The organism is Niallia sp. CD-39 (assembly GCF_059874745.1).
Window position 1 is genome coordinate 98,059 of the sequence record NZ_JCBCPS010000007.1, and the last position, 50,054, is coordinate 148,112.

A 50,054-nucleotide genomic window follows, 5' to 3' on the forward strand; every position below is an offset into this window, starting at 1 on the left:
ACGATTGGATCGAGAAACAGTCGATAAAATTACATTTGGATAAAAAATCCCCTCTAAAATTCCTGTTTAGGATTTTTAGAGGGGGTTTTTATTTTAAAGGATAAGAAAGAATGTTTAGAAATTTCTCGATGAATTGAGATAAGTGTATTTTTTTGGAAATATAAAATCTTAAACACTGCCTAGCTCTATGCGCCCTGGGTTTTTATTATTGAGCAGAACAAATATCAATCCTTCGATTAGAGCGAAGGCGATGACTCCGTCTCAGAAAAGTGTGTCTAGGGAACGTAGAGGATAGGCGGCTCTCGGACCGCCCGCTGAAAGTGTCCGCTTAACTGGATAGCCGAAGACTATTTCAGACTGTGGACAAACGCTCGCATACGTTGTTGATTGGCATCGAAGTCTCCTCATGAATCTTATGTTCTATTCGAGTCTTTACTAAGGTTGCGCTCTTAGTCTGACAAACATTTTCAAGAAATTCTAACGGTTATTCTAATATTAAAGATTCCAATAAAAAAATGTAGACAACGTCATAAATCGACTTTGTCTACATTTTCAGATCCTCGAATACTATCTGTTTTTATTAAGTCAGTGGTAAATTAGTAATTTTTGATTTTTTAAAGCTGTAGTAAATAGTAGATTACTTTCGCTGCTTGCTCACGTTTAGCATAATCTTTTGGTCCAAAGACATTATTGCCATAGCCTGAAAGTAATTCTAATTCTGTCGCAGCTTTTACATCGTTGTAATGAGCTTGGCTAATACTGTTTTTATCTCTGAATGTTAATTCTTTCGATCCTTTAAACTCTTCGTCATTCACAAAATTATATGCTCTCATCAGTATACTCGCCATCTGTTCTCTAGTAATGGGGTTGTTTGGCTCAAACTTAGTTCCCGTTACTCCAAGGATGATACCAGCCTCGTATGCTGCATGAATATCGTTCTCAAAACCTCCCTTAATATCTGTAAAAGGAGACTTCTTTGTACTTTCGATGCCAAAGGCACGAACGATTAATGCCGTAAATTGGCCGCGAGTAACATTTTTATTAGGTTCAAACGTTGTTTCAGTTGTGCCATTAATAATACCTTTCCCAGCTAGCTCTGAAATGTATTTATGAGCCCAGTGGCTAGTTGGCACGTCTTTAAATTCTTTCGCAACTTTTCCACCTAATAGAGTCGTTTCGTATAGAGCAAAGCCACTATCTAACGTACTAACATACTCAATTGGTGAATTCTCTTCAATATAATCTTGTGCTTTAGGTGAAGATTCAAAGGAAACTTTTGTATCCTTTGTTAATGGTGCAAACGTCCAGTTATTATCTGCAGATGGATTAATCGTTTCTGTTTCTAAAATGTAATTAATAATAATTTGACGGTTTTCATCAGGAGATGCAAGGATTGTATTTTTTCCGTCTTTATTCATAATTTTATTTGTACCAGCACGATAGTTGTTTGTGCCAACAATAAATTCCATATTGTCTGTTACTCGTTTACCATCATACGATAAGTTTTTAATACGATTTGCACCTTGATTGATGATATTTTGGCTACCATCATATTTTGGTGGTTCAGTTACATCAATTTCATATGTAACTCCATCAATAACATCGAAGTTATACGAGCGGAAGTTATCATTGATAAGAGGTTGAACTCCCGATTTATCTGGATCAATTTGATTGAATTGACCAGCAGACCATTCTAACCATTCTTTTAGTTCTTTTCCATTTATCTTGACTGCGTAGAAAGTGTTCGGGTACAAGTATAAATCTGCAACATTTTTAATAGCGATTTTTCCTGCAGGAAGATCTGTAAAGTAGTCTGCTCCATTACGTCCTCCAGCTTTAAAAGGTGCTGCTGAAGACAGTACAGGAATATCTTTGTATTCAGGTTTATCACTTACCCAGTTTTCTAAGTACCATTGCTGAGCATTTGATACAATTTGCACAGAAGGGTCATCTTGAATTAATGAAAAATAACTATTGATTGGTGCTGTTGTTGTACCAACAGCTTGATTGATGTATTCAACCGTTTCTTCATGTTCTCTTGCAATCAAAGCATTGATTTCGTTATCATTATCAACGCCTTCAATTGAGCGAATTTCAGATTGCGCTTGATTGACAACCCAATTGTTATTTACTCTTGATAATTCTAGATCAATGACGCCCAGGTGGTCACCAAATGATCCAGGCATTGTAACAGGTACACCATTAATAAGTCCTGTAGAATTATCGATGCCATGCCCATCAGGGTAGTCTGCGCTTGCAGGATCATTAGAAGGGAATGTTCCATGTGCATGTCCAGTTAAAACAGCGTTAACACCTTCGATTTGAGTTAAGTAGTACGATACGTTCTCTGTGTCATTATAAGAGACTAAGCTACCGTCAGCATTGTAGTCTGCAATTCCAGAGTGAGAAATAATAACGACAACGTCTGCTCCGTCAGCTTTTAAAGCAGGAACTAACATTTTGGCATCTTCTATAATATTATTCGCAATAACTTTTCCTTCTAAATGTCCTTTGTCCCATTCAAGAATTTTCGGGGGAACGAATCCTAAAACTCCCACATTTAATGTGTGAGTTTGTCCACCTTCATCCTTTACTTCTCTTTCTAAGATCGCTTGATAATCAAAGTAGTGTTCATCTTGCTTGTCATATTTATAGACGTTAGAACTAATAACTGGAAAATCAGCATCTTTAATTACATTATTCAAGAAATCTAGTCCGTAATTAAACTCATGATTCCCGAGTGTCATTGCATCATATTTTAAGTGGTTTAAAACTTTAATTGCTGGGTGAATGTCTCCCTCTTTTAGTCCACCACCAGTCGCATAATAATCACCAAAAGGATTTCCTTGTAAAAGGTCACCGTTGTCAAATAGGAGAGTGTTCTCTGCTTCCTCACGGGCCTGGTCGATTAATGTAGCTGTTTTTGAAAGCCCTAAACTTTCAGATGGATTATCTGTGAAATAATCATAGTTTAGTAGATTCATATGAATATCAGTCGTCTCCAAAATACGGAGTTTAACAATGTCGTTTTCACTTGCTGCCGTATGTCCAATTGGCATAAGTGATGGGAACACAACCCCAAGAACTAAGATTAGACTAAGGAACGATATTCCAACAATATTCTTCATTTCTTCCTCCTAAAATGTTTATTTTGTCGATTAAAGTGTAACAAAGAATTGTAAAAAAACCATTCCTTATTTGTAAAACTTATCAAAATAGTACCATTTACCTATAATATTCTAAATCCTCGGAATAAATCAACAAGAGCAACGCTAGTTAGAATCTTGAAAGGATTCGTAAACGTTGCTCAAGCTTTGGTTACTTTAGACCGCCCTCTAATGTTTGCAGCATTTCTTGCTTATCCTGTTCAGAAGAATTGTTCCAAATTACTTCAAATAAAACGCCTAAACCAGGAAGCATTTTTTCCTCTCCATTTTGAATTGCATCTACAATGGTGTCTTTTAGTTCATCTTGTGAATTTCCAGTTACATTATGTAGAATGGCATTACGTAAATTTAAATCCATATCCTATTCACTCCTTTATTTTTCTTACAATATTAGGATTTCACTAATTGAATATCTTATGTATCGCTTTTACGTTATAATATAAAAATCAAAAGAGCAGGATGTAAGGAGGGATGAATGGTGAAATTCATTCAATCCATTCAAAACCCAAAGGTTAAAAAGTGGAAGAAGTTATTAACAAAGAAGGAACGAGATCTATCGAATGCCTTTTTAGTGGAAGGATTTCATTTAGTAGAAGAGGCTGTAAAGGCCGATAGAGTGATTGAAGTCATTCTTTCTGAACATGTTGATTTTCCAACATTTTTAAATGGAGAAGAAGCACCAATTTATACAGTTACTAGTGAGATTATTCAGCTCTTAACAGATACTGAAATGCCTCAAGGAATCTTTGCTGTATGTGAAAAAAAGGAGTTAAGTATTGACGGAAGTCGATATTTACTACTCGATGCGATTCAGGATCCGGGCAATTTAGGAACAATGATTCGCACTGCAGATGCGGTAGGTATGGATGGAGTCGTCATTGGTAAGGGCTCAGTTGATGCATATAATGCGAAGGTTCTCCGTTCTGCACAAGGCAGTCATTTTCATTTACCAATTTTACATGGAGATTTACATGAATGGATTGTGAAAATGAAAGAGTCGAAGATCGCTGTTTACGGAACAGCACTGCATAACGCAAGGCAATATAATGAAGTGAAACCATCGAAAAGCTTTGCTTTACTTGTTGGGAATGAAGGAAATGGCGTGAATCCAACTTTTTTGGAAAAAACAGATGAAAATCTCTATATACCGATCTATGGACAAAGCGAATCATTGAATGTTGGAATTGCAGCAGGAATTCTTCTCTATTATTTACGTGGCTAGTATTGAAATAGGTTTGAAACTTCGCTTTTTTTATACTATAATATAGAACAATTCATATGAAACAAACGATGATGGAGAAAAGTAGGATACATGATACTAGTTCAGGGATAAAATGCCGTTGACTGAAAGCATTTTATAGAGGAATGTATTTGAAGTTTCATCTCTTGAGTTGGCATCGGGACCAGTGGGGAACCAATTGTAAAGATGCACCGGCACCATTGCCGTTATCCGAATGAAGTGAATACACATGTTTTTTGGTGTATTAAAAAGGGTGGTACCGCGATCTAGAAACCTCGTCCCTTTCCAGGGATGGAGGTTTTTTATTTTGACCAAATTGAGAGCTTTAAGGAGGAAGGGAAAATGCAGGAACGCTTAAAAGAATTGCAAGTAGAAGCTATTGAAAAGATTGAAGCTTCACCAGACCTAAGAGGTTTAAATGATATCCGTGTCTCCTACTTAGGAAAAAAAGGCCCAATTACTGAAGTATTAAAGGGTATGGGTAAGCTTTCACCAGAAGAAAGACCAAAAATGGGTGCGCTAGCAAATGAGGTTCGTGATTATATTACAAGCGCAATTGAAACGAAGCAGAAGGAACTAGAAGAAGCTGCTGTTCTTGCGAAGCTATCTCAAGAAACAATCGATGTAACATTGCCTTCTAGACCTGTTAAGACTGGGAATCATCATCCATTAACAAGAGTCGTTGAAGAAATAGAAGATCTTTTCATCGGAATGGGCTACAAAGTAGCAGAAGGTCCGGAAGTGGAAAAAGATTATTACAACTTTGAGGCATTAAATCTTCCAAAAGATCACCCAGCAAGAGATATGCAAGACTCTTTCTATATTACTGAGGATATTTTGCTTAGAACACAAACCTCTCCAGTTCAAGCACGCACAATGGAAATGCATGAAGGAAAAGGCCCAGTTCGAATCATTTGTCCTGGAAAAGTATTTCGTCGTGACAGCGATGATGCTACGCACTCTCATCAATTCATGCAAATCGAAGGATTGGTTGTCGATGAAAACATTCGCATGAGTGATCTAAAAGGCACACTTGAAGTATTTGCGAAGAAAATGTTTGGTGAAGACCGCGAGATTCGATTACGCCCAAGCTTCTTCCCATTTACAGAGCCGTCTGTTGAAGTGGATGTTTCCTGTTTTAAATGTGGTGGAAGTGGATGTAATATTTGTAAGAAAACTGGATGGATTGAGATTTTGGGTGCTGGAATGGTTCACCCTAACGTACTTGAAATGTCAGGGTTCGATTCTAGTAAATATTCTGGGTTTGCGTTTGGCATGGGTGTAGAGCGAATTGCAATGTTAAGATATGGAATTGATGATATTCGACATTTCTATACAAATGACATTCGATTCTTACAACAGTTTTCAATTCATGAATAAAAATGGGGAGGCTTATATAAATGTACGTTTCATATAAATGGTTACAGGACTATGTTGATTTAACTGGATATACACCTGAAGAATTAGCAGAGAAAATTACACGCAGTGGCATTGAAGTAGAATCGGTGGAAGCTTTAAATGAAGGGATTTCTGGTGTCGTAATCGGTCATGTATTAGAAAGAGAACAACATCCGAATGCGGATAAGTTGAATAAATGTTTAGTTGACGTTGGAGAAGATGAGCCAGTTCAAATTATTTGCGGTGCATCAAATGTTGATAAGGGGCAAAAAGTAGCTGTTGCGAAAGTAGGTGCAGTACTTCCAGGCAACTTTAAAATCAAAAAGGCGAAGCTACGTGGTGAAGCATCACATGGAATGATTTGTTCACTTCAAGAGCTTGGCTTTGAAAGTAAGCTAGTCGCTAAGGAATATGCAGAAGGCATTTATGTTTTCCCAAATGATGTTGAGGTCGGTAAAGATGCATTAGAAGAGTTGCTTCGCGATGACACAGTCTTGGAGCTAGGATTAACACCAAACCGTTCGGATTGCTTAAGCATGCTAGGAGTTGCTTACGAAGTAGCAGCTGTTCTAGATAGAGAGGTAAGTCTTCCTCTTGTTGAGCTTGAAATGAGCGAAGAGCATGTATCTGACTACGTCACTGTTCGCGTCGAATCAAAAAATGAGAATCCTTACTATATCGCAAAAGTCATTAAAGATGTAAAAGTTATGCCATCACCACAATGGATTCAAGCACGTCTTACAGCAGCAGGAATTCGCCCGCATAATAATGTAGTAGATATTACGAATTATGTACTATTAGAGTATGGTCAACCACTTCATGCATTTGATTATGATCGTTTAGATTCTAAGGAAATTGTCGTACGTAAAGCAACAGAAGGTGAAAAGATCGTCACTTTAGATGATGCGGAAAGAACGTTAACAAGTGATCATCTTGTTATTACAAACGGAAAAGAACCGGTTGCATTAGCAGGTGTAATGGGCGGAGCAAACTCTGAGGTTCAAGCAGATACAACAACTGTTCTACTTGAATCCGCTTTTTTCAAAGGAAGCACGGTACGTAAAGCATCTAAAGATCACGGTCTTAGAAGTGAAGCAAGTGCACGTTTTGAAAAAGGAGTGGATCCAAACCGTGTCCATTTAGCTGCTGAAAGAGCTGCACAATTATTCGCACTCTATGCAGAGGGGTCAGTTCTGACTGGTAATGCAGAAGTAAATGAGCTTCAAGTAGAGCCAGAGGTTATTGGCGTAGAACTTGAAAAAATCAATCGTGTTTTAGGTTTGCAATTAACTGTAGATGAAGTTGTAGAGATCATGGAACGTCTTCAGTTTGATGTGACTGTTGAAGAGCAAACTGTAACGGTTACTGTCCCTACTCGTCGTGGAGACATTACAATTGAAGAGGATTTAATTGAAGAAGTAGCAAGGCTATACGGGTATGACAATTTGAAGTCAACGCTTCCTCATGGTGATACAACGCAAGGTGAGCTAACGGATTATCAGAAAAAGCGCCGTATTGCTAGAAGAACACTAGAGGGTGCCGGCTTATACCAAGCCATCACGTATTCATTAACAAGTGCTGAAAAAGCCCCTCAATACGCTTTGGAAGGGACTGATCCATTGGCTTTAGCTATGCCGATGAGTGAAGAAAGAAGCGTGTTACGGTTAAGTTTAATTCCTTCATTATTAGATGCATTAAAGTATAATAAAGCACGTCAAAATGATGATTTAGCACTGTATGAGATCGGTTCAGTTTTTATTCCAAATGGAACGGCACAATTACCTACGGAAAAAGAGCATGTAGCAGGCGCGATAACTGGGAACTGGGTCAATCATTTATGGCAAGGTGAGAAAAAGCCAGTGGATTTTTACGTGGCAAAAGGAATCGTAGAAGCGATGATAGAAAAGTTGAGTGTGGAGAAATCTATAACTTTTAATCAAGCAAAAATGGATGGTATGCACCCTGGTAGATGTGCACAAATTCTTATAAACAATGAGGTGGCTGGCTTTGTTGGACAGCTACACCCAACAGTTGAAAAAGAATACGATTTAAAAGAAACATACGTTTTTGAAATCTCTCTAGCTTCTTTATTCTCAATTCAAGTAGAGCCACTTGTATACAATGCAATTCCACGATTCCCATCAATTACTCGTGACATTGCACTTGTGGTAGAACAAGCGACATCTGCTGGACAATTATCAACCATTATCCAAGATGCTGGTGGGAAATTGCTTAAGGATGTACATGTGTTTGATTTATATGAAGGTGAAAAAATGGAGGTTGGCAAGAAGTCTCTTGCATTCTCATTAAAATATTTCGATCCAGAGAAAACATTAACAGATGAAGAAGTTGTCAAAACTCATAGCAAAGTATTGGCGGCATTAGAAGAAAAAGCAGGAGCTGTTTTAAGAGGGTGAAAATTAAAAAAGCTGATGTTCACACTTACGGTGTGATATCAGCTTTTTTTGTATCTTAAAAAAGATCTACTATTTATTATATTTTTTATGATACAGATTTAACGCTTTATTTGTATTGGCAAAATGAAGTTTGACGAACTTTGGAAGCACTTCCTGTCCTTTGGAATGAATTAATCTCGCTGCAGCCTCATCCACTTTTGAACCTGCTCCCTTCGTTAATTTAAAACCAGCTTGCTCACTTAATTTATCAAAGTATTGTACGAATGCATATCTAGCCAGAATTGAGGCAGCGGCTACTGCAATATGGACGCTTTCAGCCTTCGTGCTAAAGTATACATTTTCACGGTGAATCTTTTTTTCTTTGACAATATGCTTGTAATAAATGTCCTCTTTGGCAAATTGATCAATCAATGTGATCTCAGGTTTGATCGGAGCAATTTTATTAAGCAAATGATTGATCGCTTGATTATGAAGAATTGCTTTCATTTTACCTTGAGTCATCTTTCCTTTCATTTGCAGTTCATTGTACTTCTCATTTCGAAGTGTTAAAAGGCTAAACGGGATGACGTCTTTTATTGTTTTTGCAATTTGAATGATTTGTTCGTCCTTTAAATGCTTTGAATCCTTTACACCGAGCTCTTTTAATAGTGGAATATGTTCTCTGCTCACATAGGCTGCTACTACAGTCATCGGCCCGAAATAATCCCCAGTTCCAACTTCATCCGAACCTATGCACGATAATTGAGCAATATTAGATGGTAAATGTGATTGGTTGTTTATCGTTTTTTTTGATTCAGCTTGAGGTTGTATAGTACCCTCCCACTTTTTTGCTTCAACCTGACAACCGCTTCCTTGAAATAGGACCTTTCCAGACTTATAGGCAGTAATTGCACATGTTGCAAGCTTTGCAGAAAAAATACTGCCTGGTGGGGCTTGCGCTTTTAAAGAAGACGAATAATAGTTTTGCATTTTTTCTATTTCTTGCTTTGATAATTGTAGAACAACTTGGCTCATAATGATTTCCTTTCAACGAAAAAATAGGATCAATAGATAATAATGTCGTATTTTGTATACTAGATGAAGATATATTGACACGATTTGACTTTTTCATTTGCTTTGACTTCCCACAAAAATCTCTTCATGTTATAGTTATGTTTAGGATTCTTACGAATGGGGGCTTTAAGGGTGTCAAATACACAAAAAAATCGCACGAGTGTTGAGATATATGGACAGCAATATGTCATAATTGGTGAAGAGGATTCAACTCAAATTCGCTTCATTGCTTCCATTGTTGATGATAAGATGCGTGAAATCAGCTCTAAGAATCCGTCACTCGATAGCAGCAAATTGGCCGTCTTAACAGCAGTTAATACAATAAATGATTACATAAAACTTAAGGCTCAAGTAGAGCGGCTTGAAAAAGAACTAAAAAAAGAAGAGGACTGAAAAAAGTCATGCTTGATCTAGCAATTATACTTATATTTATTTTTAGTTTTTTCATGGGATTAAAACGTGGTTTTATTCTACAATTAATTCACTTAACTGGCTTTATTATTGCATTTATTATAGCCGTTATGTACTATGAGGATTTGTCAAAGAAACTCGTTCTATGGATCCCATATCCTAACTTCGGCAGTGATTCAATGCAAATGTTTTTTGAGAACGTTAATCTCGAAGATGCTTATTACCGTGCAATTGCATTTGCCATCATCTTTTTTGCTGTAAAAATTATCTTGCAGATTATTGGAAGTATGTTAGACTTTGTCGCGAACTTACCGATTCTCAAACAGCTCAATGTTTGGGCTGGTGGAATTTTAGGTATTGTCGAAGTCTATCTTATCATGTTTATTCTATTATACATAGCAGCATTATTGCCAATTGAAGGAATACAACAATTCCTTAACAATTCTTTCTTGTCAACATTTATTGTGGAGCATACTCCTATCCTGTCAGATCAAATTAAGGGAATGTGGATTGAATACATGAATTAAGGGGTTGGAGCTAATTCCAATCTCTTTTTTATATGATCTTGAAGAAAATGCTATAATGGTGAAGTTATAACTGATTTGTGAGGTAGGTGTAGAAATTGACTAAAAAAGAAATCATAAAACTATTAGAAATGATCGCAACATATATGGAACTTAAAGGAGAGAACCCTTTTAAAATTGCAGCTTTTAGGAAAGCTGCCACTGCTATAGAGACGACGGAAAAAACATTAGGGGAAATTGAAGATTTTACAAAGCTTGCTGGAATTGGGAAAGGAACTGCAGCCGTTATAAAAGAATACATGGAAGAAGGAAAATCCACAGTATTAGACGAGCTAAAAGCTGAAGTCCCATCAGGGCTGCTTCCACTATTAGATTTACAAGGTTTAGGTGGAAAGAAAATCGCTAAGTTATATAAAGAATTACAAGTTGAAAGTGCCGAAGATTTATTACAAGCTTGTAAGGATAAAAAGGTACAAGTGTTAGCAGGATTTGGAGCTAAGTCGGAAGAAAAGATTCTACAGGCATTAAATAGTGCTGGCAATAGACCTGAAAGACTTCCACTAGCATTCATGCTTCCAATTGCTGAAGACATAGAGTATGCACTGAGTACGATGAAAGGTGTTTTAAACTATTCAAGAGCAGGGAGTATAAGACGATTAAAAGAAACGATCAAAGACTTGGATTTTATCATTTCTGCGAAAGATCGTTCAATCGTTAAAGAACAGCTTGGAAACCTAAAGGGAATAAAAGAGGTTATCTCATTTGGAGATACGAAAGTCTCAGTCATTTTAGCGTATCGATACGATGTGTCTGTTGACTTCCGAATTGTTAAACCGGAAGAGTACGCCACGACATTGCATCATTTTACAGGTTCAAAGGATCATAATGTGAAGATGCGTCAAATTGCTAAAGAGCGTGGAGAGAAAATTAGTGAATATGGTGTAGAAAATAACGAAACTGGTGAAATCAAAACGTTTGAATCAGAGGAAGAGTTTTATAAGTATTTTGATTTGCCTCTATTCCCGCCACAAGTACGTGAGGATGGAACTGAAGTTGAATGGTATAAACAAGATCATGATTATATTGCATTGAATGATCTCAAAGGCGATCTTCATATGCATACGACATGGAGTGACGGTGCACATTCGATCGAGGAAATGGTACAGGCATGTCGTGAAAAAGGGTATCAATACCTTGTTATAACAGATCATTCACATTATCTCCGTGTTGCAAATGGTCTTACTCCAGAGCGAGTTAGGAAGCAAATAAAGGAGATTAAAGAGATCAATGAAAAATATGAAGACATAACCGTTTTATGTGGAACGGAGATGGATATTCTTCCAGATGGTCGTTTAGACTTTGATGATGAGTTATTATCCGAACTCGATTTTGTCATTGCATCAATCCACTCCTCTTTTACACAACCTCAAGAGAAAATCATGGAGAGATTAAAAAATGCAATGCAAAATCCTCATGTTCATATGATTGCTCATCCAACAGGAAGGTTAATTGGACGACGTGAAGGATACGATGTTGACATCGCTAGTCTTATTCAACTGGCTAAGGAGACAAATACGATATTAGAGTTAAATGCGAATCCTCAAAGATTAGACTTAATGGCGGAACATTTAAAACTTGCACAAGAAGCCGAAGTGAGAATCGCGATTAATACGGATGCTCATAATATCGGCATGTTAGATGATATGGGTGTAGGTGTTGCAGCAGCAATGAAAGCAAAAGTAAGAAAATCAATGGTGGTAAATACAATGAACACTGAAGAATTCCTGTCATTTATTAAAATGAAGAAGGAATGATAAAAGCAACGTGAGAAAAGGAGGGAACCCCTCATGCAAGAAAGAGTATTGCAAACTTTGGAATACAATAAAATTAAAGAAAAGCTGATGGAGCATGCATCTTCAGATTTAGGTAGAAGAAAAATCAAGGAGCTAAAGCCATCACATGAATTTAATGAGGTAGTCACATGGCAAGCTGAAACAGATGAGGCTGTAACAGTTTATAGAATAAAAGGAAATGTTCCTTTAAGTGGAATATTCGATGTTAAACCACATGTAAAAAGAGCACATATTGGAGGAATATTAAGTCCACATGAATTTATCCAGATAGCATCTACTATTCATGCTAGCCGTCAAATGAAGCGCTTTATAGATGATTTTATGGAAAATAATAGTGAAATCCCACTGCTACAATCGTATACTGATCAAATTATTGTCCTTTCTGAGCTTGAGACATCAATTCGTAATGCTATCGATGAAAGTGGAGAAATTTTAGATAGTGCGAGTGAAACACTTAGGAGCCTAAGAACACAATTGCGGACAAAAGAGGCAAGAGTCAGAGAGCGCCTTGAGTCGATGATTCGCTCATCAAATGCACAAAAGATGCTCTCAGACGCAATTGTAACGATTCGTAATGATCGCTTTGTTTTACCAGTTAAGCAAGAGTATCGCGGTCATTATGGTGGGATTATTCATGATCAAAGTTCATCTGGGCAAACGTTGTTTATTGAGCCACAATCAATTGTTCAGCTTAATAATGATTTACAGGAAATTCGAGTAAAGGAGCAGCAGGAGATCGAAAAGATTCTTCTTGCTTTAACAGGATATACAAGTGAGTTCAAGCTGGAAATCGAAACGATTATTGATGTGCTTGCGATGCTTGATTTTATTTTTTCCAAAGCACGCTATTCAAAAGAGATAAAAGCTACAAAACCTAAGATGAATCAAGAGGGAAAAATACGACTGTTTAAAGCAAGGCATCCACTTATTGATCGAGATGAAGTCGTGGCGAACGATATTGTTCTAGGTGAATCTTATTCTTCAATTGTCATAACGGGGCCAAATACAGGTGGTAAAACGGTCACATTAAAAACAGTCGGTTTATGCACTTTAATGGCGCAATCAGGCTTGCAAATTCCAGCATTAGATGGGAGTGAAGCAGCTGTTTTTTCCGCGGTGTATGCAGATATCGGTGATGAGCAGTCAATCGAACAAAGTTTAAGTACATTTTCTTCCCATATGGTTAATATTGTTGAGATTCTCGCAAAGGCGGATGGAGAGAGCTTAGTATTATTTGATGAGCTTGGTGCCGGTACTGACCCTCAAGAAGGTGCAGCATTAGCGATCTCGATCCTAGATGAAGTAAATAGCCGTGGAGCAAGAGTGATTGCCACTACTCATTACCCAGAATTAAAGGCGTATGGCTACAACCGTGAAGGGGTCGTAAATGCAAGTGTTGAATTCGATATTGAAACACTTAGTCCTACTTATAAATTGTTAATTGGTGTTCCTGGACGAAGCAATGCATTCGAAATTTCTAAACGGTTAGGGTTAAATGAACAAACAATCAATACGGCACGTTCGTATATTGGAGCCGATAGCAACAAAGTAGAAAAAATGATTGCATCACTAGAAGAAAGTAGAAATAAAGCTGAACTTGATCGACAGGAAGCAAATGAATATTTAAAAACTGCTGAAAAGCTCCATAAAGATTTGCAAAAGCAAATGGTTGAGTATTATGAAAAAAAGGAGGAGCTTGTTGATAAAGCGCAAACAAAAGCAGCTGAGATTATTCAAAAGGCAGAGAGTGAAGCGGAAGAAATTATTCAAGAGTTAAGAATGCTACGCTTGCAAAAAAATGCTGAAGTAAAGGAACATGAACTAATCGAAGCGAAAAAGCGCTTGTCAGACGCTACTCCGCAACACAAGAAAAATGTACAGCAACAAAAATCAGTCGCTGCCAAGCAGGTGTTTCAATCAGGGGATGAAGTGAAAGTGCTCACGTTTGGTCAAAAAGGGCATTTGCTTGAGAAAGCAGGAGATAAGGAATGGGCTGTTCAAATTGGGATCTTGAAAATGAAGGTCGATGAAAAAGATCTAGAATATATCAGCAGGCCAAAACAAGTGGAGAAAAAAGCATTAGCAACAGTAAAAGGAAAAGACTTTCATGTTAACCTTGAGTTGGACCTCCGTGGTGAACGCTATGAAGATGCAATAATGAGAGTTGAAAAATACATTGATGATGCACTGTTAGCCTCCTATCCACGTGTTTCCATCATTCATGGAAAAGGGACAGGAGCACTTCGTCAAGGTGTTCAAGAGTATTTGCGTAATCACCGCTCAGTAAAAAGAATCAGGTTTGGAGAAGCTGGTGAAGGTGGCACGGGTGTCACAATCGTTGAGTTTAAATAAATTCAAGGAGAACTGAAAATGAACGATTTTTGGAGCAATGAGTTTGTAAAAACAGCTGCGAACTTCAGTGTTGTGATCTTATGTATCTTTTTGTTTTTGGCGCTATTTGAGCTAGTAACAAAGTATCGAAATTGGGATGAAATTAAAAACGGCAATGTAGCTGTCGCATTAGCAACCGGTGGGAAAATCTTTGGGATTGCGAATGTCTTTAGGCACTCAATTATGCATAATGATGCCTTTTTTACGATGATTCTCTGGGGAATTTTTGGATTCATTTTATTATCGATTGCTTATTTTATCTTCGAGTTTTTAACCTTTAAATTCAACGTAGATGAAGAAATAAGAAACAATAATAAGGCAGTCGGTCTCATTTCAATGGTTTTAACAGTAGGTTTGTCCTATGTCATTGGTGCTGGAATTTCATAGTAAGGAGATTACATAGTGGAAACTTTAGCAAAAATCTTAATGGCGCTATGCATTGTATTTGTGTTGATTGGGTTTGTTTATCTAATGTTTATAGCCTAATGAAGTTAAAAAAAGTGTTCAGAGGTTTTATCGCTTCTGAACACTTTTTATTATATAGTGGTACCCACCGTTCTAAAATGGCTGAAATTTCATTTTATTCTATTTGTCACATAATTGTGATTATATTATAATGAACAAGAACAGTTCGAATGTTCTAATTATTTTGTAAGGAGGGAGTCAATTGACAGATGCAAAGCCATGGTTAAAGATGTACCCGGAAGCAATCCCCCACACAATTAACTACCTAGAGCAACCGGTTCAAGATTTCTTAAAAGCTACAGCGAAAAAAAGCCCAGATAAGATTGCTGTTCATTTCATGGGAAAAGAATTTACGTACCGTTATATTTATGAATCGGCTCTTAAACTAGCTTCATATTTACAAAGTTTAGGAATCGAAAAAGGTGACCGCGTAGCAATTATGCTGCCAAATACTCCTCAATCTGTCATTAGTTATTATGGCATACTAATGGCTGGTGGGATTGTTGTTCAAACGAATCCACTTTATGTTGAACGAGAACTTGAATTTCAAATGAAGGACTCTGAGGCAAAAGTCATTATCTCAATGGATATTTTATATCCAAGGATTATGAAAATTAAGCAGAATACTAATTTACAGCATGTAATTGTAACCGCTATCAAAGATGCTCTTCCATTTCCTAAGAACTTAATTTACCCATTTATTCAAAAGAAACAATACGGAATTGTCGTGAATGTAAAACACGAAGGAACGAACCATTTGCTAACAGAAGTTCTCAAAGGCCCTCTCGGAGCTTTGAAGGAATATGAGTTCAATTTCGAAGAGGATTTAGCTCTATTGCAATATACAGGTGGAACAACAGGTACACCTAAGGGGGTTATGTTAACACATCATAATCTTGTTGCAAATACTGCGATGTGTAAAGCTTGGTTATACAAAACAAAACCTGGTGAAGAAGTTGTCTTAGGCTTACTTCCATTCTTCCATGTTTATGGAATGACTACTGTACTTATATTATCTGTAATGGATGGAAATAAAATGGTTCTACTGCCCAAGTTTGACGCAGAGCAAACGTTAAAAACAATTGATAAACAAAAGCCTACTTTATTCCCTGGTGCACCTACAGTTTATATTGGCTTACTTAATCATCCGGACTTACAAAAGTATGATTTATCATCAATTGATTCGTGTATTAGTGGTTCTGCTGCTTTACCTGTTGAAGTTCAACAAAAATTTGAGCAAATTACAGGCGGAAAGCTAGTAGAAGGTTATGGATTAACTGAAACGTCTCCAGTAACTCATGCCAACTTTGTATGGGATCAGCCAAGAGTAAAAGGAAGCATTGGTCTCCCTTGGCCAAATACGGATGCAAAGATTGTTCATCCGGAAACTGGTGAACCACTTCCAATAGGTGAAGTTGGAGAAATCTCAGTCCATGGTCCACAAGTTATGAAAGGTTATTGGAATTTAGAAGAAGAAACTGCAAAGGTATTGAAGGATGGCTGGTTTTTAACTGGAGATTTAGGTTATATGGATGATCGCGGCTATTTTTATGTAGTAGATCGTAAAAAGGATATGATTATAGCTGGTGGTTTTAATATTTACCCTCGAGAAATAGAGGAAGTGCTGTACGAACATGATGCCGTTCAAGAAGTTGTAGCTGCTGGTGTGCCAGATCCATATCGTGGCGAGACAGTAAAGGTCTATATTGTAACAAAAGAAGGAAAGCATGTGACAGAGAAAGAGCTAAATGAATTTGCAAGAAAGCATCTGGCCGCATACAAAGTTCCACGAATATACGAATTTAAAGAGGAATTACCGAAATCCGCAATTGGGAAAATATTAAGAAGAGAGCTTGTAGAAGCAGATAAAAGAAAATTTGCTGAACAAGAAGAGAAAAAGGCATAACATTTGAGTGCTTTCGAGCCTCTTATTTTTTGAGTTAAAAGGCTTGTCCTCAAGAGCTTTTTAAGCGACAATAAAATAGAAATATTTTTGAAGGATAATTTCTTGACATTATTCAATTGTGGGACTATTATGGAAATATGAATGATGATTCATTCAGTTCTAAGATTTACTTCAAAAAATAAACAATAGCTTTAAATGAAAGCACTTTCTTGAGGGGGAGAGATTCGTTGAAAAAAAACAAGCCTAAATACCGGCAGATTATCGATGCAGCAGTTATTGTGATTGCAGAGAATGGCTATCATCAAGCACAAGTCTCAAAAATTGCGAAGCAAGCTGGTGTGGCGGATGGAACAATTTATTTATATTTTAAAAACAAAGAAGATATACTCATCTCTCTCTTTCAAGAAAAAATGGGTTATTTTGTTGAAGTTATTCAAGAAAAAATAGCAGGAAAAGAGAAAGCTTCAGAGAAATTATCTATAATGGTGGAAAGCCATTTTCAAATGCTTTCTCAAGACTTGCATCTTGCCATTGTTACACAGCTTGAGCTTAGACAGTCTAATAAAGAACTTCGACAAAAGATCAATCAAGTCTTAAAGGGCTACTTAGACTTAGTCGACCAAATACTAAAAGAAGGCAAGGAAACTGGTGAGTTTTCCGAAAACCTTGACATTCGTTTGACAAGACAAATGATCTTTGGAACGATGGATGAAACAGTCACTACATGGGTAATGAATGATCAAAAATATGATTTACCCTCACTTGCTAAAAAGGTACACAAGCTGCTTATTCATGGCTGCAATGGAAGTTAACCAATTGCTGATCAAATAGAGGAGGGGATGGACACTTTGGAATTTATTAAATGGACTTCTGAGGATATGGTTGCAACAATCACAATGAATAGACCCCCAGCTAATGCACTTGCAACGGAATTGTTTAAAGAGTTAGCACAGGCATTTGATGAGATAGAAAAGGATTCGACTGTAAGAGCCGTAATTCTGAGAGGAGAAGGTAGGTTTTTTTCCGCCGGAGCAGATATTAAGGAATTTACGACGATTAAATCAGAGGATGGTTTTTCAGATTTAGCGTTTAATGGTCAAGACTTTTTTGAAAGAATTGAAAACTTTCCAAAGCCAGTGATAGCAGCCATTCATGGTGCTGCTTTAGGTGGTGGGCTAGAATTAGCAATGTCGTGCCATTTCAGACTTGTATCAGAAAACGCGAAACTTGGTTTGCCTGAATTACAATTAGGAATCATTCCAGGATTTGCTGGTACACAAAGATTGCCAAGATTAGTTGGTACTGGTCGTGCTGCTGAGATGATGTTTACAAGTGAACCAATCTCAGGGGTTGAAGCTGTAAAATATGGACTTGCAAATCATGCATATTCTGACGAAGAATTATTCATTAAAGCAGATGAACTTGCCAAGAAGATTGCGAAGAAAAGTCCAGGTGCCTTAAAGGCAACTGTTGAGCTATTAAACTATACAAAAACAGACCAGTTTCATGAAGGTGTTAAACGAGAAGCTGCACTATTCGGGGAGTTATTTGTTTCAGCTGATGCAAAAGAAGGAATTTCTGCATTTATTGAGAAGCGACAACCGAACTTCAAAGGGGAGTAACCTTCTCAAGACTATTAAATTGAGCGAACGCTCAATTCTTATGTCTTAAATTTTCCCAATCTTTCTAAGAAATGCGCAAGTTTATTTATTCGGATAAATATCTAGATCCACAGCTATAAATATAAAGATTCTTTATTACTTAGGAGGTTAATTATGAACATCTATGTACTAATGAAAAGAACTTTCGATACGGAAGAGAAAATTACAATTATCGGCGGCAAAATCAACGAAGATGGTGCTGAATTTATTATTAATCCTTATGATGAATATGCAATTGAAGAAGCAATTCAAGTTCGAGATGCTCATGGCGGCGAAGTAACAGTAATCTCTATTGGAACAGAGGAAGCTGAAAAACAATTGCGCACTGCTCTAGCAATGGGAGCGGACAAGGCTGTGTTAATAAACACAGAAGATGACGTTGAAAATGGTGACCAATACACAACGGCGAAAATTATTTCTGAATACTTAAAGGACAAAGATGTGGATTTAATTTTAGCAGGAAACGTAGCAATTGACGGAGGTTCAGGTCAAGTTGGCCCACGTGTAGCGGAGCTATTAGATATTCCTTACGTAACAACAATTACAAAATTAGAAATCGATGGAGCAACAGCGACGATTACACGTGATGTTGAAGGGGATTCAGAAGTGATTGAATCTTCATTGCCATTACTAGTAACCGCTCAACAAGGATTAAATGAGCCAAGATATCCTTCACTACCAGGGATTATGAAAGCGAAGAAAAAACCATTGGATGAGCTAGAACTTGATGATCTTGATTTAGAAGAAGATGATGTAGAGGCAAAAACAAAAACGATTGAAATTTATTTACCGTCTCAAAAAGAAGCAGGCAAAGTTTTAGAAGGAGACCTACAAGATCAAGTAAAAGAGCTTGTGAGCTTACTTCGTAACGAAGCAAAAGTTGTCTGATTAAATACGTCGATAAAAAATGTGCAGGAGGTATGGACAGAATGGGTAAAAAAATCTTAGTTTTAGGTGAAGCTAGAGACGGAGCGTTGCGTAACGTATCTTATGAAGCAATTGGAGCGGCAAAGATCGCTTCTGAAGGTGGAGAAGTAGTTGGAGTACTTCTGGGAGAGTCTGTAAGTTCACTAGGTCAAGAACTAATTCAATATGGTGCAGATCGTGTTGTCACTGTAGAGGACGAGAAATTAAAGCAATACACGTCAGATGCTTATTCTCAAGCAATTATGGCTGTCATTGATAGTGAAAAACCAGAAGGGTTAATCTTTGGACATACTGCATTAGGGAAAGATTTAGCACCAAAAGTAGCAGCTAAGTTACAATCTGGTTTAATATCTGATGTCACTGAATTAGAGGTCTCTGGTGGGAATTTAGTATTCACACGTCCAATCTATTCAGGGAAAGCATTTGAAAAGAAAATCATTACAGACGGACATGTATTAGCGACAATTCGTCCAAACAATATTGCGCCATTAGATAAAGATGAGTCAAGAAGCGGAGACGTTGTTTCAGTTTCGGTTGAAATAAAAGATTTACGTACGATTGTGAAGGAAGTTGTTCGTAAGGCTACTGAAGGTGTTGACTTATCTGAAGCGAAAGTTGTAGTTGCTGGTGGTCGTGGTGTAAAGAGTGCAGAAGGATTCGAGCCATTAAAAGAGTTAGCAGATTTGTTAAAAGGGGCTGTAGGGGCTTCACGCGGTGCATGTGACGCAGACTATTGTGACTACTCATTACAGATCGGTCAAACAGGTAAGGTTGTTACTCCGGACCTTTACATCGCATGTGGGATTTCTGGAGCAATTCAACATATGGCGGGGATGTCCAACTCTAAAGTCATTGTTGCGATCAACAAAGACCCAGAAGCGAACATTTTCAATGTAGCTGATTATGGAATTGTCGGAGACCTATTCGAAGTAGTACCTATGTTAACAGAAGAGCTTAAAAAGGTATTAGTAAACGCTTAACACATTCGCAATCTTCATATTAGCTGAATAAAGTAAAAGGGAAACGGATAGCATTGTCTATCCGTTTTCCTTGTAGAAGAAGAAATTATTGCTGTTTATTGTATTGGATGCTATGCTAATTTTGCATGTTTCCAGCTTGTATGAAATCAAGTACAACAGGGGAAATTACAGTCGAGCAAATAAATGGCTTAATAGTCTTTGAAATGCTATACTGTCGTTAAGAAAAGCACAAAGCTTAGGAGGGAATTTTTAAATGGCAATTACAAATGCAACTGATCAAAACTTTAGCGCTGAAACAGGTTCTGGTTTAGTATTAACAGATTTTTGGGCAACTTGGTGTGGGCCTTGTAAAATGATTGCACCAGTTCTTGAAGAACTAGATTCAGAAATTGGCGATAAAGTGAAAATCGTTAAAGTAGATGTAGATGAAAACCAAGAAACAGCAGGGAAATTTGGAGTAATGAGTATTCCAACTTTACTTGTAATGAAAGATGGAGAAGTAGTAGATAAAGTTGTCGGATACCAACCAAAAGAAGCATTAGCAGAATTATTAGAGAAACATATGTAAGATCACATTCCCTTAGAACGATTGTTCTAAGGGTTTTATTTTTATAAAATTAGATTCATGTTCATTGATTACTTCTATTTTTCTCCTACAGGTAAATCCGATATAATAAAGGAAATAGGAACGTGTTTTAAAGGAAGTGAGAACGAAAATGAATGTGACGATCAAAAATAAATTAGCGGTTCTCCCAGCGCAACCTGGTTGTTACTTAATGAAAGATCGCCAAGGCACGATTATTTATGTTGGAAAAGCTAAGCTATTGAGGAATCGAGTACGCTCGTATTTTACAGGTTCGCATGATGGGAAAACATTAAGGCTAGTACAGGAAATCGAGGACTTTGAATATATTGTGACATCGTCAAATATGGAAGCTCTCCTCCTTGAACTGAATCTAATAAAAGAGTACACACCTAAATACAATGTGATGTTAAAGGATGACAAAAGCTACCCATTTATTAAACTGACGGCTGAGAGGCATCCAAGGCTTATTACGACGAGAAAGGTTAAGAAAGATAAAGGGAAGTATTTCGGACCATACCCGAATGTTCATGCAGCAAATGAAACGAAACGGTTATTAGACAGAATCTACCCGTTAAGAAAGTGTACAACCTTACCTGATCGAGTATGTCTTTATTATCATTTAGGTCAATGTCTAGCACCATGTATTAAAGAAGTAGAAGAAGCCCGCTACCGTGAAATGTCAGAGGAGATTATTCGTTTTCTTAATGGAGGGTATAAAGACATTAAGAAAGATTTAGAGAAGAAAATGTTAGAAGCATCGGAGCAATTAGACTTTGAAAAGGCGAAAGAATTAAGAGATAAAATCGCTCATATTGATGCCACAATGGAAAAGCAAAAAATTACAATGACAGACTTTACCGACAGAGATGTATTTGGTTATGCCGTTGATAAAGGATGGATGTGTGTTCAAGTATTTTTTATCCGTCAAGGGAAGTTAATCGAACGAGATGTTTCAATGTTTCCATTGTATAATGAACCAGACGAGGAGATTCTCACGTTTTTAGGTCAATTTTATGAAAAAACCAATCACTTTAAGCCAAAGGAGATTCTTGTACCAAAAACGGTGGATATAAAAATGGCTGAAACTTTACTGAACGTTAAGGTGCAAGTTCCACAGCGGGGTCAAAAGAAAGATCTGGTGAAGCTAGCGGAGAAAAACGCAACAATTGCCCTTCAAGAGAAATTTTCATTAATTGAACGAGATGAAGACCGAACAATTCATGCGATTGAAAAGCTAGGAGAGCAAATGGGCATTTATACGCCTCATCGAATTGAGGCATTTGATAATTCGAATATTCAAGGAACTGATCCAGTATCGGCTATGATTGTTTTTATTGATGGAAAGCCTGAGAAGAGAGAGTACCGAAAGTATAAAATTAAAACAGTGAAGGGCCCAGATGATTACGAGTCAATGCGAGAGGCGACAAGAAGGCGTTATACAAGGGTCCTTAAAGAAGGATTGCCATTACCAGACCTAATCATAATAGACGGAGGGAAGGGCCATATTGAATCCGTACGTGAAGTACTCGAAAATGAGTTGAATTTAGACATTCCCATTGCTGGCTTGGCTAAAGATGAGAAGCATCGTACATCTCAATTATTGTATGGAAATCCGTTGGAAGTTGTACCACTAGCACGAAACAGTCAAGAATTCTATTTGCTTCAGAGAATTCAAGATGAGGTGCACAGATTCGCAATTACCTTTCACCGACAAGTTAGAAGTAAAAGTTCGTTTCAATCGATGTTAGATGATATTCAAGGAATTGGGGAGAAACGAAAAAAACAATTGTTAAAAGTGTTTGGATCGGTTAAGAAAATGAAAGAAGCAAGTGTACAAGATTTACAAAAGGCTGGCTTGCCTGAAAATGTGGCAAAAGACCTAGCAGAAAAACTCAAAGAATGACATTGTCACAATGTTTTTCCTGTGCTATACTTAGTGGCAACTTAATGAATATTCACTTTTTTACGTAAAAGTGAAGGTAGAGGTGCGAGCTTCATCAGTAAAATCTCCGAGAAGTATGAGCTTTGTTGAAGGGATTTGAAAGGGAAGGTTCGCCGAAGTATGAAAGCACTCATAGCTTTTATGCTGGTTCAGTGTTGAAGAAATACTGGATTGTCAAGACCATTAAAGTCTTGGAGAGCTATCTCACTGTGTGTACGTATGTTTATATACGTTGGACTGCACAGCAATGAGATAATTGTTCTCATTGCTGTTTTTATTTTGCAGACACATAGACAGAAGAGGCTTACGAACAGAAAGAAGGGACAAAAACGTGGGTTTAATTGTACAAAAGTTTGGTGGAACATCAGTCGGTAGTGTCGATCGAATTCAAAATGTAGCAAACAGAGTTATCGAAGAAAAAAATCAAGGAAATGATGTCATTGTTGTCGTTTCGGCTATGGGGAAAACGACAGATCAATTGGTAGGGATGGCTAGAGAGATTTCTCCCACTCCACCGAAGAGGGAAGTGGACATGTTGCTTGCAACGGGTGAGCAAGTGACAATCTCGTTATTAAGTATTGCTCTGCAAGCAAAGGGAGTTCAGGCAATTTCTTATACTGGTTGGCAGGCTGGCATCATGACTGAAGCGATTCATGGTGATGCAAGAATAACTGATATTAAGCAATTACCAATCGAGAAAAGCCTAAACGAAGGAAAAGTAGTGATCGTTGCTGGATTTCAGGGGGTAACAACAGATGGGCAAATAACGACTCTTGGTAGAGGTGGTTCTGACACATCCGCGGTTGCATTGGCAGCAGCTTTTAAAGCAGACAAATGTGATATTTATACCGATGTACCAGGGGTTTTTACGACAGATCCTAGATTTGTAGAGAAGGCGAGGAAACTTGAGGCGATCTCTTATGATGAAATGTTAGAGCTTGCACATTTAGGAGCGGGCGTCTTACATCCAAGAGCAGTTGAATTTGCAAAGAACTACGGGATTCCATTGGAGGTTCGTTCAAGCATAGAGAAGCAAAACGGAACAGTCATTAAGGAGGAAGTATTTATGGAACAGAATTTAGTCGTTAGAGGGGTAGCTTTTGAGGATGATATTACGCGCGTAACCATTTTAGGATTGCCGCATTCTTTAACAAGCCTATCGACAATTTTTTCTACATTAGCAAAAGCACATATTAATGTTGATATTATAATCCAAAGTGTAACTGAAGAGAACAAGTCTAGTATCTCATTCTCGATAAAAAATGAAGATTTAGTTGAAACAGTTAAAGTGTTAGAAAGGAACCGAGAGGCTTTAAGCTATGACAGAATTGAATGGGAATCAGAGTTAGCGAAAGTATCAATTGTTGGCTCAGGAATGATTTCAAATCCTGGAGTTGCAGCGGAGATGTTCGACGTGCTAGCTAAAAATGACATTGAAGTAAAAATGGTAAGTACTTCAGAAATTAAGGTTTCTGTAGTCATTGAAGAAGCAGGTATGATCAACGCAGTTGAAGTTTTACATGAAGCCTTTCAATTAGCAGAGATGGTAAAGGCATGAGAAAAAGCCTGATTGAAGTGAGGATGATCCTCTTTTCAATCGGCTTTTAATCTGTTTAACAGGAAATGAAGTACATCTTATTCTTCGTCAATTGAGTCTTTAGCGTCCCATTTAACTGTAATTAAAACAATGCCGTTCTTTTTCTTTGGGTGTTCAAAAGCTTCGCAGATGACCTTTTTATGTTGTTCCAATTGTTCGGCTAAAAAACCTGCTTCCAATTGGAATGTAGTTTGATTATTTCTTTTGCATCTTTCTTTAATTAAAGGGCTTGTCAGTAAAAAGTCAATTTCTTTCTTCGATTGGCTTTTAATTGAAAGCTGACCAAGGTCTGCTTGTAGAAAAAATGAGATCAATTCGTCCATAGAGGCTAATGGATACTTACGGGCAAGCCGTTTTCCAGCCCAATAAAGAATTTCTGGCGCTTCTTTTCCAAGTAAGTCTGTTAATAAGGTTTCTCGTATTAATTCATATCCAAATGCAGAAATTTGCTTTTCAACATTTTCGGTTGTTTGTGAAGATTCCATTTCAATCAAGATTCTCCCCTCTTTCTATGTGTCTATTATATACAATATTGCTGTGCATTTCTCGGGGTATAATGAATTATTATATGTGAAAAAATTGCTATTTTAATATATCGGGCACATAGAATGAGAGATTCGGAAAATACTTGAAACAAGTATAATCAAATGGAATGTAATTTATTTAAAAATTTTATTAATATTGAAGAATAAGTGTATTCGTTTTCTTGACGCTCCTTACTGATGGGAGTAAAATGAACATGTCACATAATTGTAAGAAATTCAACAACTTATGATGCAACCATGGATATAAATGGAAAACTGCATCTCGAATCAAATTGGGGGGTCTTTTTATGGCAGGTAATCGTGAGTTTTTTTATCGCAGATTGCATTCATTGCTAGGTGTCATACCGGTAGGTTTATTCTTAGTTCAGCACTTAGTTGTGAATCATTTTGCTACGAGAGGGGAAGAGGCGTTTAACAGTGCTGCTCATTTTATGGAAAGTTTACCTTTCCGTATATTCCTTGAAGTCTTTATTATCTTTATACCTTTATTGTTCCACGCAATCTATGGGATTTATATCGCATTTACTGCAAAGAACAACGCAACAAAGTATAGCTTTTTTAGAAACTGGATGTTCGTGTTACAACGTGTCACAGGAATCGTAACACTTATATTCCTTGTTTGGCATGTCTGGGAAACACGTGTCCAAGCTGCTCTTGGGGCAACAGTAGATTATAACATGATGGAGAGCATCTTATCGAATCCGTTCATGCTATGGTTCTACATAATCGGTGTAATCTCAACAATTTTCCATTTTGCGAATGGATTATGGTCATTCCTTGTAAGCTGGGGAATTACAGTGTCACCACGTTCTCAAGTGATTTCTGGCTATGTTACTTTAGGTGTATTTTTCGCATTATCTTATGTTGGTCTACGTGCGATTTTCGCATTCGTATAAACTGAATCGTTTTGATTTTTAGGTTGGACAAGTATTAAGGGAGTGAGTCAGATGGGTAAAGGAAAGGTAATAGTTGTCGGCGGTGGTTTAGCTGGCTTAATGGCAACAATTAAAGTTGCTGAAAAAGGTCATGAAGTTGATTTGTTTTCTTTAGTTCCGGTAAAACGTTCTCACTCTGTTTGTGCACAAGGCGGTATAAACGGAGCTGTAAATACAAAAGGAGAAGGAGATTCTCCATGGGAGCATTTTGATGATTCTGTTTATGGTGGAGACTTTTTAGCAAACCAACCACCTGTAAAGGCAATGGCAGATGCTGCTCCAGGAATCATTCATTTATTGGACCGTATGGGTGTTATGTTTAACCGAACACCAGAAGGATTGTTAGACTTCCGTCGCTTTGGTGGAACACAGCATCACCGTACTGCTTTTGCTGGAGCAACGACAGGTCAACAGCTTTTATATGCACTAGATGAGCAAGTACGTCGTCATGAAGTATCTGGACTCGTTACGAAATATGAAGGATGGGAATTCCTTGGTGCAGTAATTGATGACGATGGAGTTTGCCGCGGAGTTGTTGCGCAAAACTTAACAACAATGGAAATTAAATCATTCCGTGGTGACGCAGTAATTATGGCAACTGGTGGACCTGGAATTATCTTTGGTAAGTCAACGAACTCTGTTATTAACACTGGTTCTGCAGCTTCCATTGTATATCAACAAGGTGCATACTATGCAAATGGAGAGTTCATCCAAATTCACCCAACAGCAATTCCAGGAGACGATAAGCTGCGTCTAATGAGTGAATCTGCTCGTGGTGAAGGGGGACGTGTGTGGACGTATAAGGATGGTAAGCCTTGGTATTTCTTAGAGGAGAAATATCCGGCATACGGAAACCTTGTTCCACGTGATATCGCAACCCGTGAAATCTTTGACGTTTGTGTTAATCAAAAGCTTGGTATCAACGGAGAGAACATGGTTTACTTAGATCTTTCTCACAAAGATCCTAAAGAGCTTGATATTAAACTTGGTGGGATTATTGAAATCTATGAAAAATTCATGGGTGATGATCCACGTAAAGTACCAATGAAAATTTTCCCTGCTGTTCACTATTCAATGGGTGGATTATGGGTAGATTATGATCAAATGACGAATATCCCTGGTTTATTTGCAGCAGGAGAGTGTGATTACTCTCAACATGGTGCTAACCGCTTAGGAGCGAACTCATTGCTGTCTGCTATCTACGGTGGTATGGTTGCTGGTCCTAAGGCAATCGAATATATCAGTGGTTTAGAAAAGAGTGCAGAAGACTTGTCTCCTTCACTGTTTGAAGGATTTGAGAAAGCTGAAGAAGCGAAGTGGAATGACATCTTATCTCTTAATGGAACAGAAAATGCATATGTTCTTCATAAAGAGCTTGGTGAGTGGATGACAGATAACGTAACAGTTGTACGTCATAATGATCGCTTATTAAAAACAGATGAGAAGATTGTTGAATTATTAGAGCGTTATAAAAATATTAACATCAATGATACAGCTAAATGGAGCAACCAAGGTGCAATGTTTACACGACAATTGCAAAACATGCTACAGTTGGCTCGTGTTATTACAATTGGTGCATATAACCGTAACGAAAGCCGTGGTGCTCACTACAAGCCAGATTTCCCAGATCGTAACGATGAAGAGTTCTTAAAAACAACAATGGCGAAATTCGTAGATGAGAGTTCTGCTCCACAGTTCCATTACGAGGAAGTAGACGTAAGCTTAATTCCACCACGTAAGCGTGACTACACTAAGAAAAAAGGGGGTAAATAATAAATGCAAGAAACTAAGACAAATACAGTAAAATTTATTATTAGTAGACAAGACTCCCCTGAATCTGCCCCGTATCAGGAAGAGTTTGAATTAGAATATCGTCCGAATATGAACGTCATTTCTGCTCTTATGGAGATTAGACGTAATCCTGTCAATGTTAAAGGGGAAGCAACAACACCTATTTCTTGGGATATGAACTGTCTTGAAGAAGTTTGTGGTGCATGTTCAATGGTCATCAACGGAAAGCCACGTCAATCATGTACAGCGCTTGTTGATAAGCTTGAACAGCCGATTCGTTTAGAACCAATGCGCACGTTCCCTGTTGTCCGTGATTTACAGGTTGACCGTAGCCGTATGTTTGATTCTTTAAAGAAAGTAAAAGCTTGGGTTCCGATTGACGGTACGTATGATTTAGGACCAGGACCTCGTATGCCTGAGAAGAAACGTCAATGGGCGTATGAACTTTCTAAATGTATGACTTGTGGTGTGTGTTTAGAGGCATGTCCTAACGTGAACAGCCGTTCTAACTTTATTGGACCTGCTCCACTTTCTCAAGTGCGCTTGTTTAACGCTCATCCAACAGGTGAGATGAACAGATCAGAGCGTCTTGAAGAAATTATGGGTGATGGTGGTCTTGCAAACTGTGGAAATTCACAAAACTGTGTACAGTCTTGCCCTAAAGGAATCCCTTTAACAACATCAATTGCAGCGTTAAACCGTGATACAACATTCGAATCATTCCGTAGCTTCTTCGGTAGTGATTCGGTGTGATTCCATGAGAAAAACCTCTCCATTAGGAGAGGTTTTTTGTGTGAATTCCTTTTAAAATATTCTGAATTCTACTATAATGGAAAATATGAATGATCATTCACTCAACTGGGGGTATACGATGGCAAAGATAGCGTATGTTGAAGATTTTAAAACATGGGAAGAAGAGTTTGCTTTTTATTATCCCATTAAAGTCCGATTTTCAGAAACGGATATGTTCGGTCATTTAAACAATACAGTGACATTTGCATATTTTGAGCTGGCGAGAATCGAGTATTTTAAAAGCCTAGGCTTTATGCAGGATTGGGTATCACCTACAAGTGAAACGATTCCTGTTGTAGCTAATCTACAATGTGATTATTTAAAGCAAATTTATTTTGATGAAGAAATTAAGCTTTACGTAAAGGCAAATGCAATCGGAAATTCCTCAGTCGATATTCATTATATGGGGAAGAATGAACGAGATGAGGTAGTCCTTGCTGGAAGAGGGACTGTCGTACAAATGTCTAGAAAGACTGGAAAAGGTGAACCCTGGACGGAATTAATGAAAGCTCAGTTTACGACAACTCAAAATATAGCGGTAAAGTGAAACCTGTATTCTTTAAGAGGCTAAATGAATAATGTAAAATAGAAGGGCAAAGTGCTCTTCTTTTTTATTAGAAAAAATAGCCAAAAGGAGAATAAAATGAAAATCATTATTGCTCCAGATTCATTTAAAGGTAGTTTATCAGCTTATGAAGTCGCTCAAGCGATGGAAAGAGGGGTTTTAAAAGCAATCCCTCATGCAAAGGCTATTCTCGTTCCTCTGGCTGATGGTGGAGAAGGAACGGTTGACAGCCTTGTAAAGTCAACAAAAGGTCATATAGTAGAAGTAGAAGCAATGGATCCACTCTATCGCAGAAAACAATCTTTTTACGGGGTGTTAGGGGATCAGAAAACATGTGTAATTGAAATGGCAGCAACCTCTGGTTTGTACTTAATAACAGAGGAGGAGCGCAATCCGCTGAAAACGACGACATTCGGAACGGGTGAGCTAATTAAGCATGCTTTGGATCAAGGATATCGAAAGTTTATAATAGGCATGGGCGGAAGTGCAACAAATGATGGTGGCTCAGGCATGCTTCAAGCGCTAGGAATGAGGCTTATTGATCAAGAAGGCTACGAGGTAGGGCTTGGTGGTGAAGGGCTTGAAAAGATCTCGAGAATAGATGATTCAAGTTTTGATACAAGAATACAAGAGAGTGAATTCCTTATTGCCTCTGATGTGCAAAATCCATTTGTTGGCATCACTGGCGCCTCTTACATCTTCGGTCCACAAAAGGGTGCTACACCAGAGATCGTTGAGAGATTGGACCGATGTTTATCACATTGGGCGGATCAGATACAACAATTTAATGGCAAGAGCATTCATGAGCTACCTGGGGCTGGAGCAGCAGGGGGATTATGTGGAGCATTCCAAGCATTTTTTCCTTCGAAAACACAAAAAGGGATTGAAATCGTCCTAGAATATTCAAATATAAAAGCTCATCTGCATGACGCTAGCTGTGTTCTAACTGGAGAAGGTAAGATCGATGAACAGACGGCATATGGAAAAACACCAATGGGCATTGCAGAACTAGCAAAGCGACACGAACTGCCTGTTTTTGCAATAGCTGGTTCAGTAGGAGAAGGTATCGATCGTCTTTATCAATACGGAATTACAAGCATCCATAGTATCATCCAAGGGCCAATGACACTGCAAAATGCAATGAATGAAGGGTCGGCAATGATCGAACAATGCGCAGAGCAAGTCATGCGTACTTATAACGCTGTAAAACGGCTACATGATGCGTAATTGGACAAACTCCTCATTTTTAAAATAAATCCTATCTTGTTGATGAATTATAGTCACTCCCTCCCAGCAATGTACATAAGATATGATGACTAAATATATACCCACCCCGCGATTCATAGCTGGCGAAAGGCAAGGAGGGTTACAATACTTGAAGGAGAATGAATATACTCACAAGCCGTTACTCACTAAACGCGAAAGAGAAGTATTCGAACTGTTAGTCCAGGACAAAACCACACGTGAAATCGCTGGTGAATTGTTTATAAGCGAAAAGACGGTTCGGAATCATATTTCGAATGCCATGCAAAAGCTTGGTGTAAAGGGGCGATCACAAGCTGTTGTAGAGCTCCTTCGAATGGGAGAGCTAGAACTTTAATCTAGGCCGGCAGTCAATATTGGCTGCCGGTTAACAGATTTTATGGGGATTTCTAGAAGATTCGACAATTTCAACTTGAATTTTATTGTGAAAAAGGTGAAAATGAATCAAAAGGGAGTTTAGTAACCCGAAAAATTGGATTTATTTACATAGGAGTGTATGGAATGGAACTTGAGGAGTTAAAGAAATCAGAAGGATATGAATTAGTTGCTGATATCGAGAAGGATTTGCGATACATTTCAGGTATTATCAAACAAAAAGGACGAGAAATACTAAGCAATTATACAATTACTCCCCCTCAGTTCGTTGCCTTACAGTGGTTATTGGAAGATGGCGACATGACAATTGGTGAATTATCGAATAAAATGTATCTAGCATTTAGTACAACAACAGATCTTGTTGATCGTATGGAGAAAAGCCTTCTTGTTAAAAGAGTGAAAGACCCTAATGATCGACGTGTTGTCCGTATTCATCTTCTTGAAGAAGGTGAAAGAATCATTGAGGAAGTTATTTTGAAGCGTCAAGCCTATTTAACCGAATTATTAAAGCATTATAATGTAGAAGAAGTGACCCATTTACGAGAGACATTAAAACGATTGCATCATGATATGCGTACAGAATGAGGCGGTATGTTTGAATAACCCAATTGGAATTATTGATTCGGGAGTTGGAGGGTTGACGGTTGCAAAAGAGGTAATGCGTCAGCTCCCAAATGAAAATATTATTTATTTAGGAGATACGGCAAGATGTCCGTATGGTCCAAGAACAGGCGAAGAAGTAAAAGCGTTTACATGGGAGCTTTCTCGCTTTTTAATGACAAAACAAATCAAAATGCTGATTATCGCATGCAATACAGCAACTGCGGTAGCACTAGATGAAATAAATGCTGAACTACCAATCCCTGTATTAGGTGTAATCGAACCAGGTGCAAGAACAGCAATCAAAGTAACGAATAATCATGTGATCGGCATATTAGGAACGGAAGGTACAATCAATAGCGAAGCTTACGTACATGCCCTACAAGATATTCATCAAGATGTTGTAGCACACGGACTAGCTTGTCCTAAATTTGTTCCCCTTGTTGAGAGTGGAGAATACGATGGAGAAATTCCGATGAGGGTTGTTTATGAAACATTACGTCCCATGCATCAAACAGGAATTGATACATTAATTTTGGGTTGCACCCACTATCCGCTATTGCAACCTCTAATTCAGCGAGTGATGGGAAAAGAAGTGAAGGTAATTAGCTCTGGGGACGAAACGGCGAGAGAAGCGAGCACAATCTTGTCTCATAAGCGACAATTAAATCGGAGCAAAAAACAGCCGACGTATGAATTTTATACAACCGGCTCCCCTTCAATCTTTTCAAAAATTGCTTCAAATTGGTTAAATAAAGGCGAAATTAGAGTAGATAAAATTAAATTGTAAATTCTAGGCGCAGGCAATATTTGTCTGCGTTTCTTTGTTGTCTTTTAAGGGATGTCCAAATTTGTCTAAAATCTCTTTTTACTTTTCTATCATTAGACGGTCTAATTTTGAAACAAGCTCGTATACATGTAGTACAAACTGTCTTAGGAGGGAAAAGCGATGATGATGAATAAAAAAACAGCACTGATCACGGCGATGGTTGCACTCGCAACTGTTTTAAGTGGCTGTGGCTTATTTGGTGGGGATAAGAAGGAAGCAGTCGATCCACCAAAAACAGTCCAATATACAGATGATGAAGAGGTAGGAACAGAAGATACAGAAACTGAAGAAGGTGTTGAAGAAAAGGTAGCTAGAGAAATCTATTTAATTGATCATAATGGCTATGTTGTTTCACAAACACTAGAATTGCCAAGAACGACGTCAGTTGCTACACAAGTATTAGAGCATTTAGTTGTAAATGGACCAGTGACGGAGATGCTGCCTAATAATTTTCGTGCAGTCATTCCTGCAGGAACGGAATTATCTGTTTCGGTGGATGAAAATGGTGTTGCTACAGTTGATTTCTCTGAGGAGTTTGCCGAGTATAAAGCTGAAGATGAAGCGAAAATCCTTCAATCGATTACATGGACGTTAACTCAGTTTGATACAATCGATAAGGTTAAACTGAAAATGAATGGTTACGATCTAAAGGAAATGCCGGTTAATGGGACACCAGTTCGTGCTGAATTGAGTCGTGCCAATGGAATTAATATAGATACAACTGATGTAGCTGATATTACGAATACTAAACCAGTGGTTGTTTATTACTTAAGTGAAGTAGGGGATTCTTACTATTATGTACCTGTTACAAAACGAGTAAGCAACAAGATTCAGGATAATATAGTAGCGGCGATTCAGGAGCTTGTAAAAGGACCATCACATCAATCAAAACTATTAAATGATTTTGATGGTGACGTTGCATTGTTAGATGCGCCGCAAATTGATGAACAAGGAAAAGTGACATTAAACTTTAATGAATATATTTATGGCAGCTTTGAAGAGAATATGATTTCAGAGCATGTAATCAACTCGATCGCACTTTCTCTAACTGAACTAGAAGGAATTCAGAGTATTGCAATAACGGTTGATGGCCAAACTGATTTTGTAACAGAAGATGGAGAAAAAGTATCGGAATCTGTGACAAGACCAGAAAAAGTGAATACAGGTAGTTTCTAAAGAACAGTTTTTGATATACTATATAATAACAAAAGAGAGGTAGGCTTATGGCTACCTCTTTTTCATGCGCCATCTTCATCACAACTTTTACTAAAAAAGAAGAAATAAATGCGCGTATGTGATAGAAGGAGGAGTAAAGATTGCGTCACGACGGAAGAGATTCGTTGCAATTAAGACCAATACATATCGAAACAAATTACTTAAAACACCCAGAAGGTTCTGTCCTAATTACGGTTGGAGATACGAAAGTCATCTGCACAGCGAGCATTGATGATCGAGTTCCTCCGTTTATGCGAGGACAAGGAAAAGGCTGGATTACAGCAGAGTATGCGATGCTCCCACGGGCAACAGAAGATCGTAATATTCGCGAGTCTTCTAAAGGAAAGGTTCAAGGAAGAACAATGGAGATTCAGCGATTAATCGGACGTGCTCTTCGTGCAATTATTGATTTAGATGCATTAGGTGAAAGAACAATCTGGATTGATTGCGATGTTATTCAAGCGGATGGTGGAACAAGAACAGCATCGATTACAGGTGCATTTGTTGCACTTTCATTAGCTGTAAGTAAACTTGTTGAGGAAAAGAGGCTATCGACTTTTCCTATTAAAGATTTCTTAGCAGCAACGAGCGTTGGTATTTTAGAAGATGGTGAAGCAGTTGTTGACTTGAACTATATAGAGGATTCGTCAGCGAATGTTGATATGAACATCGTTATGACAGGCAATGGTGAATTTGTAGAACTTCAAGGCACTGGGGAAGAAGCGACATTCTCTATTAATCAACTTCAGCAAATGCTTTCAGCTGGGGAAAAAGGAATCAATGAATTGTTTAATATTCAAAAACAAGCTTTAGGTGAAGCAATTGTCGAAAAAATTAAGGGTGGCCAAGCGAAATGAGCAGACAAGTGATTATTGCGACAAAAAATGCAGGTAAGGCAAAAGAGTTTGTGAATATGTTCTCACCTTTAGGTTATTCAGTTAAAACATTATTAGATTTTCCAGAAATAGCAGATGTCGAAGAAACAGGTTCAACATTTGAAGAGAATGCAGTCATCAAAGCTGAAGCGATATCAAAGGAACTGAATACGATTGCAATAGCGGATGATTCGGGCTTAATGATCGATGCGTTAAATGGACAGCCGGGTATTTATTCTGCACGCTATGCAGGTGAAGAGAAAAGTGATCAAGCGAATATTCAGAAGGTATTAGCGGAGCTTAAAGAGGTCGATGAAAACGACCGAACTGCCCGCTTCTATTGTGCGTTGGCAGTTGCGATACCAGGAAAAGAAACAATGACTGTTTCTGGAACATGTGAAGGCCGTATTTTACGTGAAGAACGTGGTACGAACGGCTTTGGGTATGACCCGATCTTCTTTAGCAATGAGAAACAAAAAGCAATGGCAGAGCTCTTGCCAGAAGAAAAAAATAAGATTAGCCACAGAGCACATGCTCTAGCAAAATTAAAAAATGAGTTGCATCATCTGATTGGAGATGAAAATGCATGAAAATGGTCGTTGTCAGCGATAGCCATGGTTCAACGGAAGTCTTAGAACAACTCTATCAAAGACATAAAGACGAAGCCAGTGAGTTTATTCATTGTGGAGATTCAGAGTTAATGAGAGATGATTCAGTGTTATCTCCATTTAAAGTGGTGCGAGGCAATTGTGATCGTGAAGTGGATTTTCCAAATGAGCTTCTTAGTGAGGTTCATGGCACGCCTTTTTATGTAACGCATGGACATTTATACTCAGTCAAATCAACTTTGTTAAACCTTCAGTATCGAGCGAAGGAAGTAGGAGCAAAGCTTGTTTTCTTCGGACATTCTCACATGCTCGGTATGGAGAAGATCGATGAAGTTGTCTTCATGAATCCTGGCAGCATTCTTTTGCCAAGAGGAAGACGAGAGCAAACATATTTGCTGTTGGAATTCACTGAGAATGAAGTGACTGCAAAAGTATTTACCGTCGATGGTGAGGAACTTCAAAACCTTGAGCAAAACTTTATGATATAATCCTTTTATAAATATAGAGGAAAGTGAACACTTTCCTCTAAAAAGTTTTATAAAACCTGTTGACTTTATAAAGCTTGTCTAATATAATAAATCTTGTCCTGTTACAAGGCATACATATTACTAATCAAACATCATGTCCCAGTAGCTCAGCAGGATAGAGCAACGGCCTTCTAAGCCGTCGGTCGGGAGTTCGAATCTCTCCTGGGACGCCATTATTTACTACATACACTACCCATTACGGCGAAAGTCGACGTTATATAAGCCTTCTAGTTCGTTAGTTGAAACGGTCAATGATTCGGTCAACTAATACGCTAGGAGGCTTATTTTTTATGACGAAAAGGAAAGCGTCGCTCATGGTTAAGCACGATTTGACCGGAATATTTGACGCACCAACCCCAATTAAACCTCACGTAACAAATGGATTCCCGATTGAAAATGCGCTAAAGGTAGTAGTCCGCCAAATGGAGGCTACCGGTATGCGCGAAAGAACGATACTTGATTACGAAACTCACGTAAATCATTTCGCAACTGTAACTGGCGCACAAACAATGGACGAGCTATCGGCCGATTATATTTATCGTTGGCTATCGTCTATGGTCGTCAGCAACCAAACGAAACTTACGAGACTAAAGTGTTTAAAAGCGTTTTTATCAAAGTGTTTTACTAACGGTTGGTTGTCCGTCAATTTTTGGTCATCAATCAAAATTAAAGTAGATATGCCCGTCAAAGAAGGCGCAACGGAGAAGGAAATTAAAATTGTGCTGGCCATGCTCGATTTAACTAAATTTGTAGAGCTACGGGATGCTGCCGCAATATTAATGATGTATCAAACGGGCGTAAGAATTGGGACGATCGTTGAATTGCGCGAATCTCACGTTAATTTAGATGAAAAACTCTTGATGCTCGACGGAGGAATCATTAAAAACCACGAGTCTCTCTATTTGCCGTTTGACAATACGCTTGGAAGAGTTTTAAGCGCCTTAATAGAACAGAACGCGCTCGTAAGGAAAGAACAACGTGTTAATAATGACTACCTATTTATTACTAAGAATGGCGGAAAAGTGACGTCAGGACTAACGAATAATAACATAACAAAAAGATTGGCAAGGTATGCGAAAGATTATGGATTAAAAAATATTAACCCTCACGCACTCCGTCGGGGTTTTGCGAAGAATTTACTAAACAAAGGGGCAAATATAGCGCTTATATCTAAGGCACTTGGACATAGTGATTTAGCGGTTACAACACGCTATTTACACTTAGACAAAGAAGAAGTAGCCGAAGGTCTTAAAAAGTTTCTATAAACAAAAAAAATAGCGCGGGTTGCTACCAACAACCCAACGCCCCGAAATCACTATACATAGAGTATACCGAAAAAAATAGCGTCATGCAACGCTTATTTGAGTATGCCTTAAAAATGGAAGGGGTCTGCGCGGAACAGGAGTCGTGATGAAGCAAATCGACATAATCGCGTCGGAATCAACGTTTGAATCCCTCGCAACCTTCGAATCAGTCGAAGCCTTAAACGATGCCGTCCGCAATCACAAGGACGCGCACAAGCTAAACAAGACGGAGCTAGCCGTCCTAGATATATTGCATCGATATAGCGCCAAGTACAAAGGCGTTAGTTTCTTGCGCAAGAATAAGATCGGCCAGCTGGTCGACAAGTCTAGGCGGACTATTATACGTGTCTGCCAGCGTTTGGAGGCGTTAGGCATCATCCGTCAATACGCCATGAAACGGGAGAGCGACATGCAGCAAACGTCGAATGCTATCGCTATTTGCGCGCTAAATGTCACACAAGACGTCGCCGAAAATGTCACGCCAATAAAACCACTTCCTACTAAAACAAATACATTTACTAAAGTACGTACGCTAGCGCAGCCGATAAAGCCGGCATGGATTCCGCAGGCTTTTTTCGATATGGTAGTTTCGCATATTCATAGCGTTCGAGAAATCGAGGATTATTGGCGGAGCGTACACGCTATTACATACGAGTATAACCTTGCGCAAGATGAACGATCATCGATCGGCATAGAAGCGTTCTTAGCCATGAAATCAAAGCGTAAGAGCCTTCGTAATCCTATCGGATACTTTGCAGGAGCAGTCAAGCGAAAGGCTAAAAAGCACTATTTAGACGGCTTATTTGAGCGCTACCTTACATCGTAACTTTCGGTCGTTCAATCGTTGAACTAGCGACCTAACATCTAAACCAAATGGTTTAAAAGTTGACGGCGCGCACCGTAGAATTGCCGACGTCCGCAATTTTGGTCTTACGGAAAACGACGACGTCGTCGCATTTACAAGTCCGTGCCACGTGTCACGCTTTTCAGCTCGGACATATGGGCGGGGGACATAGTTAGGTGGCGTAATGCTTTAAAATCAGCGAGGGGTCGCCCGTGGACGGACGGCTCCAAAACTCAGGGGGTTTTAGCCGAATTTATTATCGTTTTAATAACGTTTGTTTTATGCATAATCTGCGCGATCATTTGCTCTGAAAACGTTGATATGACAAGGATGTATAAAAACGTGCATAAAAGATAAATTTACATATTGCGCAAAGTATTGATATGACTACGTTTGAAAAAACGTTCGGTTCCGGTAGGGTTTATTATGTAAACTAACTTTGTATTTTGTATGCAACATTACGTATGAAAAAGGGACGAAAATTAGCATATTGCTATTGGAAAATAGTCGATTTTTCAGACCCCCAAGCCGCCCCATTTAATGCCGCCTGACTGCTTAAAAATACCACCGCGCAATTTTTCAAACTCGGGGCGTCGCTGCTTCGTCTATCTTCGCGAGTACCTTCGACAACTCCTTATTAATCTGACGACCACTAAACCGCATAACTTGCCATCCATTCTTGCGCAAATATTTATTCTTCTGTCGATCGTGCGCTTTTTGTTCGGGCGATGAATGATAGGCTTTACCGTCGCACTCGATCGCTAAATTAAGCGAAGGTATAGCCAGATCAATCCTATACTTTCCGCAGCGGACTTGTGGACTAACTACGTATCCATTTGATACTAGCGCATTATAGAGCCGACGTTCAATATAGCTTTCGCATGCAGGTTCAGCACTAATTTTAGTTTTGGGCGGTTTGTAGAAGGTAAATGCAACAATAGCTGCTACGATAAGGCCGATAAATACAACGTAATCAAGCATGACGATCACTCCTTATAAGCAAGTATCGCCACGAGTGAAAACGTTTATAAGCTGGACGGTAGAAGAGGTTTTATTTTCCCTTTGTCGAATGTATTAGGCGAGGTGATCCGATATGCCATTAAAAAACCGATTAAAAGAGCTGCGACATGACCACCACATGAATCAAACGGAATTTGCGCACTACCTTAACATAAGTCATGGCCAGTATAACCGATATGAGCGCAATCATACGCAGCCATCCCTTGAAATTGCTATCCGGATAAGTGACAAACTTGGCCGTCCAGTTAACGATATATTTATCATTGAGGACAAGCCGTCTACTACTTAGGTATAAATTATGTAGGGACACGCAATATTACCGCATTAATTACATAAGATTCTACATAGCATAATTACCGCAGTTTATAACATCTAATCGTTGACATCATGCGAATTAATCAACTTGTGTAAAAGGAGACGATGTAAAATGTTATTTAGTGGAGGCGTTTTGTTGGCGGCCGGCGCGACGGTTGCCGTGGCGGCATTGGATCGGACGTTGGAGTCGTACGGCTACGGATGGGTTGGCAGCACCTTGCGCATATTGTTGCCTATAGCCGGCTTAATTGCGGGCGTATATTTTATCGAGACTAATCCGATATTGGGCTGGCTACGATGAGTTGGCGCGCTAAGTTGTCCGTCCGTCACAAGTTAGTTAAAGCATTTAAAGCAGGCGGTTTTTATCTTGGCGATGATAGCCGGCCTATCCTTCCTAAAATCCACAGCGTAAATATTACGACTGATTCTACTACTACATCATTTACTATTCCAAACGGACTTGATCCGAAGAAGCTCACGAAACATTCCTATGTCTTTCATCAATATTTTGGCGCAAACATTAGCCTTGACGGTGAATATAAACGTTTTACTTTAACGATTAATCATCGCAAGATGCCGTCAAAACTTGTGTATGAGTTGCCTGTCTTTTCACAATACGATGTCCCGATACTATGCGGTCAGGACGAAGCTGGAAACATGGTCGTATATGACGCTGTAAACGAGCCGAATTGTCTTATAGCAGGCGAGCCGGGCGCCGGTAAGTCTACACAATTGCGCTCTATTCTCACGACTCTTATTCGGACGAAATCAGCAGAAGAATTGCATATCTATCTCGGTGATTTAAAAATGAGCGAGTTTTTTCTATTTCGCAATGTTCAGCACGTAAAGTCGGTCTGCGTCTATCCCGATCATCTATCGCGCATGTTGGACTTTCTTCATGGGGAAATGCAGCGAAGGGGCGAATTGCTTAATAAACACGGCGTGACTCATATCAATAAGTTATCCAAACGACCGCCTTATATCATGCTAGCTATTGATGAAATAGTAATGATAATGGACGATAAGCAGATGCGCAAGCAACTCGTTCAATTAGTCGCGCTTGGTCGTGCGCTTGGCATATACGTTATATTGTCGCTCCAACGACCATCGCATGACATCCTCGATACGAAGATTCGAGGCTTGTTAACCGTGCGCATGGGTTTTAGGACAACAGACTTATCAAACGCACGGATTATAGGGACGCCCGGTAGCGAGAAAATAAGCAAAATGACACCGGGAAGGTTTATATGTAAGCGCGATGATTTAGTGGAATTGCAGGCGCCATACTTAGCGGAAGAGGATGCGGCTTTAATGCTCGAAAGATATAAAATAGGTGGTTGGCATAATCAGTTTGCGGACGCTAATATAGTCGAGCAGCTAGAAGAAAGCGAGGTATTCAACGATGTTAACTAAGCGCGATAAATTAATCATAGCGGACTTGGCTAGGTTCCGTGTAATGGATCGCGACAGTATCGCAGAACTTCATTTCAACGGACTTAAAAAGCCGATCACGGCAGCAAATGCAGTATTGTTACGATTACATCGCGACGGTCATATTCAGCGCTCGACGTCGTTTAGTCCTTACGTTTACTATGGCGCAGAACTACGAATCAAAAAAGATAGCGCTAAGATAAATCATTGGCTTGCGATGCTCGACGTCTATAAGCAGATGCGAAAATTTGGCCCGATTGAATCGTTTGTCGTAGAGCCGAAGCTAGGCGCAAAGGGAACGGCAGAGCCGGACATAAAGGTGAATTTCCGCAAGACACCGTTTTACATTGAAGTGCAGCGAACGCAATATAGCGCGAAAGTGATGGATGCAAAACTCCAACGATATGAAGAACTTTATCGATTAAATCCGTTTCCTCACCTTTTAATTATTTCGGATGTTCAGTATAACGTACCGATGGAACTACCTTTTCGCGTGTTTCAAGCGCCGAGCTTTGACGAGTTCATGGCGATGTTTAAGCCAAGCAACCCTGCGCAGAAAGTAGCGTCCGGAGGGATCAGATACGTAGTAAAATAAAAAAGGCCGCCGATCTTATTCGGAGGTCTTTTCTAATTCTACTAGATCTTCTATTCTTTCAATATTTAGTACGGATGCAATCTCTTCGATAAGTTCTTTATTTAGAGATTTGCGCTGGTTGTTGTAGAGTTCACTAATAGCCGCGGTTCTAACTCTTCTTTCATTTCCAACTTTATCACGTTCTTGATTTATCAAAGTGGCTAAGTCTAGTTGACTCATTCCTCGATCTTTTAATACTTTGTCCAATCTTATTATAAGTTTGACTTTTCCCATCTTTTAAATCTCCCCTACCTTTTATATTTTTAATTATATATCAAATGAAAAAATTTCGCAATTTAGTAATTTTATTTGTTGACATTACGAAATAACGTAATTATAATAAGGTTATAAATTACTAAATAACGTAATTAAGGAGGTCTTGAAATGGGAGTATTATTTGCAATCGGTTGGTTCACGGTAGCCTACGTTACTGCAATCATCGCGCTAAGATGGGTAGGTGTGCGCCATGATTAAGCTCAAAGTCGGAGATTCCTGTCCGTTGAGCCAATTCGAAATAAACCGCATCAAGCGCGAACTAGAGCGCCAAGTTAAGTCGATCAACCAATCGACCGGCGTCCTAGCCGAAATGAACAAGCGCGAGCTATACGGAATGCGTTTAATCTGCGCACATATAGGCATAATGATCGAAGTTGTTGAAGGAGGCGATGGTCATGCGTAAGGTAATCCGGTTCTACTCTTCGCTCGACGCCGATTTCGAACCGACGGTCGACGAGGCGATATTGCTTGCGCCGGATATTGTCGTTGAGGATTACGGATTGGAGGGCGTAGCGTTTCGCGTAAGTCCCAAGCCGATCGGGGATAGCGTCGACTTGGACGCGTGTCGGCTGTTGGTTGTCAGCGTTGATTATAGGGATGTCACTTTAGAGGAATTGGAAAGTATGTCGTTAATCGATTTTATTAAAAAATACGCAAAGGGAGCGATTTAAGATGAAAAAAGTAACGGTTAAGTATTTATTTGAGGGCATTATTAGCGAGCATGACACTGAAACGGGTATTTTACTTGGCGACAAAGCTTTAGTAACTGGCGGCGGCGAGATAGGGCTTTATCGTGTAAAAGCAACGAGTGAAAAGGACGTCTACTTAGTCGATTTAGATGAAGCGCCGGAGGATTATGCCCTCGATGAACTAATCGACTTGCTAGCGGGGTAGGTCGCGAAAATAGGTGATCGTTACGTTGACCGGTTTAGGCTACCGGAACAGCTAACGACTTAAATGATAGCGTCGACTTTTTGCGGAGCACATACAGCGGCAACTGTGTGTTTGTTGCGCAGAGAGCCGACGCTATTGGCCGTTAAAGGGGGGTAACTACTATTGACATCCTTGCAAAAAGAAGAGCTGACCCAAACATTATGTGTATCAGGTAAACTGTCAGTTAAACTGACGGTATTAGAACAGGATACGTTTATTTGTGACCTTAGTTGCATCGCCCGTTTTGGGCGGTCCAATTTCCAAGAAAAACCCCAAAATGTGAGCGGTTTTATTTTCGAAAACGTCATACGAATAGAGAAAGTTAAACGAATATTGACCATTATTCAAATGTCAAACGTTATTAATTTATAAGGGGGAAAAACGTAATTCGTGCAAATAATTATTATATCAGATGTATCACCTTATGAGTGGATAGTACACTAAGTATTTATTTTAATAGATTGTGTACTTTTCCTATTTTTTGAATTTTGTATTGTACAATTTTTTTAACGGACAGAACAAGTAAGTGTCACATGACACAATTGGGAGGTATTCAAATGGAAGCTATCAAAATCAAACTAACAAAAATAAAAACAAACCCGAAACAACCGCGAAAATATTTTGACGAGGAAAGGTTGAAAGAATTAGCTGATTCAATTGCAAATGACGGTCTAAAAACTCCTATTCTTGTTAGGCCAATAGGTGAAAGTTATGAAATAGTCCAAGGTGAGCGCCGTTATCGTGCGAGCAAACTTGCCGCATTAGAAACTATTGCGGCATTTGTGGAAGAACTTTCGGAGGAAGAGTCTTTTCATTTAGCGGTGATCGAAAACATTCAGCGAGAACAGTTATCTCCAATTGAGGAAGCGCAGGCATTTATGAGGTATGTCGAAATGGGTTACACTCATGATCGAATTGCGAAAAAGGTAAGTAAGGGAAGAACTTACGTCACAAGTAGACTAAGGCTTTTGAAATTGTCACCTTTTATACAGGAATGGATTTCAAAAGGGTCACTAACAGATGGACATGCGAAACAAATTTTAAAACTAGAAAGCATTATGAATAGATTACTTATAAATGCGGTATTCACAGAAGATACACCTTTTGATTATGTTCAAAGGCTTTTTCACAACGATTTTTGGTATGACGTTGATACTGGTAAAAAGGTTACGGTTAAAGATGTTCAGCAGTGGGCGGATTGGTTTTATTATCGAATCGTGCGAGCGATAGTAGCCCACTTAAGAGGCGAAAGTGACGAAATAACTGGTTATTCAATGGGATACGAACTCACTGCTGAATTTTTTTGTAGAATGTACAATCTAAATCTATCACTATTAATGCCAAGCGACTTTGACTTTGCTAATGATTTCGAAAGAAACTACTTTGAAAAAGACTATAATGAAAAGTTTCGCCCGTGGATGGTTGACCGATATTGGGATGAATCTCGCAATCTTACAGAATGGTTAGAGCCTAGGCAGTTAAAATTATCAGATTTAAATAAACAACCAGCAAAATCACTTGAGGAAATTACTGCTGAGATAAAGCATTTCAAAGATGTTGCCGATTTGGCGTGTGAAAAAGTTGCAACATTAACAGGGAAAACACCAAAAGAAGTTGAGGATGAGTTTTTTTCTAACTTGGTGTCACGTGACACCATTTAAATGGCGACAAAAAGGTATTGGTGAGAGGTTATCCCCATGGCCTTTCGATTTTTTTTGGTCGTGGGGTAAACACAATTTAACTTAGGAGGGATATATCTAATGAACGCAAAGTTAATCCGCTTTATTCGCCAGTCAAACGATTTAACTCAACAGCAGATGGCGGACATCTTAGGCGTAAGTAAAACGTTAATATGCCTAATTGAGCACGAAAAGAAAAATATCAGCGCAAGGGTCAGTAAGAGACTAATCGATCACTTTGGCGCTGAATATATCAGCAAATGTCGAGAGTTTTTTAAAAGTGTATAGGAGGGAGTAAAAACATGGGGGATACGTTTAATATTACGGAGGATTTTACAAAAAGTCCGAATAGCCTGCGCAGATTATACATGTACTGTCCTAAGTTTACGGGCAACACGATTGTAGTCTATGAGTCTATTATGGCTTACTACAATGACGATTATGGATACGCATTTCCGACGTATTGGCAACTTGCGCAAGATACAGGACTAAGTGAGTCGAGTGTGAAAACGCAAATTGCTACTCTAAAAGAGGTGGGACTCGTTGAGGTTAAAAAGACATATGTCGGGGCCGCGAGAAATAACGTGTATATTCCGTTTGCGCCAATTAAGGACAAGGATGTATTTTTTCGCAAGTTTCCGGAGGCTGAAAAAAAGTTTGATGAACATGAGAAGAAGCTCTTAGAATCTAAAGCAGCAAGCTTACAAAGATGGGCTAAATAAGGCAGAAATCATCGTACAGTTAAATTTTATACGTATATACAGTTAAATTTTATACGTATATACAGTTAAATTTTAGCTGTTATATAGATTTACTTACTTAGATTTACTTATTAATAATTACGTTGCACCTATAACTCGCTATCGCTCGTTATAGATGCTACCAATTATAAGTAATATATTTCTGCGCAAATAAGAACTTTTATAAAAGATAAGAGAGACAAGCATACGTATAAAATTTAACTGTATAGAACATGGGGGAGATTGGATGAAAGGAAGTATTGAGCCTGGGTTAGGAGCTATTGAATTTGCGCGTCAGTTTACTAAAGGAATGACAATGAATGAAGCAAGACCGATTATTGCAAAGCTTAATAGTGGAAAATTACATGATCAAAAAGATAAGAGAGTTAAACGTTGTCTAGTTTGTAATTACTACTGGCGCGATGACAGTCTGCGAAACACGAAAAAAACTTGTTCAGACGAATGTCATACCTCGAAAAAAACGATACAAAAGCAGATACAGAGAGAACAACAAGCGCTAGTTAATCCAAAACCTAGAAAACGAAAGCTAGTTGATGATTATTATTGGTGGCATGAGTATCCTTTTTGGATCAATGAATACAGCATGATGAAAATCTCATGGAAGTACGAAGTACCAAGAGGGGTAGACTTAATGAATTTTGTTTCATTCCAAAAAGATTCTTTAGGAGATGGGAATCGTGTTAAGCCTAAACATAAGCATATGGATGATCCCAGTCTTAATTATTTTGAAAAAGAAAAAAAGAAGAGAAAAATTTAAACGGCGACAAAAAGGTATTAGTGAGAAGGTATCAGACAAGCCCTTATTTTTAGGGGTGAAAGTAATAAAAAGGAGGGAAATGATAAATGACTGCCGAGAAGTTTAGAGCGCTGCGATACTATATGGATATGAGTCAGACGGAGTTTGCAAAGTTGTTAGGGGTATCGACCACTACAATAGGTCGGATTGAGACAAAAAGTTTAGATATCACGCCGCGAATTAAAGCTAAGCTTGCGCGAGTTCCGATTGATGCTGGCTTTACAGATTTTTATGATAAGATGCGCCGAATTAATTAAAGACTTCATAGTCTTTTTTATTTTTGCTCGGAAAGGAGAATGACTTACGGGAAATGAAATTTGGAAAATAGAGACGGGCTGGCTCGCAGGCTACACGGAAAACCGCGATTTAATCCGCCGGATCAAGCGTTATAAAAAGGATTGGACGATTATGGCGGATTATTATAAACATGGTCGGCTGATAGGCGTGCAATTTAAGATTCCGGTCGAACAAAGACGTTCCGCCGAGCGAATGTTCAGAGTGACAGAAAATAAGCAAAATGAAGCCGTTTGAGGCGTTTTAGGAGCGAACCCTAAGCGTAATACTCAAACGGTTTTTTAACGCCTAAAAACCGTTGATTTTATTAAAAATCTGTTGGTTACACACATTTTTGGAGGAATAAGCAGAGCAAGGGTAAGTGATGGAAAATAGCTTCTGATAAACCGCGTCATATCAACGTTTATAGAGCGTCAAAATGAGGGTCGGGTACTATCTATCCAAACTGTCGATTTTAATGTTTTATTTTCCATCACGGGAGGGATAACGATGGCTTTTAAATACGAGTTAATCAAAGGCGACGCCACAATGCGCAAGCCACAAACGGCGCGCGTAACATTTGACGACGGCAAAACGATTGATTATCTGTTCGGGCATTATATATCGCGTCAAACAATCGACGCAATTTTGCCCCGGTTAGTCATGGATAACCGAAAATCACGACGTAAGGCGGTGTAAAAATGGAGTGCATTTATCAAGTTCATAAGTATTATGGCAACTACGGAGGGAAAAACATGGGATATTACGAGAGACAAGCGATTTGTGGCCGGACGAGCGAGTTCTTTGCGGGGAATGTTGCTTATATCAACTACGACGTACAGCCGATTGATTGCGGCTATTGGACATCGTGGGAGATTAGTACAAGCGCCGGCGAAATGATCGCATTTGAGCGCAAATCGACCAAGCACGGCAATATTTACAACGCGATTGCAGATACGATCGATCGTGCAATTAGCCATGCGCGGAAATATAACGGCCTCGTCGTTTGTAAAATCGGCAACAAAGATGCGAACGAGGTCAAGGCGCAGATGCAAAAGAAAGGGGAGGCGATAGAATGCGCGGAGAGAAACGAAAGCGACGAACCGCGATTAGACGGGGTTTTAAGCTAGTCGACTTATTATCGCAGAAAACTATTAATCAATTGAAAGGGGTCAGGACAACGTGACGTTCTTCTTGAAATTTTATAAGAAAAGGAAGTTTATATTATGATTACGAGCCGTCAATTAGTCAATCCGGAGGTGGTTGATCCGGTGCGGACAATGGTCGCTAATCCTGCCGTCCAAGCTATTCCGGTTATACCTGTCCGCAAAGCTATTGTAAAAAAGGAAACTAAGACGCCATTCGGCTCAGTCTATTCCAATGTGATATTTAGCGCGATTGACGCTCTAACTGACGAAGAAATTGCGAGACATGAGATAAATGTGAGAGTAATCGAAACTAATAGATCAAGAGTATGGGCGGCCGAGCATGAGTTTAAAGGGAAATTGAAGCAACAGGGTTATGAGATATGTTAGCGATAGTCAACATTGAGCGATTGCAGGACATGGACTTACTTGTTATTAATGCCTATGATGGCGCTTTTCTTAAAGATCAGCTAATTACGCCTTTTGAAGGGATCGACGATGCTATCGAGCTATTGGTGGAAATGAAAGTAACGCATGTAATGACAAGCAATCGTGATATTTACGGTCGGTTGCTCGGCGTGGTCGGTATTGGCGCAGAGTTTAAGCATCAAAGTGATACTTCTTGTACAGCAGGAGCGATTAAGCATAATGCGGATATATTACTAGATTTATATGATATTAGCGATCCGGACGCGGTTGAACTAGCAAGGTGGCGCCAATGGATTTGCGATATATTAACAAAATTAATTGATAAAATCGGAGGAATTAATTATGACAACAGTAAAAAATGAGCTATTAGAGCAATGGGAATCTGATAATACTGAGTTAGCTAAAAAGAGAACAGAATACCAAAAAGCTGTCCAAGAAGCGGAATCAGCGCTTGCTGAACTTAAAACCGAGTATCAACTACTAATTGAGGGCAGCGTAAAAACCGGAAAAAATGTCGATGCAGATGCGTCTACGTTACTAGGTAAAATTGATGCGGCACGTAAGGTTGTAGATATCCGCAAAGCTGAGTATACGGCATATTTACAGTTGCAACAAAGTAGCGCAATTACAAAGGATCAATTGTTAGAGCATTTTAATAAGGTAGTAGCGCCTGAGTTCAGAGAAAAACGTTTTGACGGTGTAAAAGAACGGATGGCAATTGCAAAAGTTGAGTATGCAAAGGCATGTTTAGATTACCACGCCGCGGTAAAGGAATTTGAGGTTTTGCGTGACGATATTTTTAGAGTGCTTGGGAATGACTACAAGTACAAAAGAGAGACTGTCGCTTTTCAGTGGAAAAGTGAGGAAGAGTATTACTACATGTCCGACCGCGACATGGAACTTCTTAAACGAGGCGAATTGCCTGGCACATTTAGGCATATGAAGGAGGCGAGCTTTAATGACTAAGTTTACGTCAATCTCAAAGTTAACCGAAATGGAGCGCATGGCAAACGGACATATTGATAAAATGGCGCGACTAGCAACTGCAAAGCATAATTATCAATCACTTGTACAGGACGCATTTAGCGATAGCCGACCGTTTAACGAACATCCTTCCGAAGAATACGTCGCGCAGCTAAAAAAAGAAGCCGAAGCCACTGACGCAGACGAACACGCAAAGACGCGTTATGCGATGATGCAAGATCGACGGGACTATGACGAGTATCGATTAAAAAATGAACATCTGGACGATAGACAGATTGAGCGCAGACTTAAAGATTTAGCTGCGGAGGCTGAAAAAGTATCGGCAAGCGACTTAATGCTCGCCAAAAAATATACGCGCAAGTTTCCTTCACCGGAAAATCTTGCTCGCTATGCAAAACTAGAACGACTCACAAGAGAAGGCGCCAATTAAGGCGTCTTTTTTACGTTTAAGGAGGAATCGAAATGGAAAATTGGGAGAAGTACCCGAAGGTTATGGACAAAATCGTGACCACTATTGAGAAACTCGTTGACCATCCGAACCATGTGCCAACGAGAATTATCGAGGAATTTAAGCAGCACCGCGCTCTATTGGACGAGCAAGACGACACATTTGCGCAGATCAAAGCGAGGCAGGAGCATAAAAAAATGATTGATAACTATCTGCGCTATTGCCATGCGGTAAATCACGGTAACAAGTCCCTTGCGCGAAATTACTTGCGAAATGCAGACAGGTGCTTACAAAAGAGCGACCGTATCTTGCGCGGGATGTGGGATAACTAATGGCCGTTAATTTAAAAGCCGTCTTATCCCTCGAAGATCGTTTCAGTAATCGCTTGCGCAGAGTAACGCAAGGTACGGATCGTATGCAACGAATGACTAGCAGATTAGCAACGTCAGTAGGTTCGGTCGGGCGTGGATTCAGTCAGATGCAACAAACGGCAGGGCGCGCAATGAGCCGTATCAATCAGCAAGTATCCGGCATGAGCGGCTCGATTAAAAGCGGACTCGAAGCGCCACTATTATCCGTCAAGTCTATCCTTGGAGGTCTTGCGGCAGGCGCGGGACTAGCGGGCGGTGCTAGTCTTTTTAACGCCGGTATGAACCGTCTATCGTCGCTCGAAAACTCGAACGTATCAATGTCCGTTATGATGGGCGGTGATACCGAAAAGGCGGAAAAGTTTATGGATAACGTACTTGCGTTTGCGCGGACGACGCCATTTGCTTTCCCCGACCTTGCGGAAACTGCGCGGAATCTTTATGCGTTCGGTATGGCGGAGGAAAAGGTCGTTCCGACGATGAAAGCGATTGGTGACGCGGCTGCGGCGACCGGTAAAGGTGCGCAAGGGTTAAATCAAGTAAGTGACGCATTCGGTGCAATGCAGATTGCCGGACGAGTCAGTTTAGAAGAAATTAATCGTCTACAAAGTGGCGGAGTGCCCGCTTTACTAATTTTAGCCAATCAATACGGTAAAACTACCGACCAAATGAGGAAGGCTATATCATCGGGTGCAATTGATAGCGCTACAGCCATTGATAAGCTAGTCGAAGGGATGCAGAAAGGTACAACAGGCTTAGCCGGAACTACGAAATCGATGGACGGTATTATGGAGAAAATGAAGGAGACTTGGACTGGTCATATCGACAGCCTACGCTCTAACATATCTAACACGATGGCAAAATTAATCGAGCCTCATAAGCCAGCGCTACAGGCCGGCATGAAATGGTTTGGCGACCAATTTAGCAAGCTACCGGCGCTAGTTGAGCAAATCCGCCCAATCGCGGAAGCCTTCGC

The 50,054-nt window shown here is 39.1% G+C and carries 55 protein-coding genes, 1 tRNA gene, 1 riboswitch and 1 other annotated feature; of the genes, 50 read left to right on the top strand and 6 right to left on the bottom strand.

What is annotated here, in order from left to right; translation table 11 throughout:
* Positions 1-614: 614 nt before the first annotated feature.
* Together AC6F34_RS14735 and sspI are read right to left on the bottom strand one after the other, a co-directional pair.
* Positions 615-3,128, bottom strand: a complete 2,514-nt coding sequence (locus AC6F34_RS14735) for a bifunctional 2',3'-cyclic-nucleotide 2'-phosphodiesterase/3'-nucleotidase (RefSeq protein WP_500773445.1) — start codon at positions 3,126-3,128, stop codon at positions 615-617.
* 190 nt (positions 3,129-3,318) lie between these two features.
* Complete coding sequence (gene sspI, locus AC6F34_RS14740) at positions 3,319-3,525, bottom strand: small acid-soluble spore protein SspI (RefSeq protein WP_500773447.1); 207 nt, start codon at positions 3,523-3,525, stop codon at positions 3,319-3,321.
* A 120-nt stretch (positions 3,526-3,645) separates the two neighbouring features.
* Here sspI and AC6F34_RS14745 point away from each other — a divergent pair, with 120 nt between their 5' ends.
* The 3 genes from AC6F34_RS14745 to pheT all read left to right on the top strand — a co-directional run bounded on the left by AC6F34_RS14745 (position 3,646) and on the right by pheT (position 8,222).
* Positions 3,646-4,389 (top strand): TrmH family RNA methyltransferase, encoded by a 744-nt coding sequence (locus tag AC6F34_RS14745; protein ID WP_500773560.1) that lies wholly within the window; start codon positions 3,646-3,648, stop codon positions 4,387-4,389.
* Between the two features lie 59 nt (positions 4,390-4,448).
* Positions 4,449-4,693, top strand: a binding site (T-box leader).
* Positions 4,694-4,749: 56 nt separating this feature from the next.
* The gene (pheS, locus tag AC6F34_RS14750; RefSeq protein ID WP_500773449.1) at positions 4,750-5,787 is read left to right on the top strand and encodes a phenylalanine--tRNA ligase subunit alpha; all 1,038 of its coding nucleotides are present in this window, start codon (positions 4,750-4,752) and stop codon (positions 5,785-5,787) included.
* A gap of 20 nt (positions 5,788-5,807) precedes the next feature.
* Positions 5,808-8,222 (top strand): phenylalanine--tRNA ligase subunit beta, encoded by a 2,415-nt coding sequence (gene pheT, locus AC6F34_RS14755; protein WP_500773451.1) that lies wholly within the window; start codon positions 5,808-5,810, stop codon positions 8,220-8,222.
* Between the two features lie 69 nt (positions 8,223-8,291).
* On the opposite strand, the gene rnhC is transcribed toward pheT, so the two are convergent.
* Positions 8,292-9,239, bottom strand: coding sequence for a ribonuclease HIII (gene rnhC, locus AC6F34_RS14760; protein ID WP_500773562.1), 948 nt, complete (start codon positions 9,237-9,239; stop codon positions 8,292-8,294).
* Positions 9,240-9,407: 168 nt separating this feature from the next.
* On the opposite strand from rnhC, the gene zapA reads away from it, so the two are divergent.
* The 13 genes from zapA (at position 9,408) to AC6F34_RS14825 (ending at position 24,479) form a co-directional block, all read left to right on the top strand.
* Positions 9,408-9,668, top strand: coding sequence for a cell division protein ZapA (gene zapA / locus AC6F34_RS14765; protein WP_500773453.1), 261 nt, complete (start codon positions 9,408-9,410; stop codon positions 9,666-9,668).
* Positions 9,669-9,676: 8 nt separating this feature from the next.
* Positions 9,677-10,213 (top strand): CvpA family protein, encoded by a 537-nt coding sequence (locus AC6F34_RS14770; RefSeq protein WP_500773455.1) that lies wholly within the window; start codon positions 9,677-9,679, stop codon positions 10,211-10,213.
* 95 nt (positions 10,214-10,308) lie between these two features.
* Positions 10,309-12,024 (top strand): DNA polymerase/3'-5' exonuclease PolX, encoded by a 1,716-nt coding sequence (gene polX / locus AC6F34_RS14775; RefSeq protein ID WP_500773457.1) that lies wholly within the window; start codon positions 10,309-10,311, stop codon positions 12,022-12,024.
* A 33-nt stretch (positions 12,025-12,057) separates the two neighbouring features.
* Positions 12,058-14,415: an endonuclease MutS2 gene (locus AC6F34_RS14780; protein ID WP_500773459.1), complete on the top strand. Its 2,358-nt coding sequence runs from the start codon at positions 12,058-12,060 to the stop codon at positions 14,413-14,415.
* 18 nt (positions 14,416-14,433) lie between these two features.
* Positions 14,434-14,841: a DUF350 domain-containing protein gene (locus AC6F34_RS14785; RefSeq protein WP_500773461.1), complete on the top strand. Its 408-nt coding sequence runs from the start codon at positions 14,434-14,436 to the stop codon at positions 14,839-14,841.
* Between the two features lie 280 nt (positions 14,842-15,121).
* Entirely contained in the window at positions 15,122-16,825 is a 1,704-nt protein-coding gene (locus AC6F34_RS14790) for an AMP-binding protein (RefSeq protein WP_500773463.1), read from the top strand.
* 227 nt (positions 16,826-17,052) lie between these two features.
* On the top strand, positions 17,053-17,637 hold the full coding sequence (gene fadR / locus AC6F34_RS14795; protein WP_500773465.1) for a fatty acid metabolism transcriptional regulator FadR: 585 nt from the start codon (positions 17,053-17,055) through the stop codon (positions 17,635-17,637).
* Between the two features lie 36 nt (positions 17,638-17,673).
* A complete protein-coding gene (locus tag AC6F34_RS14800) occupies positions 17,674-18,447 on the top strand; it encodes an enoyl-CoA hydratase (protein WP_500773467.1) in 774 nt (257 codons plus the stop codon).
* Between the two features lie 153 nt (positions 18,448-18,600).
* Positions 18,601-19,374 carry an electron transfer flavoprotein subunit beta/FixA family protein gene (locus AC6F34_RS14805; RefSeq protein WP_500773469.1) on the top strand — a complete coding sequence of 258 codons (774 nt, stop codon included), beginning with the start codon at positions 18,601-18,603 and terminating at the stop codon, positions 19,372-19,374.
* A gap of 41 nt (positions 19,375-19,415) precedes the next feature.
* Positions 19,416-20,393: an electron transfer flavoprotein subunit alpha/FixB family protein gene (locus AC6F34_RS14810; RefSeq protein WP_500773471.1), complete on the top strand. Its 978-nt coding sequence runs from the start codon at positions 19,416-19,418 to the stop codon at positions 20,391-20,393.
* Between the two features lie 253 nt (positions 20,394-20,646).
* Positions 20,647-20,961: a thioredoxin gene (gene trxA, locus AC6F34_RS14815; RefSeq protein ID WP_500773473.1), complete on the top strand. Its 315-nt coding sequence runs from the start codon at positions 20,647-20,649 to the stop codon at positions 20,959-20,961.
* Positions 20,962-21,109: 148 nt separating this feature from the next.
* Positions 21,110-22,882, top strand: coding sequence for an excinuclease ABC subunit UvrC (gene uvrC / locus AC6F34_RS14820; RefSeq protein WP_500773475.1), 1,773 nt, complete (start codon positions 21,110-21,112; stop codon positions 22,880-22,882).
* Between the two features lie 69 nt (positions 22,883-22,951).
* A riboswitch (Lysine riboswitch) is annotated at positions 22,952-23,131 on the top strand.
* 121 nt (positions 23,132-23,252) lie between these two features.
* Positions 23,253-24,479: an aspartate kinase gene (locus AC6F34_RS14825; protein ID WP_500773477.1), complete on the top strand. Its 1,227-nt coding sequence runs from the start codon at positions 23,253-23,255 to the stop codon at positions 24,477-24,479.
* 77 nt (positions 24,480-24,556) lie between these two features.
* Here the strand turns inward: AC6F34_RS14825 and AC6F34_RS14830 are convergent, their stop codons facing one another.
* The gene (locus AC6F34_RS14830) at positions 24,557-25,003 is read right to left on the bottom strand and encodes a YslB family protein (RefSeq protein ID WP_500773564.1); all 447 of its coding nucleotides are present in this window, start codon (positions 25,001-25,003) and stop codon (positions 24,557-24,559) included.
* A gap of 347 nt (positions 25,004-25,350) precedes the next feature.
* On the opposite strand from AC6F34_RS14830, the gene AC6F34_RS14835 reads away from it, so the two are divergent.
* The 15 genes from AC6F34_RS14835 to AC6F34_RS14905 all read left to right on the top strand — a co-directional run bounded on the left by AC6F34_RS14835 (position 25,351) and on the right by AC6F34_RS14905 (position 37,568).
* Positions 25,351-25,959, top strand: coding sequence for a succinate dehydrogenase cytochrome b558 subunit (locus tag AC6F34_RS14835; protein WP_500773480.1), 609 nt, complete (start codon positions 25,351-25,353; stop codon positions 25,957-25,959).
* 51 nt (positions 25,960-26,010) lie between these two features.
* Positions 26,011-27,771 (top strand): succinate dehydrogenase flavoprotein subunit, encoded by a 1,761-nt coding sequence (sdhA, locus tag AC6F34_RS14840; protein ID WP_500773482.1) that lies wholly within the window; start codon positions 26,011-26,013, stop codon positions 27,769-27,771.
* Between the two features lie 3 nt (positions 27,772-27,774).
* The gene (sdhB, locus tag AC6F34_RS14845) at positions 27,775-28,542 is read left to right on the top strand and encodes a succinate dehydrogenase iron-sulfur subunit (RefSeq protein WP_500773484.1); all 768 of its coding nucleotides are present in this window, start codon (positions 27,775-27,777) and stop codon (positions 28,540-28,542) included.
* Positions 28,543-28,660: 118 nt separating this feature from the next.
* The gene (locus AC6F34_RS14850; RefSeq protein ID WP_500773485.1) at positions 28,661-29,128 is read left to right on the top strand and encodes an acyl-CoA thioesterase; all 468 of its coding nucleotides are present in this window, start codon (positions 28,661-28,663) and stop codon (positions 29,126-29,128) included.
* Positions 29,129-29,224: 96 nt separating this feature from the next.
* On the top strand, positions 29,225-30,373 hold the full coding sequence (locus AC6F34_RS14855) for a glycerate kinase (protein WP_500773487.1): 1,149 nt from the start codon (positions 29,225-29,227) through the stop codon (positions 30,371-30,373).
* 148 nt (positions 30,374-30,521) lie between these two features.
* On the top strand, positions 30,522-30,746 hold the full coding sequence (locus AC6F34_RS14860) for a helix-turn-helix domain-containing protein (RefSeq protein ID WP_009333184.1): 225 nt from the start codon (positions 30,522-30,524) through the stop codon (positions 30,744-30,746).
* Between the two features lie 164 nt (positions 30,747-30,910).
* Positions 30,911-31,369, top strand: coding sequence for a MarR family winged helix-turn-helix transcriptional regulator (locus tag AC6F34_RS14865; RefSeq protein WP_500773491.1), 459 nt, complete (start codon positions 30,911-30,913; stop codon positions 31,367-31,369).
* A gap of 10 nt (positions 31,370-31,379) precedes the next feature.
* The gene (gene racE, locus AC6F34_RS14870) at positions 31,380-32,174 is read left to right on the top strand and encodes a glutamate racemase (protein ID WP_500773493.1); all 795 of its coding nucleotides are present in this window, start codon (positions 31,380-31,382) and stop codon (positions 32,172-32,174) included.
* Between the two features lie 159 nt (positions 32,175-32,333).
* The gene (locus tag AC6F34_RS14875; protein ID WP_500773495.1) at positions 32,334-33,389 is read left to right on the top strand and encodes a GerMN domain-containing protein; all 1,056 of its coding nucleotides are present in this window, start codon (positions 32,334-32,336) and stop codon (positions 33,387-33,389) included.
* A gap of 140 nt (positions 33,390-33,529) precedes the next feature.
* A complete protein-coding gene (rph, locus tag AC6F34_RS14880) occupies positions 33,530-34,285 on the top strand; it encodes a ribonuclease PH (protein WP_500773497.1) in 756 nt (251 codons plus the stop codon).
* Complete coding sequence (locus AC6F34_RS14885) at positions 34,282-34,893, top strand: XTP/dITP diphosphatase (RefSeq protein WP_500773499.1); 612 nt, start codon at positions 34,282-34,284, stop codon at positions 34,891-34,893. The genes rph and AC6F34_RS14885 overlap by 4 nt, the downstream gene beginning before the upstream one ends.
* Complete coding sequence (locus AC6F34_RS14890; RefSeq protein WP_500773501.1) at positions 34,890-35,399, top strand: metallophosphoesterase family protein; 510 nt, start codon at positions 34,890-34,892, stop codon at positions 35,397-35,399. The genes AC6F34_RS14885 and AC6F34_RS14890 overlap by 4 nt, the downstream gene beginning before the upstream one ends.
* A gap of 135 nt (positions 35,400-35,534) precedes the next feature.
* Positions 35,535-35,611 (top strand) — tRNA-Arg (locus AC6F34_RS14895).
* A 117-nt stretch (positions 35,612-35,728) separates the two neighbouring features.
* Entirely contained in the window at positions 35,729-36,703 is a 975-nt protein-coding gene (locus AC6F34_RS14900) for a tyrosine-type recombinase/integrase (protein ID WP_500773503.1), read from the top strand.
* Positions 36,704-37,151: 448 nt separating this feature from the next.
* Positions 37,152-37,568, top strand: a complete 417-nt coding sequence (locus AC6F34_RS14905; protein WP_500773505.1) for a hypothetical protein — start codon at positions 37,152-37,154, stop codon at positions 37,566-37,568.
* A 597-nt stretch (positions 37,569-38,165) separates the two neighbouring features.
* Here AC6F34_RS14905 and AC6F34_RS14910 read toward each other — a convergent pair.
* Entirely contained in the window at positions 38,166-38,567 is a 402-nt protein-coding gene (locus tag AC6F34_RS14910) for an endonuclease domain-containing protein (protein WP_500773507.1), read from the bottom strand.
* A 112-nt stretch (positions 38,568-38,679) separates the two neighbouring features.
* On the opposite strand from AC6F34_RS14910, the gene AC6F34_RS14915 reads away from it, so the two are divergent.
* From AC6F34_RS14915 to AC6F34_RS14925, 3 genes are all read left to right on the top strand, one after another.
* On the top strand, positions 38,680-38,895 hold the full coding sequence (locus AC6F34_RS14915; protein WP_500773509.1) for a helix-turn-helix transcriptional regulator: 216 nt from the start codon (positions 38,680-38,682) through the stop codon (positions 38,893-38,895).
* A 323-nt stretch (positions 38,896-39,218) separates the two neighbouring features.
* A complete protein-coding gene (locus tag AC6F34_RS14920) occupies positions 39,219-40,334 on the top strand; it encodes an FtsK/SpoIIIE domain-containing protein (RefSeq protein WP_500773511.1) in 1,116 nt (371 codons plus the stop codon).
* Entirely contained in the window at positions 40,324-40,947 is a 624-nt protein-coding gene (locus tag AC6F34_RS14925; protein WP_500773513.1) for a replication-relaxation family protein, read from the top strand. The genes AC6F34_RS14920 and AC6F34_RS14925 overlap by 11 nt, the downstream gene beginning before the upstream one ends.
* 15 nt (positions 40,948-40,962) lie before the next feature.
* Here the strand turns inward: AC6F34_RS14925 and AC6F34_RS14930 are convergent, their stop codons facing one another.
* Complete coding sequence (locus AC6F34_RS14930) at positions 40,963-41,220, bottom strand: helix-turn-helix domain-containing protein (protein ID WP_500773515.1); 258 nt, start codon at positions 41,218-41,220, stop codon at positions 40,963-40,965.
* Between the two features lie 232 nt (positions 41,221-41,452).
* Between AC6F34_RS14930 and AC6F34_RS14935 the strand changes: the two genes are divergently transcribed.
* The 16 genes from AC6F34_RS14935 to AC6F34_RS15010 form a co-directional block, all read left to right on the top strand.
* Positions 41,453-41,665, top strand: a complete 213-nt coding sequence (locus tag AC6F34_RS14935; RefSeq protein WP_500773517.1) for a hypothetical protein — start codon at positions 41,453-41,455, stop codon at positions 41,663-41,665.
* Positions 41,658-41,933: a hypothetical protein gene (locus AC6F34_RS14940; RefSeq protein ID WP_500773519.1), complete on the top strand. Its 276-nt coding sequence runs from the start codon at positions 41,658-41,660 to the stop codon at positions 41,931-41,933. The genes AC6F34_RS14935 and AC6F34_RS14940 overlap by 8 nt, the downstream gene beginning before the upstream one ends.
* A gap of 1 nt (position 41,934) precedes the next feature.
* Positions 41,935-42,156 carry a hypothetical protein gene (locus AC6F34_RS14945; protein WP_500773521.1) on the top strand — a complete coding sequence of 74 codons (222 nt, stop codon included), beginning with the start codon at positions 41,935-41,937 and terminating at the stop codon, positions 42,154-42,156.
* A 596-nt stretch (positions 42,157-42,752) separates the two neighbouring features.
* Positions 42,753-43,856, top strand: coding sequence for a ParB/RepB/Spo0J family partition protein (locus tag AC6F34_RS14950; protein WP_500773523.1), 1,104 nt, complete (start codon positions 42,753-42,755; stop codon positions 43,854-43,856).
* Positions 43,857-43,955: 99 nt separating this feature from the next.
* Positions 43,956-44,162 carry a helix-turn-helix domain-containing protein gene (locus AC6F34_RS14955; RefSeq protein ID WP_500773525.1) on the top strand — a complete coding sequence of 69 codons (207 nt, stop codon included), beginning with the start codon at positions 43,956-43,958 and terminating at the stop codon, positions 44,160-44,162.
* A gap of 14 nt (positions 44,163-44,176) precedes the next feature.
* Positions 44,177-44,596: a helix-turn-helix domain-containing protein gene (locus AC6F34_RS14960; protein ID WP_500773527.1), complete on the top strand. Its 420-nt coding sequence runs from the start codon at positions 44,177-44,179 to the stop codon at positions 44,594-44,596.
* A gap of 265 nt (positions 44,597-44,861) precedes the next feature.
* Positions 44,862-45,392: a hypothetical protein gene (locus tag AC6F34_RS14965; RefSeq protein WP_500773529.1), complete on the top strand. Its 531-nt coding sequence runs from the start codon at positions 44,862-44,864 to the stop codon at positions 45,390-45,392.
* A gap of 86 nt (positions 45,393-45,478) precedes the next feature.
* Positions 45,479-45,688 carry a helix-turn-helix transcriptional regulator gene (locus AC6F34_RS14970; protein WP_500773531.1) on the top strand — a complete coding sequence of 70 codons (210 nt, stop codon included), beginning with the start codon at positions 45,479-45,481 and terminating at the stop codon, positions 45,686-45,688.
* Positions 45,689-46,214: 526 nt separating this feature from the next.
* Positions 46,215-46,403, top strand: coding sequence for a hypothetical protein (locus AC6F34_RS14975; RefSeq protein ID WP_500773534.1), 189 nt, complete (start codon positions 46,215-46,217; stop codon positions 46,401-46,403).
* A gap of 56 nt (positions 46,404-46,459) precedes the next feature.
* The gene (locus AC6F34_RS14980) at positions 46,460-46,834 is read left to right on the top strand and encodes a hypothetical protein (protein ID WP_500773536.1); all 375 of its coding nucleotides are present in this window, start codon (positions 46,460-46,462) and stop codon (positions 46,832-46,834) included.
* Positions 46,835-46,930: 96 nt separating this feature from the next.
* On the top strand, positions 46,931-47,239 hold the full coding sequence (locus tag AC6F34_RS14985) for a hypothetical protein (RefSeq protein ID WP_500773538.1): 309 nt from the start codon (positions 46,931-46,933) through the stop codon (positions 47,237-47,239).
* Positions 47,233-47,640 carry a hypothetical protein gene (locus tag AC6F34_RS14990; RefSeq protein WP_500773540.1) on the top strand — a complete coding sequence of 136 codons (408 nt, stop codon included), beginning with the start codon at positions 47,233-47,235 and terminating at the stop codon, positions 47,638-47,640. The genes AC6F34_RS14985 and AC6F34_RS14990 overlap by 7 nt, the downstream gene beginning before the upstream one ends.
* Positions 47,621-48,244 (top strand): hypothetical protein, encoded by a 624-nt coding sequence (locus AC6F34_RS14995; RefSeq protein WP_500773542.1) that lies wholly within the window; start codon positions 47,621-47,623, stop codon positions 48,242-48,244. Before AC6F34_RS14990 ends, AC6F34_RS14995 begins: the two co-directional genes overlap by 20 nt.
* Positions 48,237-48,692 carry a hypothetical protein gene (locus AC6F34_RS15000; RefSeq protein ID WP_500773544.1) on the top strand — a complete coding sequence of 152 codons (456 nt, stop codon included), beginning with the start codon at positions 48,237-48,239 and terminating at the stop codon, positions 48,690-48,692. The genes AC6F34_RS14995 and AC6F34_RS15000 overlap by 8 nt, the downstream gene beginning before the upstream one ends.
* Positions 48,693-48,724: 32 nt before the next feature.
* Positions 48,725-49,042, top strand: a complete 318-nt coding sequence (locus AC6F34_RS15005) for a hypothetical protein (RefSeq protein WP_500773546.1) — start codon at positions 48,725-48,727, stop codon at positions 49,040-49,042.
* A 146-nt stretch (positions 49,043-49,188) separates the two neighbouring features.
* The coding region (locus AC6F34_RS15010) for a tape measure protein (protein WP_500773548.1) at positions 49,189-50,054 on the top strand (866 nt) is incomplete at its 3' end.

Excerpts from the sequence above, each read along its gene's own strand:
- AC6F34_RS14735 (WP_500773445.1), bottom strand. The coding sequence starts at position 3,128 with ATGAAGAATATTGTTGGAATATCGTTCCTTAGTCTAATCTTAGTTCTT.
- sspI (WP_500773447.1), bottom strand. The coding sequence starts at position 3,525 with ATGGATTTAAATTTACGTAATGCCATTCTACATAATGTAACTGGAAAT.
- pheS (WP_500773449.1), top strand. The coding sequence starts at position 4,750 with ATGCAGGAACGCTTAAAAGAATTGCAAGTAGAAGCTATTGAAAAGATT.
- pheT (WP_500773451.1), top strand. The coding sequence starts at position 5,808 with ATGTACGTTTCATATAAATGGTTACAGGACTATGTTGATTTAACTGGA.
- AC6F34_RS14770 (WP_500773455.1), top strand. The coding sequence starts at position 9,677 with ATGCTTGATCTAGCAATTATACTTATATTTATTTTTAGTTTTTTCATG.
- AC6F34_RS14780 (WP_500773459.1), top strand. The coding sequence starts at position 12,058 with ATGCAAGAAAGAGTATTGCAAACTTTGGAATACAATAAAATTAAAGAA.
- AC6F34_RS14785 (WP_500773461.1), top strand. The coding sequence starts at position 14,434 with ATGAACGATTTTTGGAGCAATGAGTTTGTAAAAACAGCTGCGAACTTC.
- AC6F34_RS14805 (WP_500773469.1), top strand. The coding sequence starts at position 18,601 with ATGAACATCTATGTACTAATGAAAAGAACTTTCGATACGGAAGAGAAA.
- AC6F34_RS14810 (WP_500773471.1), top strand. The coding sequence starts at position 19,416 with ATGGGTAAAAAAATCTTAGTTTTAGGTGAAGCTAGAGACGGAGCGTTG.
- trxA (WP_500773473.1), top strand. The coding sequence starts at position 20,647 with ATGGCAATTACAAATGCAACTGATCAAAACTTTAGCGCTGAAACAGGT.
- uvrC (WP_500773475.1), top strand. The coding sequence starts at position 21,110 with ATGAATGTGACGATCAAAAATAAATTAGCGGTTCTCCCAGCGCAACCT.
- AC6F34_RS14830 (WP_500773564.1), bottom strand. The coding sequence starts at position 25,003 with ATGGAATCTTCACAAACAACCGAAAATGTTGAAAAGCAAATTTCTGCA.
- AC6F34_RS14835 (WP_500773480.1), top strand. The coding sequence starts at position 25,351 with ATGGCAGGTAATCGTGAGTTTTTTTATCGCAGATTGCATTCATTGCTA.
- sdhA (WP_500773482.1), top strand. The coding sequence starts at position 26,011 with ATGGGTAAAGGAAAGGTAATAGTTGTCGGCGGTGGTTTAGCTGGCTTA.
- sdhB (WP_500773484.1), top strand. The coding sequence starts at position 27,775 with ATGCAAGAAACTAAGACAAATACAGTAAAATTTATTATTAGTAGACAA.
- AC6F34_RS14850 (WP_500773485.1), top strand. The coding sequence starts at position 28,661 with ATGGCAAAGATAGCGTATGTTGAAGATTTTAAAACATGGGAAGAAGAG.
- AC6F34_RS14855 (WP_500773487.1), top strand. The coding sequence starts at position 29,225 with ATGAAAATCATTATTGCTCCAGATTCATTTAAAGGTAGTTTATCAGCT.
- AC6F34_RS14865 (WP_500773491.1), top strand. The coding sequence starts at position 30,911 with ATGGAACTTGAGGAGTTAAAGAAATCAGAAGGATATGAATTAGTTGCT.
- AC6F34_RS14875 (WP_500773495.1), top strand. The coding sequence starts at position 32,334 with ATGATGATGAATAAAAAAACAGCACTGATCACGGCGATGGTTGCACTC.
- AC6F34_RS14885 (WP_500773499.1), top strand. The coding sequence starts at position 34,282 with ATGAGCAGACAAGTGATTATTGCGACAAAAAATGCAGGTAAGGCAAAA.
- AC6F34_RS14890 (WP_500773501.1), top strand. The coding sequence starts at position 34,890 with ATGAAAATGGTCGTTGTCAGCGATAGCCATGGTTCAACGGAAGTCTTA.
- AC6F34_RS14900 (WP_500773503.1), top strand. The coding sequence starts at position 35,729 with ATGACGAAAAGGAAAGCGTCGCTCATGGTTAAGCACGATTTGACCGGA.
- AC6F34_RS14905 (WP_500773505.1), top strand. The coding sequence starts at position 37,152 with ATGCAGCAAACGTCGAATGCTATCGCTATTTGCGCGCTAAATGTCACA.
- AC6F34_RS14910 (WP_500773507.1), bottom strand. The coding sequence starts at position 38,567 with ATGCTTGATTACGTTGTATTTATCGGCCTTATCGTAGCAGCTATTGTT.
- AC6F34_RS14915 (WP_500773509.1), top strand. The coding sequence starts at position 38,680 with ATGCCATTAAAAAACCGATTAAAAGAGCTGCGACATGACCACCACATG.
- AC6F34_RS14920 (WP_500773511.1), top strand. The coding sequence starts at position 39,219 with ATGAGTTGGCGCGCTAAGTTGTCCGTCCGTCACAAGTTAGTTAAAGCA.
- AC6F34_RS14925 (WP_500773513.1), top strand. The coding sequence starts at position 40,324 with ATGTTAACTAAGCGCGATAAATTAATCATAGCGGACTTGGCTAGGTTC.
- AC6F34_RS14930 (WP_500773515.1), bottom strand. The coding sequence starts at position 41,220 with ATGGGAAAAGTCAAACTTATAATAAGATTGGACAAAGTATTAAAAGAT.
- AC6F34_RS14935 (WP_500773517.1), top strand. The coding sequence starts at position 41,453 with ATGATTAAGCTCAAAGTCGGAGATTCCTGTCCGTTGAGCCAATTCGAA.
- AC6F34_RS14940 (WP_500773519.1), top strand. The coding sequence starts at position 41,658 with ATGCGTAAGGTAATCCGGTTCTACTCTTCGCTCGACGCCGATTTCGAA.
- AC6F34_RS14945 (WP_500773521.1), top strand. The coding sequence starts at position 41,935 with ATGAAAAAAGTAACGGTTAAGTATTTATTTGAGGGCATTATTAGCGAG.
- AC6F34_RS14950 (WP_500773523.1), top strand. The coding sequence starts at position 42,753 with ATGGAAGCTATCAAAATCAAACTAACAAAAATAAAAACAAACCCGAAA.
- AC6F34_RS14955 (WP_500773525.1), top strand. The coding sequence starts at position 43,956 with ATGAACGCAAAGTTAATCCGCTTTATTCGCCAGTCAAACGATTTAACT.
- AC6F34_RS14960 (WP_500773527.1), top strand. The coding sequence starts at position 44,177 with ATGGGGGATACGTTTAATATTACGGAGGATTTTACAAAAAGTCCGAAT.
- AC6F34_RS14965 (WP_500773529.1), top strand. The coding sequence starts at position 44,862 with ATGAAAGGAAGTATTGAGCCTGGGTTAGGAGCTATTGAATTTGCGCGT.
- AC6F34_RS14970 (WP_500773531.1), top strand. The coding sequence starts at position 45,479 with ATGACTGCCGAGAAGTTTAGAGCGCTGCGATACTATATGGATATGAGT.
- AC6F34_RS14975 (WP_500773534.1), top strand. The coding sequence starts at position 46,215 with ATGGCTTTTAAATACGAGTTAATCAAAGGCGACGCCACAATGCGCAAG.
- AC6F34_RS14980 (WP_500773536.1), top strand. The coding sequence starts at position 46,460 with ATGGGATATTACGAGAGACAAGCGATTTGTGGCCGGACGAGCGAGTTC.
- AC6F34_RS14985 (WP_500773538.1), top strand. The coding sequence starts at position 46,931 with ATGATTACGAGCCGTCAATTAGTCAATCCGGAGGTGGTTGATCCGGTG.
- AC6F34_RS14990 (WP_500773540.1), top strand. The coding sequence starts at position 47,233 with ATGTTAGCGATAGTCAACATTGAGCGATTGCAGGACATGGACTTACTT.
- AC6F34_RS14995 (WP_500773542.1), top strand. The coding sequence starts at position 47,621 with ATGACAACAGTAAAAAATGAGCTATTAGAGCAATGGGAATCTGATAAT.
- AC6F34_RS15000 (WP_500773544.1), top strand. The coding sequence starts at position 48,237 with ATGACTAAGTTTACGTCAATCTCAAAGTTAACCGAAATGGAGCGCATG.
- AC6F34_RS15005 (WP_500773546.1), top strand. The coding sequence starts at position 48,725 with ATGGAAAATTGGGAGAAGTACCCGAAGGTTATGGACAAAATCGTGACC.